50 protein-coding genes (2 of these 50 only partly in view) are annotated in these 57671 nt (G+C 68.2%); 22 read left to right on the forward strand and 28 right to left on the reverse strand.

All coding sequences use genetic code 11. The features are described 5' to 3' along the window. A protein-coding gene (locus tag AC5RUP_RS07965) for an aromatic ring-hydroxylating oxygenase subunit alpha (RefSeq protein WP_494153155.1) crosses the window boundary here: on the reverse strand, positions 1-851 show its 5' portion. Its footprint begins 556 nt before the window's first position; the window shows 851 of its 1407 coding nt (coding positions 1-851); it begins with the start codon at positions 849-851; its stop codon lies beyond the left edge, outside the window. A gap of 230 nt (positions 852-1081) precedes the next feature. Continuing rightward, complete coding sequence (locus tag AC5RUP_RS07970; protein WP_494158432.1) at positions 1082-2371, reverse strand: FAD-dependent monooxygenase; 1290 nt, start codon at positions 2369-2371, stop codon at positions 1082-1084. A gap of 90 nt (positions 2372-2461) precedes the next feature. Here AC5RUP_RS07970 and AC5RUP_RS07975 point away from each other — a divergent pair, with 90 nt between their 5' ends. The 11 genes from AC5RUP_RS07975 (at position 2462) to AC5RUP_RS08025 (ending at position 16966) form a co-directional block, all read left to right on the forward strand. Then, on the forward strand, positions 2462-3400 hold the full coding sequence (locus AC5RUP_RS07975; protein WP_494023342.1) for a LysR family transcriptional regulator: 939 nt from the start codon (positions 2462-2464) through the stop codon (positions 3398-3400). Between the two features lie 150 nt (positions 3401-3550). Further along, positions 3551-4693 (forward strand): alpha/beta hydrolase family protein, encoded by a 1143-nt coding sequence (locus tag AC5RUP_RS07980; protein WP_494023341.1) that lies wholly within the window; start codon positions 3551-3553, stop codon positions 4691-4693. Positions 4694-4986: 293 nt separating this feature from the next. Next, entirely contained in the window at positions 4987-5985 is a 999-nt protein-coding gene (locus AC5RUP_RS07985) for a VOC family protein (RefSeq protein WP_494023340.1), read from the forward strand. Positions 5986-6080: 95 nt separating this feature from the next. Beyond that, the gene (locus AC5RUP_RS07990; protein ID WP_494023339.1) at positions 6081-7334 is read left to right on the forward strand and encodes an MFS transporter; all 1254 of its coding nucleotides are present in this window, start codon (positions 6081-6083) and stop codon (positions 7332-7334) included. 67 nt (positions 7335-7401) lie between these two features. Further along, entirely contained in the window at positions 7402-9531 is a 2130-nt protein-coding gene (locus AC5RUP_RS07995; RefSeq protein ID WP_494153156.1) for a hydantoinase/oxoprolinase family protein, read from the forward strand. Then, a complete protein-coding gene (locus AC5RUP_RS08000) occupies positions 9528-11804 on the forward strand; it encodes a hydantoinase B/oxoprolinase family protein (RefSeq protein ID WP_494153157.1) in 2277 nt (758 codons plus the stop codon). Before AC5RUP_RS07995 ends, AC5RUP_RS08000 begins: the two co-directional genes overlap by 4 nt. A gap of 1 nt (position 11805) precedes the next feature. Beyond that, positions 11806-12744 (forward strand): beta-keto acid cleavage family enzyme, encoded by a 939-nt coding sequence (locus tag AC5RUP_RS08005; RefSeq protein WP_494153158.1) that lies wholly within the window; start codon positions 11806-11808, stop codon positions 12742-12744. A 3-nt stretch (positions 12745-12747) separates the two neighbouring features. Beyond that, positions 12748-13146, forward strand: a complete 399-nt coding sequence (locus tag AC5RUP_RS08010; protein WP_494153159.1) for an acyl-CoA thioesterase — start codon at positions 12748-12750, stop codon at positions 13144-13146. A 123-nt stretch (positions 13147-13269) separates the two neighbouring features. Beyond that, positions 13270-14430: a sugar ABC transporter substrate-binding protein gene (locus AC5RUP_RS08015; protein WP_494153160.1), complete on the forward strand. Its 1161-nt coding sequence runs from the start codon at positions 13270-13272 to the stop codon at positions 14428-14430. A 56-nt stretch (positions 14431-14486) separates the two neighbouring features. Continuing rightward, positions 14487-15950, forward strand: coding sequence for a sugar ABC transporter ATP-binding protein (locus tag AC5RUP_RS08020; RefSeq protein ID WP_494158433.1), 1464 nt, complete (start codon positions 14487-14489; stop codon positions 15948-15950). Next, positions 15947-16966 carry an ABC transporter permease gene (locus tag AC5RUP_RS08025; protein ID WP_494023332.1) on the forward strand — a complete coding sequence of 340 codons (1020 nt, stop codon included), beginning with the start codon at positions 15947-15949 and terminating at the stop codon, positions 16964-16966. Before AC5RUP_RS08020 ends, AC5RUP_RS08025 begins: the two co-directional genes overlap by 4 nt. Positions 16967-17039: 73 nt before the next feature. On the opposite strand, the gene AC5RUP_RS08030 is transcribed toward AC5RUP_RS08025, so the two are convergent. Then, positions 17040-17999 carry a LysR substrate-binding domain-containing protein gene (locus tag AC5RUP_RS08030; RefSeq protein ID WP_494153162.1) on the reverse strand — a complete coding sequence of 320 codons (960 nt, stop codon included), beginning with the start codon at positions 17997-17999 and terminating at the stop codon, positions 17040-17042. 293 nt (positions 18000-18292) lie between these two features. Beyond that, on the reverse strand, positions 18293-19378 hold the full coding sequence (ychF, locus tag AC5RUP_RS08035; RefSeq protein WP_494153163.1) for a redox-regulated ATPase YchF: 1086 nt from the start codon (positions 19376-19378) through the stop codon (positions 18293-18295). A 78-nt stretch (positions 19379-19456) separates the two neighbouring features. Between ychF and AC5RUP_RS08040 the strand changes: the two genes are divergently transcribed. Then, complete coding sequence (locus tag AC5RUP_RS08040) at positions 19457-20668, forward strand: DNA recombination protein RmuC (protein WP_494153164.1); 1212 nt, start codon at positions 19457-19459, stop codon at positions 20666-20668. 64 nt (positions 20669-20732) lie between these two features. Here AC5RUP_RS08040 and AC5RUP_RS08045 read toward each other — a convergent pair whose 3' ends face one another. Next, on the reverse strand, positions 20733-21818 hold the full coding sequence (locus tag AC5RUP_RS08045; protein ID WP_494153165.1) for a 4-hydroxy-3-methylbut-2-enyl diphosphate reductase: 1086 nt from the start codon (positions 21816-21818) through the stop codon (positions 20733-20735). A 9-nt stretch (positions 21819-21827) separates the two neighbouring features. Further along, entirely contained in the window at positions 21828-22670 is an 843-nt protein-coding gene (locus AC5RUP_RS08050; RefSeq protein ID WP_494153166.1) for a hypothetical protein, read from the reverse strand. 163 nt (positions 22671-22833) lie between these two features. On the opposite strand from AC5RUP_RS08050, the gene xseA reads away from it, so the two are divergent. Next, positions 22834-24090, forward strand: a complete 1257-nt coding sequence (gene xseA, locus AC5RUP_RS08055) for an exodeoxyribonuclease VII large subunit (protein ID WP_494153167.1) — start codon at positions 22834-22836, stop codon at positions 24088-24090. Positions 24091-24149: 59 nt separating this feature from the next. After that, on the forward strand, positions 24150-24431 hold the full coding sequence (locus AC5RUP_RS08060) for an exodeoxyribonuclease VII small subunit (RefSeq protein WP_494132009.1): 282 nt from the start codon (positions 24150-24152) through the stop codon (positions 24429-24431). Positions 24432-24578: 147 nt separating this feature from the next. Here the strand turns inward: AC5RUP_RS08060 and AC5RUP_RS08065 are convergent, their stop codons facing one another. From AC5RUP_RS08065 to AC5RUP_RS08110, 10 genes are all read right to left on the reverse strand, one after another. Beyond that, a complete protein-coding gene (locus AC5RUP_RS08065; protein ID WP_494154752.1) occupies positions 24579-25394 on the reverse strand; it encodes a PPK2 family polyphosphate kinase in 816 nt (271 codons plus the stop codon). Between the two features lie 138 nt (positions 25395-25532). Further along, on the reverse strand, positions 25533-26747 hold the full coding sequence (locus AC5RUP_RS08070) for a pyridoxal phosphate-dependent aminotransferase (RefSeq protein WP_494154749.1): 1215 nt from the start codon (positions 26745-26747) through the stop codon (positions 25533-25535). 69 nt (positions 26748-26816) lie between these two features. Then, entirely contained in the window at positions 26817-27800 is a 984-nt protein-coding gene (locus AC5RUP_RS08075) for an ABC transporter substrate-binding protein (RefSeq protein ID WP_494154750.1), read from the reverse strand. Positions 27801-27838: 38 nt separating this feature from the next. Beyond that, positions 27839-28531, reverse strand: a complete 693-nt coding sequence (locus tag AC5RUP_RS08080; protein WP_494154751.1) for an ABC transporter permease — start codon at positions 28529-28531, stop codon at positions 27839-27841. Continuing rightward, complete coding sequence (locus AC5RUP_RS08085; protein WP_494158434.1) at positions 28528-29295, reverse strand: ABC transporter permease; 768 nt, start codon at positions 29293-29295, stop codon at positions 28528-28530. The genes AC5RUP_RS08080 and AC5RUP_RS08085 overlap by 4 nt, the downstream gene beginning before the upstream one ends. After that, complete coding sequence (locus tag AC5RUP_RS08090; protein WP_494158475.1) at positions 29295-30356, reverse strand: ABC transporter ATP-binding protein; 1062 nt, start codon at positions 30354-30356, stop codon at positions 29295-29297. Before AC5RUP_RS08090 ends, AC5RUP_RS08085 begins: the two co-directional genes overlap by 1 nt. Before the next feature lie 168 nt (positions 30357-30524). Beyond that, positions 30525-31610, reverse strand: coding sequence for a ribosome small subunit-dependent GTPase A (rsgA, locus tag AC5RUP_RS08095; RefSeq protein ID WP_494158435.1), 1086 nt, complete (start codon positions 31608-31610; stop codon positions 30525-30527). 183 nt (positions 31611-31793) lie between these two features. Next, positions 31794-32249, reverse strand: a complete 456-nt coding sequence (locus AC5RUP_RS08100; RefSeq protein ID WP_494158436.1) for an NUDIX hydrolase — start codon at positions 32247-32249, stop codon at positions 31794-31796. 47 nt (positions 32250-32296) lie between these two features. After that, entirely contained in the window at positions 32297-32569 is a 273-nt protein-coding gene (locus AC5RUP_RS08105) for a hypothetical protein (RefSeq protein ID WP_494158437.1), read from the reverse strand. Positions 32570-32578: 9 nt separating this feature from the next. Continuing rightward, positions 32579-33235 (reverse strand): ArsR/SmtB family transcription factor, encoded by a 657-nt coding sequence (locus AC5RUP_RS08110; RefSeq protein WP_494155283.1) that lies wholly within the window; start codon positions 33233-33235, stop codon positions 32579-32581. Between the two features lie 221 nt (positions 33236-33456). Between AC5RUP_RS08110 and AC5RUP_RS08115 the strand changes: the two genes are divergently transcribed. From AC5RUP_RS08115 to AC5RUP_RS08130, 4 genes are all read left to right on the forward strand, one after another. Further along, positions 33457-35199 carry a tetratricopeptide repeat protein gene (locus AC5RUP_RS08115; protein ID WP_494158438.1) on the forward strand — a complete coding sequence of 581 codons (1743 nt, stop codon included), beginning with the start codon at positions 33457-33459 and terminating at the stop codon, positions 35197-35199. A gap of 78 nt (positions 35200-35277) precedes the next feature. Beyond that, positions 35278-35625, forward strand: coding sequence for a hypothetical protein (locus tag AC5RUP_RS08120; RefSeq protein ID WP_494158439.1), 348 nt, complete (start codon positions 35278-35280; stop codon positions 35623-35625). A 155-nt stretch (positions 35626-35780) separates the two neighbouring features. Then, positions 35781-37175 (forward strand): sensor histidine kinase, encoded by a 1395-nt coding sequence (locus AC5RUP_RS08125; protein ID WP_494158440.1) that lies wholly within the window; start codon positions 35781-35783, stop codon positions 37173-37175. Beyond that, on the forward strand, positions 37172-37840 hold the full coding sequence (locus AC5RUP_RS08130; protein WP_494067432.1) for a response regulator transcription factor: 669 nt from the start codon (positions 37172-37174) through the stop codon (positions 37838-37840). The genes AC5RUP_RS08125 and AC5RUP_RS08130 overlap by 4 nt, the downstream gene beginning before the upstream one ends. Before the next feature lie 12 nt (positions 37841-37852). Here the strand turns inward: AC5RUP_RS08130 and AC5RUP_RS08135 are convergent, their stop codons facing one another. From AC5RUP_RS08135 to galU, 4 genes are all read right to left on the reverse strand, one after another. Next, a complete protein-coding gene (locus AC5RUP_RS08135; protein ID WP_494158441.1) occupies positions 37853-39064 on the reverse strand; it encodes a phosphotransferase in 1212 nt (403 codons plus the stop codon). A 109-nt stretch (positions 39065-39173) separates the two neighbouring features. After that, positions 39174-39959 (reverse strand): hypothetical protein, encoded by a 786-nt coding sequence (locus AC5RUP_RS08140; protein WP_494158442.1) that lies wholly within the window; start codon positions 39957-39959, stop codon positions 39174-39176. A gap of 292 nt (positions 39960-40251) precedes the next feature. After that, positions 40252-40887, reverse strand: a complete 636-nt coding sequence (locus AC5RUP_RS08145) for a GNAT family N-acetyltransferase (RefSeq protein WP_494154888.1) — start codon at positions 40885-40887, stop codon at positions 40252-40254. A 28-nt stretch (positions 40888-40915) separates the two neighbouring features. Next, entirely contained in the window at positions 40916-41818 is a 903-nt protein-coding gene (galU, locus tag AC5RUP_RS08150) for a UTP--glucose-1-phosphate uridylyltransferase GalU (RefSeq protein ID WP_494093179.1), read from the reverse strand. A gap of 67 nt (positions 41819-41885) precedes the next feature. Here galU and AC5RUP_RS08155 point away from each other — a divergent pair, with 67 nt between their 5' ends. The 3 genes from AC5RUP_RS08155 (at position 41886) to cpaB (ending at position 43692) form a co-directional block, all read left to right on the forward strand. Then, a complete protein-coding gene (locus AC5RUP_RS08155) occupies positions 41886-42509 on the forward strand; it encodes a 5-formyltetrahydrofolate cyclo-ligase (RefSeq protein WP_494154889.1) in 624 nt (207 codons plus the stop codon). An 82-nt stretch (positions 42510-42591) separates the two neighbouring features. Continuing rightward, positions 42592-42912 (forward strand): FmdB family zinc ribbon protein, encoded by a 321-nt coding sequence (locus AC5RUP_RS08160; RefSeq protein ID WP_494148655.1) that lies wholly within the window; start codon positions 42592-42594, stop codon positions 42910-42912. A 111-nt stretch (positions 42913-43023) separates the two neighbouring features. After that, positions 43024-43692, forward strand: coding sequence for a Flp pilus assembly protein CpaB (cpaB, locus tag AC5RUP_RS08165; protein ID WP_494158443.1), 669 nt, complete (start codon positions 43024-43026; stop codon positions 43690-43692). Between the two features lie 41 nt (positions 43693-43733). Here the strand turns inward: cpaB and AC5RUP_RS08170 are convergent, their stop codons facing one another. The 6 genes from AC5RUP_RS08170 to AC5RUP_RS08195 form a co-directional block, all read right to left on the reverse strand. Beyond that, entirely contained in the window at positions 43734-47792 is a 4059-nt protein-coding gene (locus AC5RUP_RS08170; RefSeq protein ID WP_494158476.1) for a DUF4011 domain-containing protein, read from the reverse strand. Positions 47793-47909: 117 nt separating this feature from the next. Further along, on the reverse strand, positions 47910-49499 hold the full coding sequence (guaA, locus tag AC5RUP_RS08175; protein ID WP_494154536.1) for a glutamine-hydrolyzing GMP synthase: 1590 nt from the start codon (positions 49497-49499) through the stop codon (positions 47910-47912). Between the two features lie 143 nt (positions 49500-49642). Further along, on the reverse strand, positions 49643-50134 hold the full coding sequence (locus AC5RUP_RS08180; RefSeq protein ID WP_494067441.1) for a DUF3817 domain-containing protein: 492 nt from the start codon (positions 50132-50134) through the stop codon (positions 49643-49645). 5 nt (positions 50135-50139) lie between these two features. Further along, complete coding sequence (locus AC5RUP_RS08185; RefSeq protein WP_494132024.1) at positions 50140-51030, reverse strand: SURF1 family protein; 891 nt, start codon at positions 51028-51030, stop codon at positions 50140-50142. 51 nt (positions 51031-51081) lie between these two features. Beyond that, the gene (locus tag AC5RUP_RS08190) at positions 51082-52806 is read right to left on the reverse strand and encodes a glycerol-3-phosphate dehydrogenase/oxidase (protein ID WP_494132025.1); all 1725 of its coding nucleotides are present in this window, start codon (positions 52804-52806) and stop codon (positions 51082-51084) included. 28 nt (positions 52807-52834) lie between these two features. Then, the gene (locus AC5RUP_RS08195; RefSeq protein WP_493988978.1) at positions 52835-53974 is read right to left on the reverse strand and encodes a GuaB3 family IMP dehydrogenase-related protein; all 1140 of its coding nucleotides are present in this window, start codon (positions 53972-53974) and stop codon (positions 52835-52837) included. Between the two features lie 398 nt (positions 53975-54372). Here AC5RUP_RS08195 and AC5RUP_RS08200 point away from each other — a divergent pair, with 398 nt between their 5' ends. After that, the gene (locus tag AC5RUP_RS08200) at positions 54373-55221 is read left to right on the forward strand and encodes a hypothetical protein (RefSeq protein WP_494153517.1); all 849 of its coding nucleotides are present in this window, start codon (positions 54373-54375) and stop codon (positions 55219-55221) included. A 55-nt stretch (positions 55222-55276) separates the two neighbouring features. On the opposite strand, the gene guaB is transcribed toward AC5RUP_RS08200, so the two are convergent. Further along, positions 55277-56782, reverse strand: coding sequence for an IMP dehydrogenase (gene guaB, locus AC5RUP_RS08205; protein WP_494153518.1), 1506 nt, complete (start codon positions 56780-56782; stop codon positions 55277-55279). Positions 56783-57035: 253 nt separating this feature from the next. After that, positions 57036-57671, reverse strand: partial view of a chaperonin GroEL gene (gene groL / locus AC5RUP_RS08210; protein ID WP_494153519.1) — the 3' end only. 969 nt of this gene lie beyond the right edge of the window; 636 of the gene's 1605 nt are visible here — the last part of the coding sequence; its start codon lies beyond the right edge, outside the window; it ends in the stop codon at positions 57036-57038.

The following is a 57671-nucleotide window of genomic DNA, read 5'->3' on the forward strand; positions in this document are numbered from 1 at the left end:
GACTTGATCTCGTCCGGGTATCCCCACAAGGTGAAACCGGGGTGGATGGCTTTGGTCCACGCGTGCCCGACGAAGTTGTGGCCATTGCCAAAGTGGTAGGCCCGCGCGATTTCGCAGGAGAACTCCAGGCCTTGGGAGACCTGAATCTCTTGGGTGCCCCAGTGCAGCACATCGAGGTGGTAGACGTCCCCGGAGAAGTTTTCCGCTGCGGTCTTCCAGTCGGCTTTGACCTTGTAACGGTCCGGTGGGCCAGCGACCCGCATTCCCTGGGGATGGAGCCCGACGATGGCGTCCAACATCCAGCCGGCTCCACCCAGATATTCGTCCAGCGGCGGAACGTCCTCGGACAGGGACGCGAAGATGAAGCCCTGGCGCGTGTCGACACGGGGTGCCCGCATCAGGCTCCAGTCATCGGGGTCCAGCCTCTCTCCATAAGCATCCTGCATATGGGGAGTTCCGACGAGCTGTCCCTGGCTGTTGTACGTCCAGCCGTGGTAGGGGCACTTGAAGAACCGGGAGTTGCCGCTGTCTGTCTGGCAAACCTGAGTGCCGCGGTGCCGGCAGAAATTCGACAGGACGTTGATGCCGCCTTTACCGTCGCGGGTGACGATCACCGGGTCCACGCCAATGCGCCGCTGCACGAAGTCACCGGCGTTGGGAATCTCGGTCTCGTGTGCGACGAAAACCCAGTTATTGGTGAAGATGCGGTCGATCTCCGCTTGGAAAACGGTTTCGTCATTGAATATCTCGACTGGTACCAAGTCCTGGGCGAGCCCTTCCTCGACCCGGTCCAAGATCGCGTCCAGTGTGCTGGACGGGGTCTGCGGAGGAAAAGTATCTGTCTGCGTCATGTCCGGTTGTCTCCTTCGACATGTGGCGGCCCGAGGGCCGAATGAAATTCCCCTGTAATTGAGTTGCGCTGGACGCCACTGCATCCCGAAAAGCCGTGTTGGGCGTCACACCTGTTGCCGTTCGATCAGCTTAGGGAACCAGCAGCTACCACCGGAAGTGAATGTTGGCGATGGCTAGCATCACTCAAATCGATAGTCGCGGGGGGCCAAGAGTCCTAGTGCCTCATCATTCAGCTGGACAGTGGCGCGCCCTCCAGACGGCGGAAAGGGCGGTTGAGTTGCTCCTCGATAGACGCCGCCTGCCGGGGTAGGTGGGTACGAAGACCCGCCGCGAATTGCGGGAGGTGGTCGGCGGTAACAGCCATCTCGGCCATAAGAATGCGGTGGGAGACCTCTTGGACCAACTGCGTCCGTGGGGCGCGGAGGGCGGTGACGGCGCCGAGGGACTCCTCGACCGGGCGTTCAACTGCGAGTTCATCGGCCAGAACGACTGCGTCCTCCAGTGCCATGGCGGCTCCCTGGGTGAGGTTCGGAGCGGAGGCATGCGCGCCGTCGCCGAGCACGATGACCCGGCCGCGGTGCCACGGCGGCGGCAGATGGACTTCGCTCAGGGGGCTGTATACGATTCCGTCGTCCGGAAGCATTTCGCGCAGTTGGGCTACGAGGCCGCCGTAGCCGGCGAGGCGTTGATTGAGGAGTGTATTGAAGTCTGCGGGCGCGTAGCGAGCGTTCTCGGGCTCCGCGCAGACATGCAGCAGGTACATTTGCGTCGACGACAGAGGGATGAGGCCGGTGTTTGAACGATCGCCGTGGAAGAGCATCGTGTGGTCCACGGCTGCGGGCCGCGGCAGCATCGCGCGCCACACGGCATAGCCGGTATAGGCAGGCTCGTATCCGTCACCGAACAGGCGCCGGCGCATCGGGGAGCGTATTCCGTCAAAGGCGGCTACGGCGTCGTATTCTGCGCGTGTTCCTTCCGTGAAGCGCACGGCAATGCGGGCTCCGTCGTCGTAGAAGTCTTCCACCGTGGTTCCATAACGGATCGCGGCTCCGTGACCGAGAGCCGCATTGGTCAATATGTCGTGGAGGGCCGAGCGTCTAAGCGCGTTATTCGGCGGTACCCGCTCACTGCCGAGCCCGCAAACGGTCTCGACGATCGGTGTACCCTGCCAGTCGTAGTGGGTGTTTCGGTCGAACGCGAATCCGGCCTCCAGGCATCGCTCAAGGACGCCCAGAGCGTCGAGTGCACGCAGCGAGTTGCCGGGCTGGTTGATGCCCACACCCACGACGGCGTTGTCCGGCTTGAGCTCAACCACGTCCACCTCGGAGCCGTTACGTGCGAGAGCAGCGGCAGCCGCCAGGCCTCCAATCCCTGCGCCCACCACGAGGTACTTTTTTACAGGCAATCCGACCACCGCTTTCTTTTGCTGTTCCGGTTTCCGTACGGTAGTTGGCACACTAGGCGCGGCTGACTGGCTTCGGAACGGGATATTGTCGATGAGAGGCATCGCGGCGGTCAATACCTGAAGTTTTACCGTCCCCGGCACGGCGGGACGCGGCTTCCCGGCAGCCTTGACTGGCGCGTTTCCCTTCCTGAAAGGCAGCAGAGTATGGCGAAAAACCTGGCCAATATGGATCTGAACCTGTTGGTGGCTTTGGATGCATTGCTGGCAGAGCGTAACGTCACGCGCGCGGCCGAACGCCTGCTGGTGGGCCAGTCGGCCATGAGTTCGACGCTGGCGAGACTGCGGCGTCTCTTTGATGACCCTTTGCTGGTCCGGGAGGGCAGGGGGTTGGCGGCGACGCCGTTGGCAGAATCACTCATCGACCCGGTGCGCCAAGCTTTGGGCATCATTGAGGGGGTCTTGACCGTGCGCAGCAGCTTCGACCCCTCTGTTGACCACCGTACTTTCACGATCAGTGCCAGTGATTACGTCACGCTGGTTTTGCTGCGGCCGTTGATTGAAAAGCTGGCGAAGGAAGCACCGCACGTGCGGGTGACCATTATCCCGGTCTCCGCGGGAGACTACACCGAGGATCTGAGGCGGGAACAAGCGGACCTGCTGATTGTTCCCCGCGAACTGCTTCCAGGACAGACCGGCTACGCGCAGGCCCCCTTGTTCTCGGACGGGTACGTCGTCGCAGTGGATGCGGACAACCCCGACGTTGGCAACGAGATCGACATGGATCAGTTCAGCACCCTCCCGTACCTCGCCTATCAGTCCGCAGGGCGGGCCTCCTTGGCCGATCTGCAGCTGGACCAGCTGCAGATCCGGCGAAATGTGGAAGTTACCGCGCAATCGTTCCTGATCGCGCCGTTGCTGCTGCGGGGGACGCGGCTGATCCTGCTGGCCCATTACCAGCTCGGACGGCTCCTCGCCCAACAGCACCGGCTGCGACTGTTGGAACCGCCCATGCAGCTCCGACGCCTGGAACAGGTGATGGTGTGGACCCCGCGGCACAACACCGATGCCGGGCATGAATGGCTCCGCGGGCGCCTGATGGAAGTTGCACGCGAGCTCACCACTTCAGAGCCAAGGACAAACTAGCGGCCCGGGCATTGACCGAGTCAATGCCACGCATGCAGCATCGACCACTTCCGGGTCGCTGCCGCTCCTCATACCGTGCAAAGGAGAAGCGCTCCGCACACAGACCTCCACCTGTGCGGGGCCCAGACCTACGCAGAGAGGCATCTTGCCGTGTTTGAGATCTTTCCCGAGAAGTACGTATGGAACCTGTCGGCCAACATTGCACTGAGCAGCGGCGGGGAAATCGAGGAAATCCTCGAGGCCTGCCGGCCCCTCGTCGACGCCCAGAACCGCGGTGAGGAGCCCGGAACGGAAGCCTTCTTCGAGTCATGGCAAACCGTCGCTGACCGGCAGGTCGAGCTGGCCCAAGAGAACATTGACGCCGGCCGTGAACTCAGCGCCGCCACCCGCCTGCGGCGGGCCGCGATCTACTACCAGATTTCCGAGCGCATGCAGAGCCGTTGGTTCACGCCCCGGGAAGGTGCTTATAAGAAGATGCTCGCGGCCTTCGCCGATTCCGTACGCCTCGGCCGGGAGAACTGTGAATTGGTGGAGGTACCCTACGGCGACTCGACGCTTCCGGCGTTGTTCGTTCGTGCGGACAACGTTGACGGGTCGGCGCCGGTGATGGTTCACTGCAACGGCCTGGACAGCAGCAAGGAGATGATCTACTGGTCTGGCATCGGTCAGGAGTTGGCCCGCCGCGGAGTCTCCACGCTCATGGTGGACCAACCGGGCACCGGCGGCGCCTTACGGCTGCAAGGGCTCACCGCCATCCATGATAGTGAGCGCTGGGCTTCGGCCTGCGTGGATTTCCTGGAGCAACGCCAGGACGTGGACTCGAAGCGGATTGGGATGATGGGCTGGTCCCTCGGAGGGTACTTTGCTCCCCGGGCGGCAGCCTTCGAAAAGCGGTTCAGCCTCTGCGTGGCCTGGGGCGCCAACTATAACTGGGGCGAGTTGCAAAAGCGGCGGCTCAAGCGTGAGGGAGACCGGCCCGTGCCCCACTACTGGGACCACGTGCTCTGGGTCTGGGGACAGGACAATGTCGAGGAGTTCATGGAATTCGCTCCCCGTGTCACCTTGGAAGGGGTGGTGGAGCACATTACCGTCCCGTTCCTTGTCACCCATGGCCAGAACGACCGGCAGATCCCGCTGGAATACGCGCAGGCGCAGTACGACCAGGCGGTGAACAGCCCCAAGCGTGAACTCAAGATTTTCACGCCCCGTGAGGGCGGCGTGGAGCATGTGAGCGCGGACAACCAGCCGGTCGCCACGAACTTCATCGCCGATTGGGTTTCAGAAAACATCTAGACCTTCTTTGCGGCGCTGCCGGCGCCCCGACGACGAGCCCCGTGCCAGCGTCCTCTTCACCGACGGAGGAGCCGGTGCGGGGCTCTTTGCGCTGCCCTTCGAGGGTGTCCCCGGTGGCACCCGTCCCTCAAATTGTTAGCGATGCACGCATTGATCGCATCAATGACAGTCATGCGTTTTCGGTCCCTTCCGGGGCGATGGTGACCTGCACGACAGTTGAACCAACGCTCGAATCGGAGCGCACCAGCCGCCCGGCGTGCCGGCGGAAGAAACCACTCATCAGGAGAACACTCGTGGAAAAGCTCCTCTCCCACATTGCCCATCTTGAAATCGCCAGCCCGGATGTCGAAGCTTCGGCCGAGTTCTATGAGAAGCACTTCGGTCTGCGAATTGTCGACCGCATCGACGGCGCCGTCTACCTGCGCTGCTGGGGCGATTACTACCGCTACAGCCTTGTGGTCCGCGAAGGCCGGGCCCCCGCACTGACCCGCATGGCTTGGCGGACCGAAAGCGCAGATGCACTGGAGGTCGCGGCGGCACGCGTGCAGGAATCCGGCATTGAAGGCACCTGGGTCGAAGGCGGCAACGGCCACGGCCGGGCCTTCGAATTTATCGGTCCCTTCGGACACCCCGTCCGGCTGCTCTGGGAGCTGGACCGCTTCGAGTCCGGGCCGGAGTCCGCTTCGATCTATCCGGACCGCCCCGAGAAGCGCTCCAGCCATGCCGCCGCCCCCCGCTTCCTGGACCACGTCACGATTGCCAGCACCGACGTCGATGGCTTCGCCGAATGGCACCGCGATGTTCTCGGATTCCGACTGATGGCGCGCACCCAGCTCGACGACACCAACGTCAGTGTCTTCTCCGTGCTGACCACCAACGAAAAGTCCCACGACCTCGGCGTCGTCCTGGACCACTCGACGACGCCCGGTCGCGTGAACCACATCGCCTTCTGGGTCGACACCCACGAGGAACTGCTCATCACCGCCGACGTGCTGATGGAAAACGGCACCCCGATGGAGCACGGCCCCGGCGTGCACGGTATCGGCGAGCAGCAGTACCTGTACTTCCGGGAACCGAGCGGCCTGCGCGTCGAGCTGAACTCCGGCGGCTACCGGAACTACGTGCCGGACTGGGAGGCCAACACCTGGACCCCCAGCCGGGGAGGCAGCAACTTCTACCGCAACGCACCGATCCCCGACTCGATCTTCCAGTCCTTCCCGGCCGCTGACGGGCTGACCGCCACCGAAGAAGGGATCCACCCGGATATGTACGAGGCACTCGTCAACTCCTAACCGCCCTGCGGGCTGCGCAGGCCGGCCAATGCCGCCGGCGCAGCCCGCACACCACGTCCGCATCACAAGCGGTTCCACAATCCCCTGGAGAAGCCATGGCAAAAATCAGCCCTTATCGGGAGTTCAGGACGGGCTGGCCGACACTGTTGTCGGTGACCGTCGGATCCGCCGTCGGCGTCACCGCCCTCCTGTTCTACAGCCTCGGATCCTTCACGTCGTCCCTTGGCGCGGAGTTCGGGTGGAGCCGTGCACAGGTCTCGTCGTCCTTCCTCTACACCACCATCGCCCTAACCGTGATGGCCGCTCCACTCGGCTGGCTGCTCGACCGGTTCGGGCCCCGCCGCATCGCACTCGTTTCCGTGCCGGGACTCACGCTTTCGTTGCTGTTGCTAAGCCAGTTCCAGGGCGACCTGATGTCCTTCCACCTGCTCTTTGGTGCAGCTGGACTGCTCGGGGCGGGAACGACCTCGGTGGTATACACGAAAGCCCTGAACTCGAAGTTCTTCGCCAAGCGCGGAATGGCCCTGGGCATCAGTCTCGCCGGCCTCGGCGTAGCCGCCCTGGCCCTCCCCGCGCTCGTCACCGCCGTCGTGCAGCCCTTCGGATGGCGGGCCGGGTTCCTGGCCCTCGCCGCCCTCTCGCTGCTGGTCATCCCGTTCGTGTTCTTCGGTTTCCGGACCGATCCGGCGGCACCACTTGCACCCCTTCAGGCCGTCGGCTTAACGCGCCGGGAGGCACTCAGTTCACGCACCTTCTGGATGCTGCTCGCCGGCTTCCTGCTGGTGGGCGGCTCGGTCCCCGCCATCATCCCGCACATGGTCCCGCTCCTCACCGACGCCGGCCTCACGCCCCAATCCGCCGCAGGCATCGCCGGACTCATCGGTCTGGGCGTCATCATCGGCCGGCTGTGCATCGGCGCCCTCGTTGATCGGTTCCACGCCCCTTTCGTCGCCGCACCGCTGTTCCTGCTCACCGCACTGGGATGCCTGCTGCTGCTCTGGGGAGGACCACTCATGGCCCCCGTGGCCGCGTTCATGGTGGGGCTTTCGTTCGGAGCCGAGGCCGATCTCATCGCTTTCTTCTGCGGCAACTACTTCGGCCTCCGCAGCTACGGCTTCATCTACGGCCTGATCTACGCCGCGTTCTCCGTGGCAATCTCGATCGGCCCGATTTGGGCCGGAGCCTTCTTTGACCGGACCGGCAGCTATGACGGCGCGCTCATCACCGTCGCGGCATTGCTCGCCGCGGGCTCCGCCGTCGTACTCGCCCTCCCCCGCGATCAACGCTACGCCCGGACCCAAGACACGCAGAACCTTCCCGAGCCTTTGCCCGCCACCACCGGCGCCTGAACTGCCGACGCTGCCCCGACGCCCAAACAACCTTGACACCCACCACTATTCAAAGGAGTGACGGACCTTGACCCTCACCACCGACCTTCCCGGCGCTTTGCCGGCCGAGACGACCCACGGTTGGGCCATCGGCACCGATGTAGGCGGGACCTTCACCGACCTGTGGCTCCGCTCCCCCGCCGGCGAGTCTTATGTCTGCAAGTCCCCGACTACCGCTGACGTCGTCACAGGCGTCGTCAACGCCATCCACCTGGCCGCCGACCTCGCCGGACTCACCACGCGGGAACTTTGCGAGCAGGTCCATCGCTTCGGGCACGGCACCACTGTCGGGCTGAACGCGCTGCTCACCGGCCGCTCGGCCAAGACCGGACTAATCACCACCCGTGGCTTCGGTGACGTCTTGGAAATCGGACGGTTGCGGCGAGGCACCGCCAGCCTGAAGGGCCTGGACCTGGGGGATTACTTCCTGCGCGGGCAGATCCCCCCGCTTGTCCCCCGTGAACTCGTCGTCGAGGTCACTGAACGGGTGGACGCCGACGGCGGCGTGCTCACCCCACTCGACATCGAGTCAGTCCGCACGGCGGCGAAAACACTGAAGGCCGAGGGGGTCGAAGCGGTGGCCATCTGCCTCCTGTGGGCTACCGAATACCCCGGTCACGAGCAGGCTGTCGCCGAGATCATCGCCGAGGTCCTCCCCGACGCGTTCGTCAGCATGTCCCACGTCATCGCGCCCTCCGTGGGCGAGTACGCCCGCGCATCCACCACCACTGCCAACGCCGCGCTGGGGCCTATCGCCGGGCACTACCTGCTCAACTTGGAACGCGAGCTGCGCGCCCTGGGCATGAACGCGCCGATCATGATGACCACCAATGCCGGCGGCGTCGTCCCGGCGGGAACGATCACCTCGTCCCCGGTCAACGGCCTGCTGTCGGGTCCGGCCTCCTGCGTCGTCGCCGGGCAGTCCCTGGGCAAAGAACAGGACCGCCCGAACATCCTGACCATGGACGTCGGCGGCACCTCGTTCGACGTCGGCGTCGTCGTCGACGGCGTGCCACTGCTCCGCGAAGACGTCACCTTCGGCGGAGCGGACATGCGCGTTCCATCCGTCGACATCGCCAGTGTAGGAGCCGGCGGCGGTTCCATCGCCGCCGTCGACGGCGGGATCCTCAGCGTCGGCCCGCGCAGTGCCGGCGCCGTCCCGGGCCCCATCTGCTACGGCAAGGGCGGCACGGAGCCAACCACTACGGACGCTGACCTGGTGCTCGGGGTCCTGGACCCGGATGCCTTTGGCTCCGGCGGCATCACCTTGGACCGCGAGGCCGCAGCCCGGGCCATCGAGGAGCAGGTCGGCCGCCCGCTGGGGTTGAATGCCATGGAGGCCGCCCGTGCGATCCGCGTGGTCTTCGACACCACGATGTCTGATCTGCTGCGGTCGGTCACCATTGAGCGTGGCCACGACCCCCGCGAATTCACGCTGGTAGCCGGCGGCGGCTCGGGCCCCTCCCACGCTTGGGCGCTGTGCCGCGAACTGGGCTTGGAAGGATTCCTGGTTCCGGCAACCGCCACCGCCCAATCCGCGTACGGGGCAGGAACCAGCGACCTGAAGACCACCTCGTCGCGCACCAGCTACATCCGGCTCGCCAGCGGCGCCACCCCCACCACCGAGCACGCCGAAACGCTCTCCCAAGCCATGGCAGCCACCACCCGGGCCGTCCTGGATGCCATCCCCGATCCTGACCACGCTGCGGTCACCCATACTGTCGCGGTCCGCTACCACGGCCAGGCCCATCACCTGGATGTAGTCCTGCAACAGTCCCCGGACGCGCAGGACCTCGCCGACATGCTGTCCCGATTCGAGGCCGACTACGAATTGCTCTTTGGTGCCGGCTCTGGATTCCGGGAGGCCGGGTTCGAGATCCTCTCGGTTCGCTCCGTGGCATCCCGTGCCGCCGAAGTCCTGGCCGCCGCTTCGAACGGTGAAGCCTTCGAGGACCTCGGAATTCGTCCCGTCGTTTTCGACGACCCGGATACCCCCGAGAACACCCGTGTCTACGGGTGTCGCTGGCCGGCCGGCGGCCAAAAACTCGCCGGACCGTGCCTGATCCATCTGCCCGGTTGCGTCGTTGTAGTGCCGCCGGGTGGTTCCGCCGAAACCGACGACGCCGGCGTCATCCATGTGAAAGTAGGAAACCAGTGAGCCTCCTTGAGACCTCCACCATCCCCGTAACCGCAGCAGCGGCCCCCGGAACCGACCCCGTCACCGCACAGGTTGTCCGCAGCCGGCTCGTCGCGATCACCGACCAGATGCGCGTCGCGCTGCAGTCTGTCAGCGGCAGCCCGACCGTCACCGAGGCCAGTGACTTCTTTACCGGCCTCTACCTGCCGGACGGGTCCTTCGCCACCATGGGCCACCAGGTCACGTTCGAAGCACCGCCCGTAGGAGCACTAATCCGTCACCTGCGCCAAAGCAACATGAAACTGCGCGAGGGCGACCGAATCATCGGCAACGACCCGTTCATCGGAGCACTGCACCAGAACGACGTGCAGATGTGCGCCCCCTTGGTGGTCGACGGCGAAATCGTCGCCTGGGCCGGCGTGATGGCCCATGAAACGGACATGGGCGGCATGGACTTCGCGTCGTGGTCGCCGAAAGCCAAGGAGATCTGGCAGGAGGGACTGCGCATCCCGGCGGTGAAACTGGTCGACGGCGGTGTCCTGCGCGACGACGTCCTCGACATGATCCTCGCCGCCACCCGCCTGCCGGCCCAGGTTGGCCTGGACATCCGCGCGTTCATCGCCACACTGAACGTCGCCTCGGAACGTCTCACCGAACTCTGCCGCCGCTACGGAACCCCTGTGGTGCAGGCGGTGATGGTCGCCATGGTGGCCGACTCCGAGCAGCGCATGCGCAAACGCCTGCGTGAAATCCCGGACGGCGTGGTGCATACACGCGACTTCCTGGAACACGACGGCCACACCGACAAGCTCTACACCGTCGACCTTCTGGCCACGAAGAAGGGTGACTCCCTCATCCTGGACTTCTCCGGATCCTCCCCGCAGGCCCAGGGATTCGTGAACTGCTCACGGGCAGGCCTCATGGGCGGCGTAGCCGGCGCGCTCATCCCTACCCTGGGCTTCGGCCTGCCGTGGAACGACGGGCTCCTGCGCCCCGTCGAGGTGACGGCGCCCGACCGGCTGATCTGCACCGCCATGTCGCCGGCCCCGGTGGGCAGCGCCACCGTCGAGACCATCTGGGTGGTCAGCAACGTCGTCTCGGCTGCCCTTAACAGGCTGCTCACGGCAGCCCCTCAGCACGCGCACCGCGCCCAGGGAATCAGCAGCGGAACCATGGCCACCTTCAACCTAAGCGGCATCAATCAGTACGGGGAGAAGTTCGGCCTGCACCTGATGGACCCACTCGCGGGCGGGTTCGGTGCGTTCAGCGCACATGACGGGCAGGACGCGGCCGGTCCCATCAACGCACCCTGCCCGTCCATCGCGGACGTGGAGGTCAACGAACAGAAAACTCCGCTGGTCTACCAATACCGACGCCTGGCCCAGGACACCGGCGGCGCGGGCCGCCGCCGGGGCGGCGTTGCCGCGGAAGTCGCCCTGACCGTGTCCATCCCGGAAGCCGAGGCACTCGTGATGACTCACGGCGTCGAGGTACCCAACTCCGCCGGTCTCTCCGGCGGCCTGCCGGGCGGAACCATCAGCCAAGCATTCGCGCCCGGATTCCTGGATCGTGCGGATCCATCCGCCGAGCTGAACGCTTCGGTGCAGGTCCCGGAAGCCTTTCAGGACCTGGGTTCGAAACCCGGAGCGTTCCCCATGCGTGACACGGATGTCTTCGCCGTGACTTGGCAGGGCGGCGGCGGGATCGGCGACCCGCTGGACCGTGATCCTGTCGATGTGCTCGCAGACGTGCGCCGCGGCGTGGTCAGCGTGGCCGCTGCCCGGGAGACCTACGGCGCCGTTCTCATCGGCGCAGAGACGGGCCGCCCCTCGGGCTGGGACGCCGACGCCACGCTCCGACTGCGGCGCGACCTTCGGGCGCAGCGCCTGGGCGTTGATCCGGAGACGCTTCCGCTGGCTGCCGACGCCGTGGGTCCCGACGTGGTTCCCCAGGGGATCGCCGCCGGGGAGCGCTGGCTCGCGCTCGGCGACCGGCTGCGTGCCGTGGTCTCCGCAGCCGGACAGTGGCGCGTGCAGACGCTCTCCGGCGCCGTACTCTCCACCGGGTCCACCCGATGGCGCGACGGGGCGGTGCGCGTCGATCTGCCCCTCCCGCATCGTGTCGGCCGAACCTTGCACCGGGACCTGAAGGCGACCGGCTGGCTCTGCCCGTCGAGCGGTGCCCTGCTGGCCGTGGACATCCATCTGGTCTCCGAAGAGCCCTTCCACGACCTCGAACTCAACCTCGCCTCCGGCATCACCGCCGATCTGGCAATCACCGCAGAGGAGAACTGACATGGCCAAGAACGCCGAATTCGGCCCGCGCAAGGTCATTGTGACCGTCGCTCCCACCGGAGGGATGGCCACCAAAGACAAAGTCCCGAACCTGCCCGTCACCCCGGAAGAAATCGCCGACGACGTCGTCGCCTGCTACGAGGCCGGCGCGAGCGTTGCCGCCATTCACGCCCGCCGCCCCGATGGCCTGGCAACCTGCGACCCGGACACCTATGCCCGCATCAACTCCCTGATCCGGTCCCGCTGCGACATTGTGCTGAACAATTCCACCGGGGGTGGCATTCATGGAGACATGATCCACCAGTTGGACAACGGCCTCTGGGAAATCGACTTCAACGAAAGGATCAAGGGACTCGACGGCGCCGGAGCGGAGATGTGCACGCTGGACGCACATACGGTCTGCGCCCACGGCGGCGGCAGGGAACTGCTGGTGACCACCACGCCGTCGCGTTCGCGCTGGCTGGCCGAGCAGATGAAGGCGCGCGGAATCAAACCCGAGTGGGAGGTCTTCAGCATCGCTCACATCATCCAGGACGTGACGGAACTGATCGAGGAGGGTCTGGACGAGGCACCGTATTTCATCAACATGGTCCTCGGCGCGCATAAGGGATTCCAGGGCGCACTCCCCTATACGCCCAAACTGCTGCAAAGCATGGTCGAACACCTCCCCGAAGGCTCCATCTTCAACGTCAGCGCCATCGGCCCGGCCCAGCTGCCGGCGACCGTCCACGCCTTGCTCTTGGGCGGGCATGTCAGGGTCGGCCTCGAGGACAACCTCTCATATGAAAAGGGCGTCCCGGCCACCAATCTCGCGCTGGTCGAGCGTATGGTGCGCATCATCCGCGAACTCGGCATGGAACCGGCAACCCCATCCGAAGCCCGCACCCTCATGGGTTTGCCCGCCCTGGAGCGGGACGCCGCCAGTGCAGTGACGGGCTGAGCGATGGAGAATCCTGGGAGCCTGCACGGTCAAACCACTGTCGCCTGGGTCGATACGGATGCATCGGGCCGGATCCACTTCACTGCCGCCTTCCGCTGGGTCGAAGCCGTGGAGCACAACGCTTACCGGGCCGCAGGGCTCGGAGATCACATCCAGGCACTCCCCCGCCTCAGCGTTGGCGCCACCTATCGGCGGCAGCTCACTGCCGGCGATGGGATCAAAATCGAACTGCGGACGGCCCGCGTTGGCAACACTTCGATCGGTTACGAATGGACGATCCTCCATAACGGCGAGTCCTGCATTGACGGCCACCACACCGTTGTCCATGTCGGATTCGAGGGGAAGCCCACTCCGCTTCCAGAGGAACTGAGGGCCCTGCTCGCAGAATCCGCTCCCGCCTAACCCACTAAACTCCCGGCCCCGCCCGCCAGCTCTGCTCAACGGGCGGGGCCGTGAGGCACGCACACCGGGCGTGCCAGGTTCCACCAGCTACATCATCTGTTCAACGACGAACTAAGGAATCCAATGATGCACAAAAAGATCTGGCTCGCCGCGGCCTTCACCGCCGTGGCACTCAGCACCGCAGGCTGCAGCGCCTCCGGGGCTGCAACACCAAGTGGGCAAGCGAGCAGCCCGGACACCAACTTCGCTACGATCGCGGACGCGGACTTCGCCGGTACGAGCGGAAAGGCCCCTACAGCCACGGTCGAGACGGAGCCCGGCCAGGACGTCTGGATCCTGTCCTGCTCCCAAATGTCCGAGGGTTGTGCCACGGTCAGCGCTGCCGCGACAGAGGCAGCCGAGCTGCTCGGATGGAAAACCACGGTCTACGACGGTGCATTCGGCGTTGGTGGCGCCTATTCAAATGGAGTCCGACAAGCCATCGCAGCCAAGGCCGACGCGATCATCGTCGTGAGTGTTGACTGCAACCTGATCCAGGCACCTCTTCGCGAAGCCAAGAACGCCGGTATCCCCGTAGTCCAGGCTTTCTCATTTGACTGTGACGACCCCCAGATCGGCGGGGAGCCTTTGTTCACTGCGTCCATGAAGATGACCGAGGAACACCCGGATCTGGCAGGCTGGATGCAAGAATGGGGCGCGGCCAAGGCCCGGTGGATTATGTCCGAAACGAACGGCGAAGCCAAAATCATCAACACTGTCTTCGACGGTAAGATCCTGGGCAACCACGCCAACAAGGGTTTCACTGACCAACTGGCCGAGTGCGGCAAATGCGAAATCCTCGAAGACGTACACGTCGCCGACTCCGACATCGCCTCCGGCGTCCTGCGCCAGAAGTTTTCCGCGGCCTTGACCGCGAATCCGACGGCGAACGCCACCAACGCTCTCTTCGACGGATGGATGAGCGCTTCCGGTCTGGCTCAGGCCATTAATTCTTCGGGCCGGGGTGCCACGATCGCCGCCATGGGCGGCGAGGGTCTCGCGCCCAATATGGGATTCATCAAGGAAGGCCGAGGCCAAAGCGCCGCTGTCGCCTATGACGCCGAGTGGCTGGGATGGGCCACCGTAGACGTCCTGGCCCGCGCCTTCGCCGGACAGGAACAGGAGATCCAAGGTCTGGGCTGGCAGACGGTGGACGCCGCGCACAACACGCCCGACGGGGAATCGGCTTACAAATCTGCGTATGACTTCCGCGCAGACTACCGGACCGCATGGAACGTTAAGTGACAGCGCCCCGTCTCGCTCTTCATGGTTTACGAAAGGCTTACGGGAACACAATTGCGGTGGATGACCTCGGCCTCGAGATAGGGGCCGGGGAGGTCCATGCCCTGTTAGGCGCCAACGGGTCTGGGAAGTCCACGCTCGTCAAAATTCTGGCGGGCGTGACAACCGCTGACGCCGGGACCATCTCCCTGGCAGGCCGGGAACTGGCAGCACGGAATGTGACGCCGCAAGGGTCAAAAAACCTGGGATTACGCTTCGTTCATCAGGATCCCGCAGTGTTTCCCACGATGTCGGTGATGGAAAATCTGGCCCTCGGCCATGGCTATCCGACAAGACTAGGACGTGTTTCCTGGTCGGCTCTGCGGCAGCGGGCTGGTGCCCTGATCGACCGCTTCGACCTTGATTGCACGCCTGAGACAAAAATGGGGCGTCTCGGTCCTGCCCAACGGACAATGGTCGCCATCGCACGGGGGCTCCAGGACGAGCTCGACAATGGGAACGCCGGGCATCTGTTGGTCCTTGATGAGCCGACGGCGTCACTCTCCGCCACGGAGGCCGACCTTCTGCTGAGCTATATGCGGACGCTGGCGGATAAAGGGACATCAATCCTCTACATCACGCACCGGCTCCACGAGCTGCAGCAGGCCGCCGATACGGTGACCGTAATGCGGGACGGCGCTAGGGTCCACACCGGACCTTACGAGGCAGGCTCCCTCGACGTCCTGACCGAGCACATCGCCGGGCGGTCTCTGGGCGAGGTCTACCCGAGGCCTGCCGCGGCACCGGCAGAACCGGTCCTGACACTCGACAAATTGTCCGCTCCCGGGCTTCAGGACATTTCTTTCGCCGCCCACGCAGGGGAGGTGCTAGGAATTGCAGGCTTTCTTGGCAGCGGGCGCAGCCACTTGTTGGAATGCGTTTTCGGGGCGGCCCCGCATAACGGCCGTGTCATAGTCGACGGGCGACACGTCCCCGTGGGCGACATCAGGGCGGCCATGGACGCCGGCATAGCCTTGGTCCCCGAGGACAGGCTAGGCATGGCGGGTTTTCCTGGCCTCTCACTACGGGAAAACCTCTCGGCTGGCCAGACAAACCGCTACTGGCGCAAACTGCGGCTCGACGCCCGTCGTGAGCGGGCGGAATCGTCTTCCTTACTAGCCGACTACCTTGTGAAATCGGATTCGCCGGAGCAACCATTGTCCTCATTGTCAGGGGGAAACCAGCAGAAACTGATCATGGCCCGGTGGCTGCGCCGGTTCCCGCGCGCCATGCTGCTCGATGAGCCAACGCAAGGCGTCGACGCGGGAGCCCGGCCCGAAATTTACCGCATGATCCGATCCCAAACGGACGCCGGAGCGACCGCCCTTGTCGTCAGTTCCGACTTCGAAGAACTGGCGAACCTCTGCGACCGAGTGCTGATCCTTACCAACGGCCGCATCATCCACGGAGTGGCCGGTAGCAATCTGACGGCCAACAACTTGACCCGCCTTTGCTTCACCCAAGACGAAAGCAGGACGACATGACCGCCACCACGACTGCAGCTGATCACCGCAAGCCGGCGCGTCCGATCAGCAGTTGGGGCCGCACCCGACACCAAATCCTAGAGAACTACGGTCTGGTCGGAGTCTCGATCATCGTCTTTGTCTTCTTCTGCCTCTACGGCCAGACCGCCGGCATTTTTCCATCGCAAGCAAACATCACGACAACAATCGGCAACTCGTCAGTCGTCGCCTTGGCAGCGCTTGCCACCGTCATCCCATTCCGGGCGGGTTTCCTGGATCTGTCCGTTAGCGCCAGTATCGGCGTCGCCTCCGTCGTCACGGCAGCAGGCATGGCACACTTCGGGCTGCCCCTATGGGGAGCCATCGCGGCCGGTGTGCTGTCCGGGATTATGGTTGGAGTTTTGAACGGCTTCCTGGTAACCGTCGCGAAACTTGACGTCTTTATCACCACGTTGGGCATGGCAACCATCCTTTCCGGGATCCTTCAGTGGTACACCGGCGGAATGCCCATCACCACAGGCCTGTCGCTGGCACTGCAGGACTTCGGCTCGTTGACGTGGTTCGGGATCCCGCGCCTGGTCTTCCTGCTGATTCCGGTCATCGCGCTTGCCTGGTACCTGCTTGAACACACGCCCTTCGGCCGCGAGCTAACTGCGATCGGCTCAAATCCACGGGCGGCGCACATGGTGGGTATCGGGACTAAGCGCGTAATTTGGACCAGCTTCCTTCTAAGTGGCGCGGTCGCCGGAATCGCCGGGGTATTGCTGACGGCTCGCTCCGGCGGTGCTGACCCGCTGACCGGCCCAGGGCTGATGTTTCCCGTCCTGGCCGCCGTTTTCCTTGGCAAGACGACAATCCGGCCAGGACAGGCCAACGTATCGGGAACCATCATCGGCGTCCTGTTCGTGGCCTTCACCGTGAGCGGCCTGAGTATTGCCGGCGCACAGGCATGGGTCGGGCCGGTATTCAACGGCGTGGCCCTTGTCGGAGCAATTGCCCTCTCAACCTACTTCGGCCGCCGTAGAACTCCGGCGTGACCCTAATGGATGCTCCCCATCCGGACGAGACGTTTCGGTCTCCGCTTTGATACGTGAAACCGACGACCTAGGTTCAGGTGCCCGGCCGACCACCATCGCGATTTGGTCGGCCGCGGCGCCGGGACGGGCGGCCGGATATGTCGTCCACGAGATGCGTCAATGTTTCCCGCAGCCAACGGTGCCCAGGGTCGCTTTCATGTCGTTCCGTCCACACCATGATTTCCCGTACCGGTTCAAGCCGGATCGGTGGTTCAAGCAGGCGTAGTTCAACTTCGTTTGCCACCAGGAGCCCAAGCTTCTCGTGGATTAGGGACATCAGACGGGTACCGCGCAGCAGGAACGGGGCGAGGGTCATGCTGGTGGTCAACTCAACGTTGCGACTAATGCCGAGGGCGTCAAGCTGCATCTCGGCGAGCGACGGGAGACCGCCAACCCGCGTGGCGAGGTAGGGCAGCGCGGAGAAATCCTCGCCAGTTAATGACTGGCCGACGTCCGGATTATCGATCGCGACTGCGCACACGTATCGATCTGTAAAAAGGGGCGCGTGGTGATACTTCGTGTAGTCCGGCAAGACCCCGGCCGGGACGATGAGCAGGTCCACCTCGTTTCCGGCAAACCGGTCCGCGAAGTCGGCGCCCAAAGGCTGGATATGGAGCCGGACGCCCGGTGCGTCTTCGTTGAGCCGGACCAACATCTCGTGCAAGAGAATCAGGGTCACGTAGTCGCTGGCCATGATTGTGAACTGTCGTGAGTCGGTGCTCGGATCGAATTCCTCGGCACGGCGCTCCAACAACACCTGAAGATTCGCGAGGGTCTCCCGCACAGGACCGGCCAACTCCTCTGCAAACGGCGTGGCTACAAACTCCCGGCCTTGACGGACCAGAATAGGATCTCCGAAAAGTCTCCGGATCCGACCAAGCGTGGCGCTCATGGCCGACTGCCCGACAGAAAGCCTGGCCGCCGCTTTGGTGACGTTGCGCTCGGCCATGAGCGCGTCGAACGCGACCAGCAGGTTCAGATCGACGCGGCTCAATTCCAACAATTCATCTCCCGGCAGTCAGTCCCTTTATCGTAAACTCTCCATCAACGCTTCCCGCGTGCTTCCCTGGCAGGACGTCCAATCGTCGGCGAAAATTCGACGGGATGGGCATCGAACTCATCAAGCTTCTCGATTCGGCTCTATGGAAGAGAGCGGGTTTAGGATCCCAATCCGAGGAGGCCTTCCCAGGTGGGAAGAGTTCACCCCTGGGGGTGGGGGCACAAAACAACGCAGCTCAGTCGAATCCAATCGACTGAGCTGCGTTATCGCCTGCTAAAGCGAGATTTTTAAACATTAAATCTAAATTCAACCACGTCGCCGTCGACCATGACGTAGTCCTTGCCTTCGATCCGCACCTTGCCGCGGGCCTTGGCCTCGGCCATGGACCCGGCCTCCACCAGATCGGCAAACGAAACCACCTCGGCCTTGATGAAGCCGCGCTGGAAGTCCGAGTGGATCACGCCGGCGGCCTGCGGAGCAGTGTCGCCCCGGTTGATGGTCCAAGCGCGCGCTTCCTTCGGCCCGGCCGTCAGATAGGTCTGCAAACCCAGCGTGTGGAAGCCCACCCGCGCCAACTGGTCCAGCCCGGACTCGTCCTGGCCGTTCATCTCCAGCATCTCGCGGGACTCTTCCTCGTCCAGCTCCACGAGGTCCGCCTCCAGCTTGGCATCCAGGAACACGCAGTCGGCGGGTGCCACCAGCCCGCGCAGCTCGGCCTGCCGCTCGGGGCTGCCGAGCACGGCGTCGTCCACGTTGAACACATAGATGAACGGCTTGGCGGTCAGCAGGCTCAGTTCCCGGAGGTTCTCCATGTCCAGCTTGTCGCTCTCGACGGAGGAAAAGACGGTGTCGCCGCGCTCCAAGACTTTCTGCGCCGCCTGCAGGGCAGCCAGCTCCGCGGCGTCGCGCTTCTTGATCTTGACTTCCTTCTCCACCCGCGGGAGGGCCTTCTCCAAGGTCTGGAGGTCGGCCAGGATCAGCTCCGTGTTGATGGTCTCCATGTCCGAACGCGGGTCGACCTTGCCGTCCACGTGGACCACGTCGGGGTCGTCGAAAACACGGATGACCTGGGCGATCGCCTGCGCTTCGCGGATGTTCGCCAGGAACTGGTTGCCGAGCCCCTCACCTTCGGAAGCGCCCTTGACGATGCCGGCAATGTCCACGAAGGACACGGTCGCGGGCAGGATCCGCTGCGACCCGAAGATCTCCGCCAGCTTCTCCAGCCGCGGGTCCGGCAGCGATACCACGCCGACGTTCGGCTCGATGGTGGCGAACGGGTAGTTAGCCGCGAGCACGCTGTTGCGCGTCAATGCGTTGAAGAGAGTTGATTTGCCGACGTTGGGCAGTCCGACGATGCCAATAGTTAGAGCCACGGTAGTCAAGGATACCGTGGCCCGGACACATCGACCGGCGTGCCGTATTTTGTCCGCGGCGGCTGGCATGGTGAAGGTATGGATGCATCGCATGTACTTCTCGCCCTTCTGGCCCTGTTCGTGGGCGCCGCCGCCGGCGCCGCGGCCGTGGCCGTCCTTTTCCGCCGCCGGCTGGCGGATCTGCAGGACGCCGCGAAGGACGACGGCGACCGGCTGGCAGAGCTCTCGGCCCGCCTCGCCGGGGCGGAGGCGGAGCGCCGGATGCTCGCCGAGCAGAACGCGCAGCTTTACGTCCATGATGAGCAAGAGAACACCGTGCTGCGCGCCCTGATCCCGGTCGGTGAGAAGCTCAAGCTCGTCCAGCAGCAGGTCAGCCTGCTGGAACGGGACCGGGTGGAGCAGTTCGGCCAGTTGGCCGAACAATTGCGTGCGGCCCAGCGCAGCGACGAGGCGCTGATGCGTTCCACGCAGACGCTCGCCTCCGCGCTGCAGTCCAATTCCGCCCGCGGCCAGTGGGGCGAGGTGCAGTTGCGCCGGGTGGTGGAGGCTGCCGGCATGCTCGCCCGGGTGGACTTCGACGAGCAGGTGCACCTCGCCGGCGCGGACAGGACCGGCCGCCCGGACATGATCATTCGGCTGCCGGGTGGAAAGTCCATCGTCGCGGATGCCAAGGTCCCGCTGCGCGCCTACCTGCAGGCGCAGGAAATCCCGGCGGCCGCATCGGCCGCGGAACAGCAGCAACGGGTGGATCTGCTGAACGCGCATGCCAAGGCGGTGCGCGCGCACGTGGATGCCCTGGCGGGGCGGAAGTATTGGGAGAGCCTGCAGGCCTCCCCGGAGTTGGTGCTCTGTTTCCTGCCCTCGGAGGCGGTGCTCTCCGCCGCCCTGCATGCCGATCCCGGCCTGCTCGACCATGCCTTTGCCCGCAGCGTTGCGCTGGTCTCCCCCGTCTCGCTGCTGGCCACGCTGAAGTCGGTGGCCTTTACCTGGCGGCAGGAAGTGCTCAAGGACAACGCACGCGAGATCTTCGACCTCTCGCGGCAGCTCTACGAGCGGCTCGGCACGCTGGGCGATCATGTCACCCGGCTGGGTTCGTCGCTCAAGAGCTCGGTCGAGCGCTACAACTCGTTTGTGGGGACGCTGGAATCAAGGGTGTTGCCGACCGCGCGGAAGATCTACGCCTTCGACGGCACGTCCCTGGAGGAACCCGCCGCCCCGCCGGCCTTGGAGAACACGCCCCGGCTGCTCTCGGCCCCCGAACTGATTGAAGGCCGGGACCCGGCCGCGTAGCAGGGCAATCGGTACGCCCTGCAGGGCGGCCCATTGGGGCCACCCTGCGCAGCGGAGGCCAGGGTTAGCGGGCCGGGCGGGTGACGCGTCCCCCGAGGCCGCGGGATTCGTCGCCGCGTTCCTTGAGCGTGGCGCGCAGTTCCTTGGGCAGCGAGAAGAGGATGTCCTCTTGGGCGGTGACCACTTCTTCAACGTCGCCGTAGCCGTACTCTCCCAACAGGCGCAGCACCTCGCGCACCAGGACCTCCGGCACGGAGGCTCCAGAGGTCACGCCGACGGTGGCCACGCCCTCGAACCAGGACTCGTCAACCTCGTTGGCGAAGTCCACGCGGTAGGCCGCCTTGGCGCCGTATTCGAGGGCGACCTCGACGAGCCGCACGGAGTTGGATGAGTTTTCGGAGCCGACCACAATCACCAGGTCCGCCTGGGGTGCGATCTTCTTGATTGCGGCCTGGCGGTTGGAGGTGGCGTAGCAGATGTCGTCGCTCGGCGGATCCTGCAGAGCCGGGAAGCGATCCCGCAGGATGGACACGATTTCCAGCGTCTCGTCGACCGAGAGGGTCGTCTGCGACAGCCAGATCAGCCTTTCCGGATCGCGCACTTGCACTGTCCGCGCCTCGTCCGGGTTGTTGACGATCGTGGTGTGGTCCGGCGCTTCCCCGTAGGTCCCTTCGACTTCTTCGTGTCCCTCGTGACCGATCAGGAGGATCTCGTTGCCGTCGCGGGCGAACCGCACGGCTTCCCGGTGCACCTTGGTCACCAACGGGCAGGTCGCGTCGATGGTCCGCAGCTGGCGGTCCTCGGCTGACTGCACCACGGCGGGCGAAACGCCGTGCGCCGAGAAAACGACCAGGGCGCCCTCGGGCACCTCGTCGGTCTCTTCGACGAAGATCGCGCCCTTTTCCTCCAGTGTTGAGACCACGTGCACATTGTGGACGATCTGCTTGCGCACGTAGACAGGCGGGCCATAATGCTCCAGCGCCTTTTCCACCGCGATCACGGCGCGGTCGACGCCGGCACAGTATCCACGCGGGGCCGCCAGCAGCACCTTCTTGTCACCGTCCACGGGTGCGGCTGCCCAGACGTCGTCCGGGGTGCGGCGCTTGCGCGGAATGGTAGGCATGGAAAGGGAAACAGCAATACTGGCCATGCCTCTATGCTAGCCCGTGGGCCCGGTCCGCCGGGCCCCGCCCAGCACCGCCCGCAGAGTGAAACCGGCCACCGCGATGACCAATCCGGCGCCGGCAAAGACGGCGGCCCAGGGCCGGAAGTCGGCGACCGCCAACTCGACCAGCCTCCCCAGGAACACCTGGGCCAACGCACTTTCGCCCGCCGCGTTCGCTGCCAGCGGCGGTGCAAGCCCGGCGGCCAGCCAGAGGACCGCGCCCAGTAATCCCGCGCCGATACCGGCCCAGGCCAGCGCCGTGGCGGGACGCCGGGCGGCCAGCAGCATCAGCACCAATGCCGCAGCCGCTGCCACCGCCGCGACCCACCACAGCGACGGCAGGTCCCGCACCGAGGCCAGGACCCCGCCTGCCTCCGCAGAGCCCAGCGGCAACAACACCTGCTCGGGGCTCCGGATATTAGTACCCAGCGCGTCCGCTACCCGCGAAACCGCCAGCGCCACCATGGGGGCGATATCCAGCGTGACGGCCGCCTCTCCCCCGGAAGTCCCGGAGAACGTATGCGCGTGCGACAGGGCCAGCGACTCGTTCAGGGCCCGCGGAAATCCGGCCAGTTCGGTCATCGCCCCAGCGGTTCGCTCCACGATCGGCCGCACGAGTTCCTGCAGACCGGCCGGCAACTCTGCACTGCCGGCCACTTCTTCCGTGATGGTCGCGGCCAGCGCCGACCGGAACCCGTCGTCGTCGCCCAGCGGGGCGGCCAGGGACACGAAGCCCGCCCTGTCGAGCACCCGTTGGTCGGCCCAGGCCCCGCACAGCGCGGCCCCGGCGAGGAGCACGACCAGCAGCCCGCCGACCGCAGCCAACAACGTCCGCACGGTCGCCTCCGTTTCCTTGCTTGCTTCACTCAGATCCGGCGGGGCTCGAGGAGCGCCGCCTACCCCTACCCAGTACAACAGAGAATCCGATTGACAGGGATAACTGGTAAGAATGGAGGGTCTCCGGCAGCCGTCGGATTCACACCTCCGGAAGGGGCAATTCATGGAGTCAAGCGCGGTCCAAGGCGCCGGCACCGGACAATCGACCCTGCCCCCGACTGCCAACCAGACGACGGCGGACAACCCGTGGCCGCTGCGGCTGCTGTCCCAAAAGCTCAAGATGCACATCGACCGCGTGCCGCCCACCTGGGTGGAAGGCCAAGTCATTGAGCTCAACCGCCGGAACGCCACCACCTACCTGACGCTGCGGGACACGGACGCCGAGGCATCCTTCAGCCTGGTGGTTTGGGGCAGCGTGATGGCGCGCCTGGAGATGCCGTTGGAACCGGGCTCCCGGGTGGTGGCCCAGATCAAACCGGACCTGTACGTCAAGACCGGGCGGCTGACCATGCAGACCCGGGACATCCGGCCGGTGGGGCTCGGCGACCTGCTGGTGAGGCTGGAGCGGCTGCGCCGGGCGCTGGCCGCCGAAGGCCTTTTCGATCCGTCCCGGAAGCGGCGGCTGCCCCTGCTGCCGCACCGCATCGGCCTCATTACCGGACGCGATTCCGACGCCATGAAGGACGTCATCCGGAATGCCTCGCTGCGCTGGCCCGCCGTCGAGTTCGAGGTCCGGGAAGTTGCCGTCCAGGGCGTGAATGCCGTGGCCCAGGTGATGCAGGCACTCGCAGAGCTCGACGCCCGCAACGATGTTGACGTCATCGTCATCGCCCGCGGCGGAGGTTCGCTGGAGGACCTGCTGCCCTTCAGCAATGAGGACTTGGTCCGGGCGGTGGCCGCCGCCGCCACCCCGGTCGTGAGCGCCATCGGACACGAAGCGGACCGGCCCCTGCTCGACGACGTCGCGGACCTGCGTGCCTCCACACCGACCGACGCCGCCAAGCGCATCGTCCCGGACGTCAGCGAGGAACTGCATCGGATCGGGCAGGCCCGCGCCCTGCTTGCCCGTCGGGTGGAGCAGTTGGTCCACCGCGAAACCGAACGCCTGGCCGCGCTGCGCAGCCGCCCGGTGATGGCAAACCCCACGGGCATGGTGGACGTCCGGGCGGAAGATCTCCACCGGCTCGTCTCGCGGGCCCACCAGGCCGTCTCGGCGGCGGTTCACCGTGACACCGACCGGGTCGCCCACCTGAAGGCACAGGTGCGTGCGCTTTCCCCCCAAAACACCCTGGACCGCGGCTATGCCGTGGCCCAGCTGCCCGACGGCAGCGTGCTGCGCGACGCGGCGGACGCACCGGCCGGAACACGGCTGCGGCTCCGGGTGGCCGTCGGTGAAGTCGCCGCCGAAGCCCTTCCCTGACGCCCCTCCCGGAATTCCCGACACCACCACACAACACCGGCACCGAAAGCGAGACCCCCATGACCGAGCAGCCCGCACCGCCCGACGTCGCCTCCCTCTCCTATGAGCAGGCGCGCGAGGAATTGGTGGCCGTCGTGAGCCAGTTGGAAGCCGGCGGCGCCAGCCTCGAACAGTCTTTGGCACTGTGGGAGCGCGGCGAGGCGCTGGCGGCCCGCTGCGAGGCATGGCTGGAAGGCGCGCGGCAGCGGCTCGACGCGGCACGCGAGGCGGCAGGGACCGAGCCGTCGCCGGCCAGCCCGGGCAGCCCCCGCACCGCCGCGTCCCCGGTGTCACCCCTCTAGTCCGCCCCCGCACCGCCGCGTCCCCGGTGTCACCCCTCTAGTCCGCCCCGGCACCGCCGCATCCCCGGCGTCACCCCTCTGGTCCGCCCGGCCCGCCCGGTTCCCGGGCATCGGACCGGGGCGCGGCGGGGGCGCGGCGGGCCCGCGTTACGAGGCGGCCAGGCGGGCCTTTTCCGCCTCGACGTCGAAGTCCGCCGGCGGCCACTGCGGGTCGATGTCTTCCAGTGCCTGCAGCAGAAGCTCCTGCACTGCGATCCGCGCATACCATTTGTGGTCGGCCGGCACCACAAACCACGGGGCGTCGACGGTGCTGGTCCGCTCCAGCATGACCTGGTAGGCCTGCTGGTATTCGTCCCAGCGCCGCCGCGCGTCCACGTCGCCGGGATCGTACTTCCAGTGCTTGTCGGCCCGGTCCAGCCGCGCGCGCAACCGCTTGCCCTGTTCGCGCTTGCCCAGGTGCAGCATGACCTTGACCATCCGGATGCCCCGGCGGGCCACCATCGCCTCGAAGTCGTTGATCTGCCCGTAGCGTGCTTCCACCTCCGCGAGGGGCGCGAGACCGTGCACGCGGTGGATGAGCACATCTTCGTAGTGCGACCGGTCAAACACCCCGATCATGCCGGGGCCGGGCAAGGCCCGCTCCACCCGCCAGAGGAAATCGTGCTCCAGCTCCTCCGGCGTCGGTGCCTTAAAGGCCCGGTGGGAAATGCCCTGCGGGTCGGCGGCTCCGACCACGTGCCGGACGATCCCGCCCTTGCCGGAGGTGTCCATCCCCTGCAGCACCAGCAGGACCGCGTCCTGCGCCCCGGCGCGGCTCTGCGCGAAGAGGCGTTCCTGCAGTTCGGACAGCCGGCGGTCGGAGGCCCTGAGCAGGAGTTTCCCCTGGGTCCTGTCGCCAAGGAATCCGGGCGTGGAGCCGGTATCGACGCCGGCCAGGCCGAATCCCGGGCCGACCCGCAGCATCTCCGACGGCGTCCGCGTGAACTCGGGCAATCCGGTCTGTTCCACCTGGTCCTCCTGTTCGGCCGGCCGGCTTGGCCGCCGGTGCGGCTGGCGACAGCCTACCGAGCCGCCGGCGGCGCGGCTACGCGGACGCGGCCGTTACTGCCGGTATCCGGCCAGGAACTCCTCGATCCGCCCCACGGCTTCGGTCAGCACGTCCACGTTGGGCAGCGTGACCAGCCGGAAATGGTCCGGCTGCGTCCAGTTGAACGCCCGGCCGTGCGAGATCAGGATCTTCTGCTGCTTGAGCAGGTCCAGGGCAAACTGTTCGTCGTCCTTGATCCCGTAGACCTCCGGGTCGAGCTTGGGGAACAGGTAGAGCGCGCCCTTGGCCTGCTGCGTGTTGACGCCGGGGATGGCGTTCAACAGCTCATAGGCTTTGTTGCGTTGCTCGAGCAGCCTGCCGCCGGGCAGGATGAGGTCGTTGATGCTCTGATGGCCGCCCAGGGCGGTCTGGATGGCATGCTGGGCGGGCACGTTCGCGCACAACCGCATGTTGGTGAGCAGGTTGATGCCCTCGATGTAGTCCGCGGCCAGGTGCTTCGGCCCGGAGATGGCCATCCAGCCGCTGCGGAAGCCGCACACGCGGTAGGCCTTGGACAGGCCGCTGAACGTCATGACCAGCACGTCATCGGCCAGCAGCGCCGTGTTCACATGCTCCGCATCCTCGTACAGGATCTTCTCGTAGATCTCGTCCGAGAACACCACCAGGTTGTGCCGGCGCGCCAGTTCCAGCATCCCCTCGAGGATGTGCCGCGGATAGACGGCGCCGGTGGGGTTGTTCGGGTTGATGATCACGATGCCCTTGGTGTTGGGCGTGATCTTCCGTTCGATGTCTTCGAGATCCGGCAGCCAGCCCTCTTCCTCGACGCAGAGGTAGTGCACGGGGTGGCCGCCGGCCAGCGACACCGACGCGGTCCAGAGCGGGTAGTCGGGGGCCGGGATGAGCACTTCGTCGCCGTTGTTCAGCAGCGCCTGCAGGCTCATGGTGATCAGCTCGCTGACCCCGTTGCCCAGGTACACGTCATCCACGCCGATCTCTTGGATGCCGCGGGTCTGGTAGTACTGCGACACGGCGGTTCTGGCCGAAAAAATGCCGCGCGAATCGCTGTAGCCCTGCGCGGTGGGCAGGTTGCGGATCATGTCCACCAGAATGGCGTCCGGAGCCTCAAAACCGAACGGCGCCGGGTTGCCGATGTTCAACTTGAGGATGCGCTGGCCCTCGGCCTCCATCCGCTGGGCATGCTCGAGGAGCGGACCGCGGATGTCGTAGAGGACGTTGTGGAGCTTGTTGGACTGCTTGTACTGGGCCATCCAACGATCTTCGCACACGGCACGCGCCGCCCCGGAGACCGAAGCGGCGCGTGAACGGGAGCCGGGGTCCTAGCCGGCCAGGCCCTTTTCCGCCAGCCAGTCCGCGGCGGCGTCGGCCGGATTGCGCTTCTCGTCCCCGCTGACCTGGCGGTTGAGGTCGATCAGGTCCTCGGTGGTCAGCGCTGCGGAAACCTCGTTGAGCACCTGGGCAGCCTGCTCGTCCACGGCGTCGCTGCGGATCAGCGGCAGCACCTGCTGGGCAATGAAGTTGTTCTTCGGGTCTTCCAGCACCACCAGGTCGTTGTCCTCGATGGACGGGGTGGTGGTGTAAATGTCGGCCACCTGGATCTTGTCCGTGATCAAGGCGTTGAGCGTGGTCGGTCCGCCGTAGTCGTTGATCGGCTCGAAGGACTTGGGCACGCAGCCGTAGTTGGCTTCCAGCCCCGGCAGCCCGTACTCGCGCTCGGCGAATTCCGGGTTGGCTCCGAGCACCAGTTCACCGCACACCGGGCCCATGTCCTCGATCGACGTCAGCTGGTATTCCTCCGCCGTCGCCTTGGTCACCACCATCGCGTCCTTGCTCTCCGCCGACGCGGGCTCCAGGACGCCGAGCCCCTCGGGCAGGGCGCCCGTCAGGGCTGTCATGACGTCCTCGGCGGAGGCCGCCGTCGCCTCGGTGTCCAGGAACAGCAAAAGGTTGCCGCTGTAGTCCGGGATAACATCCACAGACCCTTCCTGGACGGCGCTGACGTAGACCTCGCGCGAGCCGATGCCCGGTTTCGTGGTGACGTCGTAGCCGGCGGCGGTCAGGGCACCCGCATAGATTTCGGCGATGATCTGGCTCTCCGTGCCGCCGCTGGCACCGACCACCAGGGATCCGCCGGTGCTGCCTTCGGGTGCCGGCGTCGGGTCCTGCAGGGGGTCGGATCCCCCGCCGCAGGCAGCCAGCACCAGGGCAAGGGCGGCCGCCCCTGCGGCGAGCACGCTGCGCCGCGCGGCCGTGTTTTTGTCGTTTCCGCGGTTGCTGGCCTTGTTCCCGGGGTGGTCCTTCATACTCATCTCCTCATGTGCCGGCACTGGCTGTTCCAACCTTACTTGTTCTGCCTTTCGGCACGCCCCCTCAAGCCGCGCAGGCCGGGCGATACGGCCACTTTCTGCACCGCGGCCAGCAAGGCGTCCACAACCAGTGCCAGCGCCGCGATCAGCAGCGCGCCGGCAAACAGCCGCACCGAGTCGCGGACCGCCAGCCCGTCGATCAGGAACCGGCCCAGGCCGCCCAGGTTGATATAGGCCACGACGGCCACCGTGGCGATGACCTGCAGCACGGCGGCACGCACCCCGCCCAGCAGCACCGGCAGCGCGTTGGGCAATTCGGCGCGGAACAGAACCTGCCACTCGGTCATGCCCACCGCCCGGGCGGCGTCCACCAACTGGCGGTCGACGGCGGCGATCCCCGAATAGGTGCCGGCCAGCAGCGGCGGGATGGCCAGGATCACCAGCGCGTAGATCGGCGGCATCAGGCCCAGCCCCATCAGGATGACGAACAGGGTCAACAGGCCCAGCGTGGGCATGGCCCGCAGGCCGCTGGCAATACCGACGACGGCGATGCGCCCCCTTCCGGTGTGGCCGACGAACAGCCCCAGCGGCACGGCGATGGCCGCGGCGATGATCAGGGTCAGGGCGCTGTAGTACAGGTGCTCGGCCAGCCTGGCCGGCACACCCGCCGGTCCGGCCCAGTTGACCGGATCGGCCAGCCACGCCGCGGTCTCCTGGAACAGGTTCATCCGCGCACCGCCGCTTCCGCGGCGTCTGGCCGTTCCCCTTCGGCAGCAAGGGAGCCCGGCCCGGCGCCACTGGCCGTCTGCAGCGCGCCGGTCGTGCCGGGAGTCCGCGGCCCGGTTCCGCCGGCGGCGGCACCCGGGCGCCGCCACGGCGTGAGCACCCGCTCAAGCGCCACCAAGAGCACGTCCATCAGCGCCGCCAGCACCAGGGTCATCAGGATCCCCACCACGATTTCGGTCATGAAATAGCGCTGCAGCCCGTCGGTGAACAGGAAACCGAGGTTCCGGACACCGATCAACGCGCCGACGCTGGCTACCGAGATGTTGCTCACGGACACCACCCGCAGCCCGGCCACCAGCACCGGAATGCACAGCGGAAGGTCCACGCTGAAAAACCGGCGGACCGGCAGGTAGCCCATGGCCACCGCCGCCTGCCGGACGCCGTCGTCCACGGAGTTCAGCGCGTCCACCACGGCGCGGACCAGCAGCGCGACCGAGTACACGGTCAGCGCCACGATCAGGTTGGACATCTCCAGGATGCCGGTGCCGAGGATGACCGGCAGGATCACGAACAGGGCGAGCGAGGGGATCGTGTACAGCACCGAGGAGAGGGACAGGACCAGGCCGCGCACGGCGCGGATCCGCCAGGCCACGTAGCCCAGCGGCAGGGACAGCACGAGCCCGAACACCAGCGGGAGCGCGGATTGGAACAGGTGGAGGGCACTGAGCTCCAACACATACGGCAGGTTCGCCAGGAACCACTCCATCAACTGCCGCCCGCCCGGAGCCTCTGCAGCACGGCCGCGGGATCGACCAAGCCGGCCACCCGCCCCTCGGCGTCGACGGCGACGCCCGCCCCCGATGGCGACGACAGCGCCGCATCCAGCGCCTGGCGCAGGCTGGACCCCACGGTGAACAGCGACCCGCCGATGCGCGCCCGGGCCGGGTCCCGTTCCCCGGGCGGCAGCCACCCTGCGGGTGCGCCGTCGTCGTCGGTCAACAACAGCCAGCCCTCCCGGGGCGCCTCGCCGGCCCTGTCCGCCGTCGCGGTGCGGGCAGGCAGCAGCGGCAGCCCGTGCGCGCTGCTAAAGGACAGCGAGCGGAAACCGCGGTCCCGGCCGACGAAGCCGGCGACGAAGTCGTCCACCGGCGCCCGCAGGACCTCCTCGGGCGGGGCGAACTGGGCCAGCCGGCCCCCGGTGGCGAAGACGGCCAATTTGTCGCCGAGGAGGGCCGCTTCGTCGATATCGTGCGTGACGAAGACGATGGTTTTGGCCAGCTGCTGTTGCAGCCGCAGCAGTTCCTGTTGCAGCTCGGCGCGGACCACCGGGTCCACCGCGCTGAACGGCTCGTCCATGAGCAGGATCGGCGGGTCCGCCGCGAGTGCCCGCGCCACGCCGACGCGCTGCTGCTGGCCGCCGGAGAGTTGGGCCGGATACCTGCCGCCCAGCTCCCGGGACAGCCCGACGACGGCGAGCAGCTCGTCGGCCCGCTTGCGGGCCGCGGCCCGGCCGACTCCGTTTAGCCGCGGCACGGTTGCGATGTTGTCCAGCACCGTGCGGTGCGGCAGCAGCCCGGCGGCTTGCATGACGTAGCCCATGGACCGGCGCAGGGCCGCTGCGGGACGGTCGGAGACGTCGTGGCCGTCCACGAGGACGGAACCGGAGGTCGGCTCCACCATCCGGTTGATCATCCGCAGCGAGGTGGTCTTGCCGCAGCCCGAAGGGCCCACGAAGACGGTGATCGCGCCGCGATCAATGTCCAGCGTCAGGTCTTGTACCGCCGCCTGTCCGGCGTAGGTCTTCGTGACCGCGCGGAACTGCACCATGGGGCCGTCTCCGGCCTCGGCGACGGCGGCCGGCAGCTCATCCGGCCGGGCGGCCGGCCTCGTGGGCTCGGGCATGCTGAACCTTCCGTGGGGGGGGTCCTGCGCGGCCGGCAGGCCCACAGGTGCTGGCACCGAGTCTAGTCAACGGTGCGGCCCGCGAGCACCCGCTCAGCGCCTGCCGCGATGGTCCTTGGCCTGCGCGGCGGCCTTGGCCATCCTGCCGAACTGCCGGCCGGCCCGGCGCTGCTCCGCCACGTTCTGGCGCAGGTGCAGGCGGGCCAGCTCGCGTTCCATCTTCCGGTAGCTGTCCCAGCGCCGCTGCTCCAGGCTGCCGGCGGCGAGGCCCTGGCGCACGGCGCAGCCGGGTTCGGCACCATGGGCGCAGTCGTTGAACCGGCAGCCGGCTGCCAGGTCTTCGATGTCGGCGAACATGGTGGCCAGCCCCTCCTCCGCGTCCCACAGCGCGAAGCCGCGGATGCCCGGTGTGTCCATCAGCACGGCGCCGTTGGGCAAGGGAATGAGCTCGCGCGCCGTGGTGGTGTGCCGGCCCCTCCCGTCGCCGGCCCGGACGGCTCCGGTGTCCTGCACCGCCTGGCCTGCGAGCGCGTTGATCAGGCTGGACTTGCCCGATCCCGAGGGTCCGAGCAGCACCATCGTCCGGCCGGGGCCCAGGTATTCGGCCACGGCGTCGAGTCCGTCGCCCGTTTCAGCGCTGGTCGCCAGGACGTCCGCGCCGGCGGCCTGCTCGACGATCTGGGCGGCGACTTCGTCATGGTGGCCGCTCAGGTCGGCCTTGGTCAGGATGACCACCGGCAGCGCGCCGGAATCCCAGGCGGCCACCAGGGTGCGCTCCAGCCGGTTGGCCGAGAGCGGGCGGTCAAAGGGCACCGCGATGCCGACCAGGTCCATGTTGGCGGCCAGGATCTGCTCGGCGGCCAGCGGGTCATAGGCCTGCTTGCGGGACAGGGCGGAAAATCGCGGAAGCAGCCCGGCGATGGCCGGGCCGCCTGCGGAAGGCGGGCGGGCGGCGTCGTACGCCACCCAATCACCGGTGGCCGGTTGCGGGCTGAGGCCTGCGGTGGACAGGTGCAGCAGGCCGCCGTCGGCAGCCAGCAGGACGCGGCCCCGGTCGGTGCGCACCACGCGGGCGGGGCGCAGCGCCGGATCGGGAAAATGGAGGTCGAACTGCGCGGCCGTGTGTCGCGTATAGCCGTAGCTGCGCAGCAGGGAGTGCGGGTGAGAAGTGTCGGTCACGACGGTTACCTCGGGACGTGAGGCCTCCGCGCCGGACGTTCCGGCCGCTAGCCGCGGCGCGGGCGGGGTACGGAGGCTGGGCTGGTGATGGCAGCAGGATCTGCGGGATAAACGGTCATCACACCCACCTCCCCAGGGTTGTCCGGCGGGCTGGTCAGCCCGGCAACTGGATCAGCATAGCGCTCACCGGCCGTTTGCGGAATGGCCCGCCGGCCCGCCGTCCGGGAAGTAGAGCCGCAGCCCCAGATCCACCAGGTCGACCCGGTCCAATGTCGGTACCTCAGGCAGCGGGATCCAGCAGGCCAGGTCCGTGGATCCGTCCGCCTCGTCCGCCAGTTCGCCGCCGACAACGCTGGCCGCGTAGATGACCCGGAAAGCGTGCAGCGGCCGGTGCCCATGCAGGCGTTTCGCGGCCGGAATGTGCTTGCTGTCCACGCCCAGCAACTGCTCGAGCCTGGCGGCGTAGCCGGTTTCTTCCCGGATCTCGCGCACGGCGCCGGTGGCGGCGTCTTCGCCGTATTCCAGGCCGCCGCCGGGCAGGGTCCAGCGCGGCCAGCCTGCGCCGGTCCAGCGGACCAGCAGCACCGCGCCGTCCGCCACGATCACGCCGTAGGCGGCCACGCGCGTGTCGAATTCCATGTCCCCCAGTGTAGGGCGGCGGCTATGTAGGGCGGCGGGCGGGGCGGCTACCGGAGGCTGAGGCCGCTGTGCGCCGCCGCCCGCACGTCCGTGCGCAGTTCGTCGCGGGCGCGCAGCAACGCGTCCCGACGTGCCTGCGGCGCCGCCGCGGCGGCCCACGGGCCTGGCCGCAGGCGCTGCGCTTTTAGCCGCGCCCGCCGCTCCCCGGCCCGCACCAGTGCGCGTCCGGCGCGGATCAGGAGCGACTCGAAGACCGATGGCCGGTTGCCGGCGAGGGCGGACGACGGCGGGCGGTACGGCTGGGTGGGGACAGTTGTCATGATGGGCTCTCAGAGGTGATGGGTCGGCCGGTCCGACCGGGAGTCGATGATGGGAAAGGCATTGACGTGGAGCTGAACCGGGCGGACGTCCTCCGTGCTCTCGGCATTCTGCTCCAGGTAGGGTTCGGCCAGTTTCCGGACAAAGGCGGCCGCCTGTTCGGCGATGTCGGCCAGCTGTTCACGGGTCAGGCGGACGTTGATGGTGCTGGCCACCGAGGCCTCCAGCCATTCCTGCGGCAGCAGGTCGGCTCCGCGGGTCATGAAGTCGGCCAGCAGGTCGGCGCGGCTGCGCTCGAACTCACGGGTGACCAGGCGGGCCGCCTCCCGGGTGGCCGGAGTGCCGGACAGATCGCCGGCGCTGATGGTCAGGCTGCCGGGAGTGCGTCGCCACCAGCGTTCGCGGGCCGTGCCGCGGCCTTCGACCTCCCGGACGAAATCGTGCTTGGCCAGCTGGCGCAGGTGATAACTGGTGGCGCCACTGGACTCCCCCAGCCGTTCGGCCAGTCCGCTGGCCGTCTGCGGTCCGTACTGGGACAGCGCGTTGAGCAGCTGCACCCGCAGCGGATGCGCGAGGGCCTTCAGCGCGACCACGTCTACGTGGCGTTCGTCGCCGTGGCCGCCGCGTCCACGTCCAGGCCCGGTTTCCTGCTCTCTCTGCTGCTCCATGGGCACCAGCGTAGCAATACAAACAAAACTTTGCAAGCGTTTCTTTGCAATGCTTTCTTTGCATCTCCTCCTGCCCGCCGGCGGTCTGTTGGCGAGGTTCCGGCGCGCCCGTTCGGGGGGCGCCGGGGCATTGCGCCCACCCCTGTTCGCGGCTAGAACTAAGACCATGGGGAACGCGCCAGCTGGGTTCCAGGGCACAGCGCTGCGGAGGCGGGGCGGCCGTGCCTGAGTCCGCCGCAACGGTGCCGCGCGGGCTGATCGCCGACCGGCTGCGCGCCGTGCTGGAGAGCGCCGGCCCCGACCCGGCACGGTTCCCGTCGTCTGCCAGGGACTGCCTGGACCGCGCTTACGAGGCTGCCTATGCCGAGAACCACGCGGGCGCCCGTGCCCTGGCGCAGGCCGGACTCGCCCGGTCCTCGGACACCGAGCTTGACGTCCGGCTGGGGTTGTACTCGGTGCTGATTGCGCTCGCCCAGCTGGCCGGCGATGAGAAGCAGGCCCGGGAATATCTCCACGCCCGCATCGCCTTGCTCCGCTGCCACGGGCTGGAAGCCGAGGCCGCGGCCGGTGAGCGGCTGGGAACGGCGTTGTTCCGCGAAGCCGGCGACGACGACCTCCCGCTCTTGGAGGCCGAACTGGACCGCTTGCTGGAGACCCATGCCCCGGGATCGGTGACCGCAGACGTCCGGCTGGCCATCGCCGTCGTCCGTTCCCAGCGCGGGGAAGCGAAGCAGGCGATCACGTTGCTGGAAGACGCGGTGGCCGGTTACGAGCATTCCGGCCGGACGGACAGCTTGTCCGGCGCGCTGATGTACCTGGCCAATACCTATCTGCAGGCCGACCAGCCGGAACGGGCCACGGCCGTTGCCGACCGCATGCTGGCGCTGCCCGGCAACCGTGCCACCACCGCCAGCATGTGGCTCTTGAAGGCCAATGCCGCCGGCGGCGACGGCGCGGCCGGGCTGGAGGAAGCGCTGACGGCGCTGGAACTGTATGCGGCTGCCGGGGTCCGCAAGGGTGCCATCAGTGCCGCCGTCGTGCTGGCCCGGCTCTGCGCCGGCATCGGCGACTATGAAGACTCGGTGCTGGCCTGGCAGGCGGCGGTCGCCCAGGCCGAGCGCGGCGAGGTCCAGGAAGAGCTCACGCTGCGCCTGGCACTGGGGAACCAGTTGCTGGAGGCGGAAGAGTACGAACTGGCGGGCGAGGTGCTGTCAAAGTTGCTGCAGCGGCTGGAACACACCAAGGCACCCCATGCGCAGGTGGCGCGGGCGCTGATGAGCCTGGGCCACGCGCACCGGCACGCCGGTCGGACCGCCGATGCGCTGGACTGCTGGCGCCGGGCCGTGGCTGAATTCAGCCACGGCGGCGAGTTCGGCGAGGCGGCCCGCGGCCTGCTGGCGACCGGCACGCTGCTCTCCCGCGAGGACCGCGACACGGACGCGCTGGTCTGCTTCGAGGCGGCGGTGGCCGCGGCCCGCAAGGCCGAGGACGACGACGCCGCGCTGCCGCAGGCCCTGCATGCCCTCGGACATGCCCTGTGCGAGGCCGGCGACCCGGACGGGCTCACGGTCCTGGACGAGGCGATCCGGCTGGCGCACCTCTACGGGGCCCGGTGGTACGAGGCGGACTACAGCGACACGCGGGCGAGGGGGCTGTGGGCGCTGGAGGACGGCACGGCAGCGGTCTCGGCGGCGCTGCAGGCGGCGGACCTCTATTCCGCCGCCGACGACGCAGCCTCGGCCGGCAACGCCGAACTCTTCGCCGCCCATGTGCTGGCCGAGATGGGGCGGGCCGACGACGCCGTGCCGATGTTCAAGCTGGTGCTGCAGGAGCCCGACGTCGGCCGCACACTCCGCGTCGCGGCGCAGCTGGGGCTGGCCTCGGCGCTGGACGCCCTGGGCAGGACGGTCGAGGCGGACATCGCCCGCCGGGCCGCGGACGCCGCGGCCGACAGCCCCGACTGACCCTCGGCTGACGCGGGCCGTTGCGTCGCGGGGCCGGGTTCTCATCTTGGTCTCATCTGCGCCGTGGATACTGGTGTCATGCCCCGTACAGCCTTCCGCACCGTCCTGGTGACGCTGGCCGTGCTGCTCGGGCTGGGCGCCGGGGGCGCCGCACTGGCCGCGGCCCTGCGCGAGCCCGGGCCTACCGACCTGGGCCCTTCCATCAGCGTCACGCAGTCCGGGCCGCCGTCCCCTGCCGGCGGCCCGGGTCCGGCCGGCAGCGAGCAGCCGTCGCCCACGCCCACGCCCACCGCCACCTCGTCCCCGGCCGCTCCGACCCGCCCGCCGGAAGGCAACGGCCCGGTTTCGGTCCAGCCGGCGCCGCCGCAGGACTACGACGACGATGACGCGGACGACTGGGACGACGACGGCGGGGACGATGACTGAGTCCGGACCCCGGCCCCCACACCACCCCGCCGTCCGGCACCGCGGCGGCAGCAGCCCGCGTGGCGCCGGCATCCTTTCCGCCGCTCGCGTCCCGTCCGGCGGCCGTGCCTAGGCCGTCGGGCGGGCCGTCCGTCCGCGTCCGGGTACTGGCCGCCGTGCTCGCCCTTTCGGCCCTGGGCCTGCTGGTTGCCGGATCGGTGGCGTTCGCGCTGCAGCGGTCCCATATCATCCAGCGGGTGGACGACTCGCTGCAGCGCAGCGTCAGCGAGTTCAAGACCCTGGCGGCGACAGGCATCGACCCGGACACGGGCGAACCCTTCACGCAGGCCAGCCGGTTGGTCTTCCTGGCGATGGAGCGGACGCTTCCCTCTGCCAACGAAGGCATGCTTGGTCTCGTCGACGGGAAGGTGACATACACGGCGAGCCCGTCCGTGCGGCTCAGGCTCGAGCGGGATGCCGAACTCGTAGCCCTGCTGGGCCCGGACGCAACTGCGTTCGACCGGGTGGTGCTCACCACCATGGAGACGTCGACCACGACGTACCGGGTGGTCACCGTGCCGGTGCAGCTCTCCTCCGACCCGGCCCACAGCACGTTCGTGCTGGCCTACGATTACGACGCCGAGCTGCAGCAACTTGACGACATCTTCCTGACCTACGCACTGATCGGGTTCGGTTCGCTGGTACTGATCGGCGTCGTCGGCTGGCAGGTGGCCGGCCGGCTGCTGGCACCCATCCGGCTGGTGCGCGAAACGGCACAACGGATCACCGACGCGGACCTGACCCAGCGCATCCCGGTGAGCGGCAACGACGACATCTCCGAACTCTCCCGCACCTTCAACGACATGCTGGACCGCCTGGAGGCGTCCATGACGGCGCAGCGGCAACTGCTAGACGACGTCGGACACGAACTGCGCACCCCCATCACCATCCTGCAGGGCCACCTGGAACTGCAGGATCCGCGCGACCCGGCGGACGTCGAGTCGGTGCGCGGCATCGCCTTGGACGAGCTGGACCGGATGCGGCTGCTCGTCGACGACCTGGTCCTGCTGGCCAAGGCGGAACGTCCCGGCTTCGTGAGCCCGTCCGACGTCGAGGTGGGGCAGCTGACCGACGACGTGCTGGACAAGGCTCGGCCGCTGGGCACCAAGCGCTGGACCGTCGACGCACGGGCCGAAACCCGCTGGCCGCTCGACGGGCGGCGGATCACCCAGGCCTGGCTGCAGTTGGCGGCCAACGCCGTGAAATTCTCCGAGCCCGGGTCCACGGTGGCGATCGGTTCGGCCGTGCGCGGCAACGAGCTGCGGCTGTGGGTCAGGGACGAGGGAACGGGCATCCTCCCGGAGGACCAGGGCAGGATCTTCGACCGCTTCGCACGCGGCAGCAACGGGACGCGGGCGGAGGGCTCGGGACTGGGGCTGACCATCGTCAGCGCCATCGCCGCCGCGCACGGCGGCAGCGTCGAACTGGCCTCGGCGCCGGGCGCCGGTTCCACTTTCACCGTCGTGCTCACCGGCCCGGAGGCGGGCGCAGACAAGGAGGAGACAGCGTGAGCCAGATTCTGATCATTGAGGACGAGGACAGGATCAGTTCCTTCGTGGCCAAGGGCCTGAAGGCCGCCGGCTATGTGCCCACCGTCGCCGGCACCGGGCGGGAGGGCTACCATCTGGCCATGACCGGGGACTTCGAGCTGGCCATCCTCGACCTGGGGCTGCCCGACCAAGACGGCTTCACCGTGCTGCGCCGCCTGCGCGAGGGCCGCAACGACATCCCGGTGATCATCCTCACCGCCCGCAGCTCGGTGGACGACACCGTTGCCGGGCTGGAGAACGGCGCGGACGACTACATGTCCAAGCCGTTCCGGTTCGAGGAGCTGCTGGCCCGGGTGCGGCTGCGCCTGCGCTCCGAGGCGCAGCCGGCCGACCTGGCCATCCTCGGCAGCGGCACGCTGAGCCTGGACCTGCGGACCCGGCGGGCCAGCGTCGGCGGGCGGGAGGTGGATCTCTCCGCCCGGGAGTTCGCCCTCGCCGAGGCCTTCCTGCGGAATCCGGGCCAGGTGCTCAGCCGCGAGCAGTTGCTCTCGCGGGTCTGGGGATACGACTTCGACCCCGGCTCGAACATAGTGGACGTGTACGTCCGCTACCTGCGCAACAAGCTCGGGGCGGAGAAGTTCGCCACCGTCCGCGGCATGGGCTACCGCCTCGTCGCCGACGCCTGAGGCAAGGTCCGGTCAGGCCGCGCCGGCGGCCAGGTCCTCGGCGATGGCAAGCCGCTGCCGGGCGTCCTGCTGCCACCCGTCACCCTGCCCGGAGGTCTTCGCTCCGGCCACCAGCGACAGCGCCACGCCGGCGGCGCGGCCGCGCAGGGCCGCCGGGTCCACCACGGTGTCGAAGGCGGCCGCGAAACGTTCCAGCGCCGCCGGAACATGCACGTACCCCGGGTGCACGGCGGGCAGCACGGCCAGGTGCCCGAGGAAACAGGCCAGGTCGTCCACCAGATGGCCCGGACCCAACGAGTCCACGTCCATGAGTCCGGTGATCTTCCCGCCGTCCACCAGCAGGTTCGCCTCGTAAAAGTCGCCGTGCGTCGGGACCAGCGGGCCGGCGTCGGTGGCCGCCAGCAGCCGTTCCACCCGATCTGCCAGGTTGAACACCCGGTCCTGCTCGTCGGGGAGCACGGCCGCCGCTGCCTTGGCGTAGTCGGCTGCGCGGTCGGCCCAGGCCGGGCGCCGCGAGAGTTCCAGCACGCCGGCCGGGAGGGCATCCAGCAGCGCCAGGAGGGTTTCGGGCGCCAGGCTGGCGGCGCCGTCGTCCATCAGGGTTTGGGCCAGCGGCGTCCCCTTCGCCTCCGTGAGCACCACCACGCCGTCGGCCGGGCCGGCGGACGCAACGGGGGCGGGCAGGCCGGCGTCGGTCAGCAGCCGGTGCCGGCGCATCAGCTGCGCCGCCCGGTCCGGACGGACCACCTTCAAGAAGACCCGGTGTCCGCCCTGGACGGCTTCCAGCACGGCCCGCCGCAGCGGCCGGTAGCTGACCATTTGCAGGTCCGCTTCTCCCCCGCCGAAGACGCTGCGGCCCACCGCCGCCGGGTCGCACGCCGCAGGCAGTCCGACCAGCACCGGGTCGGACGGATACAGCCAGGCGGTCAGCGGGACGGGCCCGCCGTCCAGGCGTACCAGCGGAAGCCCGCAGTCGGGCACCGGCGCCGTCGTGACGCAGACGTACTCCGTCCGCTCGCCGCCGTCGTGCCCGCGGAGCCGCACGGTGTAAATCCCGGTCGCGCCGGCCCCGGGCCGGTGCTGCAGCTTCGCTAGGTTCCAGGACCGCACCGTGCCGCCGACGGTTCCTACGGCGAGTTCCAGCGCTTCGCGCATGCCGGGACTTTCCAACAGGTCGATGCCGGCGGTCTCGGTGGCCATCAGATCAACGTTCGGTGCGTCCATGTCTCCATTGCACACCATTGCGGCCCGGAACGCTCGGTACCGCCCACCGGACAAAGCTGCGGCCCGTCCGGTGTGGACGGGCCGCAGCCAACCTGCCGGGCGCCTCGGGTCAGGCCCGCCGGCGCTGCAGGACGTCGTCCAGGTTGAGCCGGTTCGCGGCCGACTGCTGGGCGGATGCCTCGGCGGCCGAGGCGCCGTCCGCCGGCTGCTGTGCGGCGGCAGTCTTCTCTGACGTCCGGGCGGCGGCCTCGTCGGTCCGCTGCGCGGCGGTCTGCTTGATCGAGGTCTTGGTCTGCGGCTTTTTGACCTCGGGAACCGGCAGCGGCGCCGGAGCCGGGCGGGTGGCCTTGGCCGCGGCGACGTACGTCGGTTTGGGCACGTCGACCGGCTGCCAGGGAGTGCCCGACGGCTGACCCGGCGCGGCGGTGTCGCCGGCGTCGGCGGCAACCTTCAAGGCTTCCTCGCGCAGCTCGGCGGCCGTCAGCGGGGCCGGCCCGGGCTGGGCTGCCTGGTGTGCCGGCCCGGTGTCCCCCGCAGCCCCGTCAAACAGTTCGGTGGGCTTCCCGGGAGTCTTCGCGGCGCCCGCCGGCTGCGATGCCGCTGCCGCGCGGGCAGCCTGCCTGGCGCGTGCGGCCGCGCGCCTGCTGCGGTCGCGGACCGCCAGGGAGCGCAGGATAACGACGACGGCGGCCACCGCCAGCAGCGCAAAGCCCGGCACGCGGCCCGACACTGCGCCGGCCAGCGCGAGGGCGCCGCCGACAACGAAAACCAACAGGGCGGAGGCCCCGGCAAGTGCCAGCGCGGTCCGGCCGTAGCGGATGCGGAACTCGGGCTGCCGGGCGGGCGGGGGCACGGGCGACGATGTCGAGGGTGCCGGCTGGGCATTGTATTCCATGATGATCCCCTGGTTGCCGCCCGAGGCGGTTGCGGGTACTGAAACTAGTGGTGCTGCGTGTCCCGGCGCCGGTTCAGCCATCGCGGGACGGAATGCTCCGCGGAGCACGTACGGTCCTACCCAGACAAACCACAGCCCAACGATGACCGCCAAGATCACAGAGCTCTGAATGTCCACTCTCAAAACCGTAGAAGCTCAAGCATGCCGTACGCGGCATTCATCACGGTGTGTCGGATAACGATTCCGCGCGGCGCTGCCTTATGGTGTCGGCCCGGCTACGGTGCCGGCCCGACTATGGCGTGCGTCCGACGTCGCCGTGCTCCAGCCAGCGGTCCAGCAGGCCGCCGGGAACCTCCTCGGCAGTAAGCGCGAAGCTGCGGTGGTCTGCCCAGGCCCCGTTGATGTGCAGGTACCGCGGACGCAGTCCTTCGTCTCGAAAGCCGAGCTTCTCCACGACCCGCAGGCTCGCGCGGTTCTCCGGCCTGATGTTGATCTCCATCCGGTGGAGCCCGAGCGTTTGGAAGCAATGGTCGGTCGCCATGGCCACCGCCGTGGGCGCTATCCCGCGGCCTGCTCGCGCCTCATCCACCCAGTACCCCAAAGTGGCCGACATCGCGGAGCCCCAGACGATGCTGGAGACAGTCAGCTGCCCGACCAGCGCCGGCCGGGGCCTCCCGTCCTGCAGTTCGGTGATGATCCAGGGCAGGGCCGTGGCCAGGCGCGCCTGGTGCTTGAGCGAGCGGACCATCTCCGAGAACGAGGGCAGATACCCGTCCGGAGCCGGATTCGTGGCCTCCCACGGTTCCAGCCAGCGGGCGTTGCGGCGCCGCACGGCCGTCCACTCGATCCGATCCCGGTACCGGATCGGGCGCAGCGACAAGTCCCCGCATGCCAGCGTCGCTGGCCAGATGGCCGGTCCGTACCCCATGTGAAGTTCTTTGCGGTCGCGACGGGGCTCAGTCGCCCGAGCCGTCGATGAAACTCTTCAGCCAGGTCCGCAGTTCCGTGCCGATGTCTTCACGTTCGGAGGCGATGGTCACGACGGCCTTGAGATAGCTGAGCTTGTCGCCGGTGTCGTACCGGCGCCCGGAAAAGACCACGCCGTAAACGCCGCCGCCTTCGCCCTCGCGGCCGGCCAGGGCTTCGAGCGCGTCGGTCAACTGGATTTCGCCGCCGCGGCCGGGCTTGGTGTCCTCCAGCACGTCGAAGACGGACGGGTGCAGGACGTAGCGGCCGATGACCGCGAGATTGGACGGGGCCTCGTCCGGCGAAGGCTTCTCCACCAGTTCGTTGATCCGCACGTAGCCGCCGTCGCCCATCGGGGTAACGTCCGCGCAGCCGTAGGCGCTGATCTGGGCGGGGTCCACCTCCATCAGGGCGACCACGGAGCCGCCGGTCTGTCGCTGGACCTCGATCATCTGGGTCAGCAGGTCGTCCTGTTCGTCGATCAGGTCGTCGCCGAGCAGCACGGCAAACGGTTCGTCGCCCACGTGCTGGCGGGCCCGCAGGACTGCGTGGCCGAGGCCCAGCGGATCCCCCTGGCGCAGGTAGTGGATGTCGGCCAGCTCCGAGGCGGCCTGCACGGCGGCGAGCTTCTCCAGATCGCCTTTCTCCTCCAGGATCTGCTCGAGGTTGGGCACGCGGTCGAAGTGGTCTTCCAGCGGGCGCTTGTTGCGGCCGGTGATGACCAGGACGTCGCTCAAGTCTGCGCGCACGGCTTCCTCGACCACGTACTGGATGGCCGGTTTGTCCACGACGGGGAGCATTTCCTTGGGCATGGCCTTGGTGGCGGGCAGGAAGCGGGTTCCCAAACCAGCGGCCGGAATGACAGCTTTGCGTACCGTGCGATGAGACGTCATGGGTTCAGACTACCGAACGAAGGTGCGAAGCAAGCCGATCCGGGGGGAAGCAACTACGATGTCGGCCATGGAGATGCAGACCGGCATGGACAAGGAAACCGCCCGCGCATTCTTCCGGGCCCGCCGCCGGGCACGCCCCGAGGAAGAGCAGATCAGGGCCGGAACCGCCCTGGCGCAGCAGGTGGTGGACGGTCTCCGGCGGCTGAACGTCCCGGCCGGGACCATCGTGCCGGCCTACCTGTCCGTCGGTTCCGAACCGTCCACGCGCATGCTGCTGTCGGCCCTTGAGGAGGCCGGCTACCAGGTGGTGGTCCCGATCTGCGAACCGGACTACCGGCTCAGGTGGGCACGCTGGTTCAGCGGCGTGGAGCTGGTCCGCAGCCCCCGGGCCTGGATCGACGAGCCCGTCGGTGAACGTTTTGGAGCGGAGATCATGGCCGGTTTGCCGCTGGTGCTCGTGCCCGGGCTGGCCGTGGACTCCGAGGGCAACCGGATGGGCCAGGGCGGCGGTTATTACGACCGGTTCCTGGCGTCGCTCGGCGACGGCGACGACCGCCCGAGGTTTGTCGGTGTTTTCTACGCCGACGAGGTGGTGGCGGCGGGAGCCTTCGAGTTCACCGCGCTCGACGCGCCGCTGGACGGCGCCGTGTCGCCCGACGGCTGGACGTGGTTCCCCCGGCGGACGGTGTAGAATTGGCACTCTGAGCGGGTGAGTGCCAACGCCTGGCCGGGCGCTTCCTGCTCCTGCCAAGTTTTTTTCAGGAGGAATTACTGTGCCCACGTACGCCTACGCCTGCAAAGACTGCGCCCATGCCTTCGACATCCAGCAGTCCTTCAGCGATGAATCGCTGACCGTCTGCCCCGAATGCGGCGGCAACCTGCGCAAGAAATTCAACAGCGTCGGGGTCGTCTTCAAGGGCTCGGGCTTCTACCGCACCGATTCGCGCGACTCTTCCACGGCAGGCTCCGTTCCCGCTGCCGCCTCGGGGCCGGCCGGCACCGGGTCAGCCGCCTCCTCCGAGTCGGCGAAGCCCGCCGCCTCCGAAGCCTCCAAGCCTGCCGCCGCCCCGGCTCCGGCGGCAGCAGCCAGCTAGCCGCAGCGGACGCCGGCGGCCGCTCCTACACCGCGAAGCGGCGGCAGCGCCGGATCCACAGGTGAGCGTACCCCGCTGACCGTGCGGGCCGGATGCTTCTAGCGTGGCCGCATGCCCGTTGCTGCCGCGTCCCGCACCGCCCGCCCTGCGCTGTCGCCGCGCCGCCTGCTGCGCCGGCATTACCGGCTGCTGGCCGCCCTGCTGCTCTGTGCGGCCGCGGCACTGGTGGTGCAGCAGCTGACCCCTGCACCGAGCCCCACCGACTCCGTGGCGGTCGCCGCGTCCGACCTCCCGGCGGGCGCCCTCCTGTCCGCCGACGATGTCGTTCTGGGCGAGCTGCCGGCCGGTTCAGTACCCGAGGGAACTGCCGACAGTCCGGCTCTGGTGGTGGGCCAGCGGCTGGCGACGGCGCTGCGCGCCGGCTCACCGGTCGTGGACACCTCGATCGTCGGCCCCGGCCTGTTGACCGGGGCGCCGCCGGGCACGGTGGCCGTGCCCGTGCGCCCCGCCGACCCCTCCACCGTCCAGTTGGTGTCGCCGGGCCAGTTGGTGGACATCGTGCTCAGCAGCGGCAACGGGTTCGAAGAGCCTGCCGAAACCACAGTCCTGGCGCGGGCCGTTCCGGTGCTGTGGAAGGCCGACGACGGCGCCGCCGCGGCGGGCTTGCTCGGCGCGGGCGAGCCCGACGGGCTCGTGGTGGTGGCGGCGGCACCGTCCGACGCAACCGCGCTGGCCGGCGCCTCCAGCCGGGGCAACGTCTTCCTCGTGTTGGTCGGCTGATGGGTGCCCCGGATTGGCCGGCCCGCGGAGCGGCTCCCGGCCTAGCCCCAGTGCGGCGGGCGCTGCTCCCGCAGCCAGGCGTCCCGGTCCTCGTCCCGGTCGCCCCACGCACGGGGGTCGTCCTCAGCTGCCTTGGTCGGCAGGGTCGGCGCCTGGTTCCGCCTGGCCCGGCGCGGCCGCAACCGTTCATCGCCCGCCTCGCCGGCCTCGCCTGCCTCGTCCGCAGAGTCCGCGGAGTGCGCGGAGTGCGCGGAGTGCGGGGACTCCTCCCCCTGCCGGGCCTGCCCGGCCGCCGGCTTCGGGCCCCGTGCGGTGGCGGGACGGTCGTCCTTGTCTGCCGGTTCTTCCGGCTTCTGCAGTCCCAAGTAGCCTCCGATCAGGTCTGCGCATTTCTCCGGATCCGTGAACACCTCGATCGTCCACAGCGTCAGCGGCCGCCAGCCCAGCCGCTCGAGCTGTTGCGGGCGCAGCCGGCTGCGCTCCCGCACCGTCAGCTCCTGGTACTGCGGGCTGCCGTCAGACTCCAGGGCCACGGGCAGGGCCGGTTCAACATCCGGCGAATACTGCACGGTCCCGGTGCTGGCGGCGATGTCGATGACCCCGTAATAGTGGTCCCAGACGCGTGCGCCGCGGGTGCGGATGCGCTCCACGAGGTCCGCGACGAGCGGATCGTCGATCCCGGGAGACAGTTCGGGCGCCGTGAACCGTCCGTCGCCGAGGTGGCGGTCCAGCAGGTCATGGAAGTCGGCGGCCCCATGCCGCAGCCGCTCGGGGTCCAGATCCTCCGGGCGGAAGCAGCTGAGCACGTGCAGCGACTGCCGGGAACGGGTGACCGCGGTCGCGAAGAGCGCCCGCCCGTGCGGCGCCGACAGGGGTCCGAAGTCGTGGACCGCCCGCCCGTGCGGCGTCCGGCCAAAGCCGAGCGAGAAGATCACGTCGTCACGGACCAGTCCGGACGCGCGTTCGACGGGTACGACGCGGAAGGGCTCCTGCCGGCGGTGGAAGAAGTCCGCCGCCGACGGATGATTGGGCATCTGCAGCCGGATGGCCTCCGCCACCCGGGCGGCGTGCCGGGCGCTGGCCGTCACCACCGCCAGCGACCGCGACGGCCGCAGGCTGATGTGCTCGAAGACAAGGTCCACCACCCGGTTGAGTTCGGCCGGGACGCTCTCCACGCCTTCGTGTCCGGCGCCGGGCATCCCGGTGCCGTCGGGCAGATATTCCACTTCCAGGCCGCCCCCGCGGATGGAGCTGGCGCCGGGCAGCCGGGACAGCGATCCGCCGTAGAACTTCTCGCTCAGCGAGCGGGTCAGGTCCAGGTCCACGGCGCGATAGGCCGTGGTCAGCGCCACCACCGGCAGCACCTCGGAGAGCGCGTGGAAACAGCTGGCCAACGGTTGCGGTGCTTCGCCGGTAACGGGGTCGTTTCGACGGTCCACGTTGACTTCGAAGGGCTCGGCGCGGCCCAACTCGCCGTCGCCGAACGCCACCACCTGATGCGCCCGGGAGACCGCGGTCAGCGCCGACGGCAGGCTGGTGGCCTCGGCGTCGAGGATGATGACGGCATCGAAGTGCTTGCCTTCCGGGAGCAGGAGCGGCAGCACCAGCGGGGAGGCAGTCCAGATCGGCAACAGCGCCGAAACCAGCGACTCCGACTGTTGTCCCAACGCGGCCAGGGTGGGTTCGCCGGCCTTGAGCAGGTCGCGCAACCGCTGCGCGGCCTTGGGCTTGCTTTTGAGCGAATGCCGCCAGTTCTGTGCCAGTTCCCAGCGCAGCCGGGCGGGCCCGGACGCGATGTGCGCGTTGTCCGCGAGCCGGTAGACCGCCTCGAGCTTGCGCAGATTGTCGCCGTCGGACATGGCCAGGTAGTCGTCGCCGCTGATCATGGCTTCGAGTGCCGACTGCCACCACGCCAAGTCCAGTTCGGCGCTGACCTCGCCCGCGCCGACTTCGCGTTTGGCCAGATCGTCCAGCAGTTCGGTCAGGCCGTGTTCGCGCATCTGCTCCAGCAGCAGCGTCCGTTCGGGCAGGTTCACCAGCGTTTCGTGGTCCGCGGCCAGGGCGTCCAGCTGTTCCTGGAGTTCGCCGTCGGGCAGGGCCGCGAGGGCACGGTCTTCGGGCACCGGTGCCAGCAGGGCGGCCAGTTTCTCGAGGCGCTGCGCCACCTCGCGGTAAAAGCCGTTCAGGTCCGCCAGCCCGGAGGGCACCGCCGGATGCCGCTGCGACGTTGCGTAGTCGGCCCACTTGGTCCGCTGCTGCTGCACCTCGAAGAGGGACTCGTGCAGGTCGGAGATGTGCACGCCGGGGCGGATGTATTCCTTGGCCACCTTGCGCAGCCGGGAACGCGTCATCGAACTCATTTCGATGCCGCGGTCGCGCCGCCAGGAACTCGGTGCGGTCGCGGAAATCAGGTCCGTGACCGGCCGGTCGAAGATGTCCGGGGTGAACTTGTCGAGGCTGCCGCGGACCTCGACCAGCAGCTGGAGCTGCTCCCCCCACTCGCGGAACGTCCCGGCGAGGGCGATCTGCGAGTGTTCGGCGACCTTGTTCATCCGTTCGCGCAGCCGCGGGACGTCCTTGGCCAGGTCGGCGGCCAGCTGGTGGGCGTCTTCGGTCTCCTTGCGGTTGAGCAGTTTGGCGCCGAACCACGGGCTGGTGGTCGCGGACTTGCTGAAGCTGCCCAACTCGGCCGCCCGGACCAGCCGGGCCGCCAGCTCCGCCCGGTCGGTGATGTTGTCCAGCACCGACCGCTTCAGCCGCACGGTGGTCGCCGGAGCCGGGTCGAGCGAGGTGAGCTTGGCCAGCGATTGCATCGCCTGGTAGGGGGAACAGCGCCAGCGGCTGCGCACATTGTGCAGCGACTTTACATGCTCCATCAGCTTGTGGCGGTGCTCGGTGAGGGTGGTGTGCAGCTTCTGCAGCTGCGGCTCCTGCGCCTTTTCGTTGCGGCTGATCGCGCGGATCATCGCCCGGCGCAGCTGTTCCGGCGTCAGGTCCGCGCCCAGCTGCAGCGCCAGCGACCCCAGGTCCACTGTTTCGAGCTGCTGTGCGAATTCGGTCAGCGTGCCGCGGCGTTCGGCGACCACCAGCACGCTCTTGCCCTCGTAGGCCAGGGCCGCCGCGGCGTTGAGTGCGGTCTGGGTTTGTCCGGTGCCCGGGGGCGCGGAAACCACCAGCGAGTGCCCGGCCTGGACGAGGTCCAGCACCTGTTGCTGCGCGGCGTCTGCGTCGAGCAGCAGGAATTCATCCTGCGGATCGCGTTCGTCGATCGGCGGCAGCTCCACCTCCGGCACGGGCACGGCGTTCCGGCCGGCCAAGGGGCGGGGACCGGCCTGGGATCCGGCCCCGGCTTCGGCGAGCGCACGGATCACCGGGTGCCCGGCGTCGAGCAGGACCGGGTCGGTGACTGCTTCCAGATCCGCGAAGGTCGACACCAGCAAATGGTGTTCGATGGTCATGTTCCGCACGTCGGCGGTGAGCAGGCGCAGCCGTTCCAGCACCGGGTGCGGATCCAGGCGGGCGGTGCTGTAGGCCAGCCGGGCGGTCGCTTCGGCATCGATGCCGATCCCCTGCTCCGCGGAGAGGTGGCGGACGAGCGCCGGGTTCAGCCGGGCGCGGTCGGTCAGCTGCAGTTCGAAGTCGTCCTGGCTGGGGCGGACGGTCAGCGCCACCGGGATCAACATCACCGGGGCGTTCAGGGACTCCGACCGGCCGATCTCGGGAACCCGCCAGGACGCGGTTCCGGCGGCCAGGTACCCGACGTCGATGCCGCGGTCCGAACCCAGTTCGTAGATTTTGGCGCGCAGGCTGCGGGCGGTGCGCATGGCCGCAGCGTACTGGTTCGGCTCACGCAGGAGGGTGGAAAGACGGGTGCGGCGGCCGGCCAGCAACTGCGCCAGGCCGGAAGGGTGGGCATGCGTCAGGTCAATGCTGTTCGACGACGTCGGGGCGAACCGCAGCAGGGTGTCCGACCCGGCGAGATCGCCCAGGTTTTCCAGCCACGATGCCACAACGTCTTCAGCAGCCTCAGCTACGCTGGCCAGCGACACGGCTGCCCCCTTTACTTCACTCTCGGCGACTTGCCTGGACCACAACGGCATGTCAAACAAGGTATCGGACTTTAAACGCCAAACGGGCGACCGCAACACTGCTCGGCGAAATTGCCTCGCAGTTCACCCGCAGCCGCGCTGCGGGCGGGCAGCGGTCGCCCGTTGTGGCTACTCCCACTCGATGGTTCCCGGCGGTTTGCTCGTCACGTCGAGCACCACGCGGTTGACGCCCTCCACCTCGTTGGTGATGCGGTTGGAGATCCTGGCCAGCAGGTCGTAGGGCAGCCGCGACCAGTCCGCGGTCATCGCGTCCTCGGAGGAGACCGGACGGAGCACGATCGGGTGTCCGTAGGTGCGGCCGTCGCCCTGGACGCCCACGCTGCGCACGTCGGCCAGCAGGACCACCGGCATCTGCCAGACTTCCTGGTCCAGGCCTGCAGCGGTCAGTTCGGCGCGCGCGATCGCGTCTGCCTTGCGCAGCAGGTCCAGCCGCTCCTGCGTGACTTCGCCGATGATCCGGATGCCTAGTCCCGGGCCGGGGAAGGGCTGGCGTCCGACGATTTCGGCCGGCAGACCCAGTTGGGCGCCGACCGCACGGACCTCATCCTTGAACAGCGTCCGCAGCGGTTCGACCAGCTCGAACTGCAGGTCCTCGGGCAGCCCGCCCACGTTGTGGTGGCTCTTGATGTTCGCGGCGCCCTCGCCGCCGCCGGACTCGACCACGTCCGGGTAGAGCGTGCCCTGCACCAGGAACTTCACCGACTCACCCTCGGCGGCCGCCTCGGCCAGCACGGCCTTCTCGGCGGCTTCAAAGGCGCGGATGAACTCGCGGCCGATGATCTTGCGCTTGGTCTCCGGGTCGGTGACGCCGGCCAGCGCGGACAGGAAGCGCTGCTGTTCGTTGGCTACGTACAGCTTCACGCCCGTGGCCGCGACAAAGTCACGCTCCACCTGCTCGGCTTCGCCCTCCCGCAACAGTCCGTGGTCCACGAAGACACAGGTCAGCTGGTCGCCGACCGCGCGCTGCACCAGGGCCGCGGCGACGGCGGAGTCCACGCCGCCGGACAGCCCGCAAATCACGCGGGAGTCGCCGATCTGGGCGCGGATGCGCTCCACCTGCTCCTCCACGATGTTGCCGGTGGTCCAGTTGGGTTCGAGCCCGGCACCTCGGAACAGGAAGTTCTCCAACACCCGCTGGCCGTGGGCCGAGTGCTTGACCTCGGGGTGCCATTGCACGCCGTAGAGCTTCTTCTCGTCGTTCGCGAAGGCCGCCACCGGGGCGCCGGCCGTGCTGGCCAGCACGTCGAAGCCTGCGGGTGCCTCCTGCACCGAGTCGCCGTGGCTCATCCAGGTGTTCTGGACGGAGGGCACGCCGGCCAGGATGGACCGGCCCTCCCCCACCGCGGTGGCGTCCGTGGCGCCGTATTCGCGCAGCCCGGTCTTGGCCACCTTGCCACCCAGGGCGTTCGCCATGGCCTGGAAGCCGTAACAGATGCCGAACACCGGGACGCCGGCTTCGAACAGGTCCGCGCCGATCCTCGGCGCTCCCTCGGCGTAGACGCTGGAGGGCCCGCCGGAGAGGATGATGGCCACCGGGTTCTTGGCCATCAGCTGTTCGGTGGTGTAGGTGTGCGGAACGATTTCGGAATACACGTTGGCCTCGCGCACGCGGCGGGCGATCAGCTGCGCGTACTGGGCCCCGTAGTCGACGACGAGGACGGGCCGGTGGTCCGTAGTGGCGGGGGGAGGAGTAGTCACCCTTACAGGATAGTCGCCGCGTCCGGGGCCCCGCACTCCGGCGTCCGGTCCCGCCGCGTGAGGTAGCGCACGCCCGGCGGGTGAGCGCGCCGTCGTGCCCGGCACCGCGGCGGCAGCTCCCGGAGCCGGGCGCCCGGCTCCGGTCAGTAGCGCTTGGCGGCTTCGGGGTGGGCGGCCAGTTCTTCTTCCACCTCGCGGTGAATCTTGCGTTCCAGGATGATGGACAGGAACGGGATCACGCCGCCCAGGGCGATCAGCACGAACTTGGTGAACGGCCAGCGCATCAGCGACCAGAGCCGGAAGTCGGCGATCAGGTACAACACGTACAGCCACCCGTGTGCCACCAGCACGGCGATGGACAGGTTCAGTCCGTCAATCACCGACGGCTCGGCCTGCGCCAGCCCGAGCGCGAACGTCTCGCCCGTCAGGGTGTTGGTGGCCCCGGCGAACAGGAACAGGTTGAAGCCGTACCGCAGCACCATCTCCACGCAGAGCAGCAGCAGCATGATGCCGGTGATGTAGGAGGTGACCTTGTAGAAGGTCAGGGCGGAGCGGATTTGGGCGTGGGTTCCGCCGAAGCGGCGTTTGGCCGGACGCTGGGTCGCGGCGGAACGGTCGGGGGCGTTTTCGGTCACGTGGACTACCTCGTTGTGTGGGGTGTGCTGGATGTGGTCTGGTCGGCGGCGGCGTCGCCATCCTGGCGGGTGCCGGCGGGGCCTGCCGCGCTCCCCCGCCCGGTCTCGGCAGCATGGCGGGCCGCTTCGGCCGCGTCTTCGGCCGCCTCCAGGTCGCGGCGGTAGTCGTCGGCCACCAGCCGCCACCAGAGGAAGATGGCGAATCCGGCGAACACGACCCATTCCACCGCGTAAAAGACGTTCATCCAGTTGACCGGTGCTTCCTGGGGCTGCGGTCCGACGACCACCGGCTGCATCGAGGTTCCCTCGGTCGCGGTGCCACGGTCCGTGCCGCCAACGGTGAAGCCGGTGCCGACCACGAAGCCGGAGTAGCCGGGCGCGTTCCAGCGGTTGATCAGCTCGGCCGCCGAGAGCGAAGCCACCTGGCCGGCGGGCAGGCTCCCGGGCAGCGGGGCTTCCGTGGGCAGCAGCCGCCCGACGACGGTGGCCTCGCCTTCCGGGGCGGGAACGGCATCCGCCGGTTCCTCGACCCAGCCGCGCACGACAGGGATGACCACGCCTTCGCCGAACTGCTCCACGCCGTCCACCGCGAACGGGTCGACCACCCAGAAACCTTCTTCCCCGTCCTTCAGGCGGTTTTGGACCAGCACCTGCCCGCCCGGGACGAAGCTGCCGTCGAAGGTGACCATCTGGTCCGCGGTGGCGGCCATCATCGGGATGCCGGGTTCAAAAACATCGGTCAGCGGCTTAACGGTTTCCGTCTCGCCCGGGGGCGGGGGCGGTTCGCTCTGCGACGTGGAAAACTGCCACTGGCTCAGCAGCACGAACACCGTGGACAGCGCCAGCGCAAGCACCAGCGCCGCTATCCAGCGGGGTTTCAGGGCAGTCTTGAGCACCCATTAAAGGTACTTCGCAACCATGTAGAAAACGAATCCTGCCCGGGTACCTCAGGCCAGCGGAACGATGTCGTCGACGTCCATCCGGGCGCTGTCGGCCGTGACGTCGTCGGGCTGCTCCTGGCTGAGCCGTTCGGCTTCGACCCGGGCAAGGTAGTGCTTCACTTCGCGTTCCACCTGTCCTTCGCTCCAGCCGAGGAGGGGCGCCATCAGCCCGGCGACGACCGGGGCGGCGGAGACACCGCGGTCCCAGGCCTCGATGGAGATCCGGGTCCGGCGGGTGAGCACGTCGTGGATGTGCCGGGCTCCCTCGTGCGTGGTCGCATAGACCACCTCGGCCGCCAGGTAGTCGTCGGCGCCGGGCAGCGGTTCGGCAAGCTCGGGCCGTTCGGTGATGATGTCCAGCACCTCGCCAGCCATGGATCCGTACCGGTTGAGCAGGTGTTCGACCCGGGCAACGTGGATGCCCGTGTGGTCCGCCGTGCGGCTGCGCCTGTTCCAGGCCGCCTTGAAACCGGAGGCGCCGAGCAGCGGGATGGTGTCCGTGCAGCTGGGCGGGACGCGCTCGTCGAGGGCCCGGGCCGCCTCGTCGACGGCGTCCTTGGCCATCACGCGGTACGTGGTGTACTTGCCGCCGGCCACCACCACCAGCCCGGGGACCGGGTGCGCCACCACGTGTTCGCGCGAGAGCTTGGCGGTGGAATCGTTCTCACCCGCCAGCAACGGCCGGAGCCCGGCGTAGACACCCTCGACGTCCTCGCGGGTAAGCGGGCGCTGGAGCACTTGGTTGACGTGTTCCAGCAGGTAGTCGATGTCCTTGGACGAGGCCGCGGGGTGGGCCTTGTCCAGGTTCCAGTCGGTGTCGGTGGTGCCGATGATCCAGTGCCGGCCCCACGGAATCACGAACAACACGGACTTCTCGGTGCGCAGGATCAGCCCCACCGTGGACTGGAACCGGTCCCGCGGCACCACCAGGTGGATCCCCTTGGAGGAACGTACGCTCAGCTGGCCGCGTTCGGTCACCATGGCCTGGGTTTCGTCCGTCCACACGCCGGTGGCGTTGACCACCTGCTTGGCCCGGATGTTGAACTCGCTGCCGTCCTCCTGGTTCCGCACCCGGGCGCCGACCACCCGTTCGCCCTCGCGCAGGAAATCGACCACCGCCAGCCGGTTTGCCGCGTGTGCCCCGAACGCCGCTGCCGTGCGCACAAGGTTGACCACCAGCCGGGCGTCGTCCACCTGCGCGTCGTAGTAGCGGATGGACCCCACCATGGCGTCCTTCTTCAGGCTGGGGGCCGCCCGGAGGGTCCCCCGCCGAGAGAGGTGCTTGTGGAAGGGAACGCCGCGGCCGCGGCCCGAGGCGATGGCCAGTGCGTCGTACAAGGCGACGCCGGCGCCCACGTAGGGCCGCTCCACGTACCGCTTCGTCAACGGGTACAGGAACGGAACCGGCCGCACCAGGTGCGGCGCGATCCGCTCCAGCAGCAGTCCCCGCTCCTGCAGCGCCTCGCGGACCAGGGCGAAATCCAGCATCTCCAGGTACCGCAGCCCGCCGTGGATCAGCTTGGAAGACCGCGACGACGTGCCCGAGGCCCAGTCCCGGGCCTCCACGATGCCCACGTCGAGCCCGCGTGTGACCGCGTCCAGGGCGGCCCCGGCGCCCACCACCCCGCCGCCGACGATCAGCACGTCCAGCTCGGCCCCGCGCTCCTGTGTGGCGCGCAGCGCGGCCAGCGCCTGCTCGCGGCTCTCGGGACTCAGGGCTCCGGTGGTCATCGCCTATCAGCCTCCCAGCATGATCAAATCAGTCGCCCGCCTGAATCGGCGCCAGCACCACTTCGCAGCGCTGGAACTCTTTCAGGTCGGAGTACCCGGTGGTCGCCATCGACCGGCGCAGCGCACCGACCAGGTTGGAGGTTCCGTCGGTGTGGTTGGACGGGCCGTGCAGCACCCGCTCCAGCGGGCCGACGGTTCCCACGTTGACGCGGTCGCCGCGGGGCAGTTCGTCGTGGTGGGCCTCCTGGCCCCAGTGCCAGCCGCGGCCCGGTGCTTCCTCCGCCCGGGCCAGTGCCGAACCGAGCATCACGGCGTCCGCCCCCATGGCGATGGCCTTGACGATGTCGCCGCTGAAGCCCACGCCGCCGTCGGCGATCACGTGCACGTAGCGGCCGCCCGATTCGTCCATGTAGTCCCGGCGTGCGGCCGCCACGTCGGAGATGGCCGAGGCCATCGGGGCGTGGATGCCCAGCGCCCGGCGCGTGGTCGTCGTCGCTCCCCCGCCGAAGCCCACCAGCACGCCGGCGGCGCCGGTGCGCATCAGGTGCAGCGCCGGGGTGTAGCCGGCGGCGCCGCCGACGATCACGGGCGTGTCGAGCTCGTAGATGAACTGCTTCAGGTTCAGCGGTTCCTGCGTCTTGGAGACGTGTTCGGCGGAGACGGTGGTGCCGCGGATCACGAAGATGTCCACGCCTGCGGCGACCACGGTCTTGTAGAACTCCTGGGTGCGCTGCGGCGTCAGCGAGCCGGCCACGGTCACCCCGGCTTCCCGGATCTCGGCCAGCCGCGAGGTGATCAGCTCCGGCTGCACGGGGGCGGAGTAAAGCTCCTGCATCCGCTTGGTCGCGGCCGGGCTGAAGTTCTCCGTGCCCAGCGCGGCAATCTCGTCCAGCACCGGCAGCGGATCCTCGTACCGGGTCCACAGGCCCTCGAGGTTGAGTACGCCCAGGCCGCCCAGCTTGCCCAGCGCGATGGCGGTGGCCGGCGACATGACCGAATCCATCGGCGCGGCGATCACCGGGGCATCGAACGTGTAGGCGTCGATCTGCCAGCTGACCGAGACATCCTTCGGATCGCGCGTCCGGCGCGAGGGGACGATCGCCACATCATCGAGGGAGTAGGCTCGGCGCCCACGCTTGCCACGGCCAATTTCAATCTCGTAAGTCACGGCTCTAGGTTATCCCACCGCTGGAACGCTTCACCGTGGAACGGGCAGGGACGGGACGCTTCGCCGGCACTTAGCGGACAGGGCGGACCCCTCGTGTCGACGGCACGGCTCTCCCCTTCCGACCGCTGGCGTCGTCCCGGCGCAGGCGGTACGCTCGACCTGCCGCACGGCAGGCAAGCGCACCGTAGGCCCGCTCTCTTCACGGTTGCCGCTGGCCGGCCGCAGGTAGCCGGAGCGGAAAGTGGTCGGTCATGGGAGGAAGATTCCGGCGGTCCGTTGAGCGGATGCGACCGTTCGCGAGTGGCTTGGCGGCCACCCTGTGTTTTGGCATCGCCGGCCTGGTCTGGTCCATGCCCTCCCGTCATGTGCGCCGGTTGCGGAGGGCCGCGTCGTGTACCGTGTGCGCTTCCCACCTGCGCTGGCGCGGTATCGCCCTCTTCGTGGTGGCCGCCCTCCTGGTCGCGGGAGCCGGGGCCCGGGTCCAGGAGGCACTCTCCCCGCACATCGTTTGCCACAGCCATATCACCGCCGACGGACAGATCAAGCCGGAACCCCGCCTGCAGATTTCACCGCCGGCCCCGTGGCGCATCACCCGCGATTTCCTGGTCGCCCCCATCAGCGGCGTCGGGGTTTTGGCCGGGCGCAGCCTTGATATGGAAGCGTGCTCAGGACCGTCGCTGTTGGTCATGTTCTGGCCCCCGCCGCGAACCAGCGGCGGCGGGACAATGCTCGGCGACGTGTTCGTAGCGTGGATGCCGCCGGTGGACCCGGCCGGCCCGTTGAGCGTCAACGGATATGGCATTGCCGATGAAGGCCAGTATGTCCGCTACGGCCCGAACATCTCCCAGACCCGGACCGGGGACGAGGTCCTCGCCATCCACGAGTCACGGCATGTTGACCAGTGGGCCGTGTGCAATCTGCTCGCCGGCCCGTTCGCCTTTCCGGCGGCATACATCATCGACGGGGCACTGTTCCCCTCCTCGCGCAACCACTTCGAGCGGGCCGCGGGATTGGCCTACGGGGCGTATCCGCCCGCGCCGGATAACTGGCCGGCGCCGCGCTGGCCCGACACCGCGGTCCTCGTGCTCATCGCGCTCCTCATCTTCCGGCGTCGGCTCCGTTGGCTCACCCGCGTCGTGGTCGGCGGCCGCGCGCACACCCGTGCCCACGCCCCGAGGCGCTGTCCCGTCCATACCCGCGGCTGGTTGCGTCCACGCAGCGCCGGCGAAGGTCCTGCCGCTGGTTAACGCGAGCGGCGCCGCTCCCCTGGTGCGGGGAACGGCGCCGCCGACGACTGCGGGACTACCGCTTGTAGTTCGGTGCCTCCACGGTCATCATGATGTCGTGCGGGTGGGACTCCTTCAGCCCCGCCGCCGTGATCCGCACGAACTTGCCCTTGGCCTTCAGCTCGGCGACGTTGCGGGCACCGGTGTAGAACATGGTCTGGCGCAGGCCGCCGACCAGCTGGTGCGCGACGGCCGAGAGCGGGCCGCGGTACGGCACCTGGCCTTCGATGCCCTCGGGGATCAGCTTCTCGTCGTCGGGCACGTCGGCCTGGAAGTAGCGGTCCTTGGAGTAGGAGGTATTCTTCCCGCGCGTCTGCATGGCCCCCAGCGAGCCCATGCCGCGGTAGGCCTTGAACTGCTTGCCGTTGACGAACACCAGGTCCCCCGGGGATTCCGCGGCACCGGCCAGGAGCGAGCCGAGCATCACGGTGTCCGCGCCGGCAACCAGGGCCTTGCCGATGTCCCCGGAGTGCTGCAGGCCGCCGTCGGCAATCACGGGAATGCCCGCCGGGATGGCCGCCTTGGCCGACTCGTAGATCGCGGTGATCTGCGGTACGCCTACGCCGGCGACCACGCGGGTGGTGCAGATGGAGCCGGGGCCGACGCCCACCTTGATGGCGTCGGCGCCGGCGTCGACCAGTGCCTGCGCGCCCTCGCGCGTGGCGGCCTGGCCGCCGATCACGTCCACGTGGGCCGCGGCCGGGTCCTTCTTCAGCCGGGCGATCATGTCCAGCACGCCCTGGCTGTGGCCGTTGGCGGTGTCCACCACAAGGACGTCCACGCCGGCCTCGATCATGGTCATCGAACGCTCGTAGCCGTCGCCGAAGAAGCCGACCGCCGCGCCGACGCGCAGCCGGCCGTCGTCGTCCTTGGTGGCCAGCGGGTACTGCTCCGCCTTGTCGAAGTCCTTGACGGTGATCAGGCCCTGCAGCATGCCGGCGTCGTCCACCAGCGGGAGTTTCTCGATCCGGTTCTTGCCCAGCAGTTCGATGACGTCGGGACGGCTGATGCCCACCTTGCCCGTGATCAGCGGCATGGAGGTCATCACCTCGTGCACCTTGGTGGTGGGATAGTCGGCGCGGGGCACGAAGCGGGTGTCGCGGTTGGTGCAGATGCCCACGAGCTTGCCCTCGGAGTCCACGACGGGCAGTCCGGAGACGCGGTAGTTGTAGCAAAGTTCGTCCAGTTCGGCCAGCGTGGCGTCCGGGGCGATGGTCACCGGGTTGGTGATCATGCCGGACTCGCTGCGCTTGACCCGGTCCACGTGCTCGGCCTGGTCCTGGATGGACAGGTTGCGGTGGATGACGCCCAGGCCGCCCTGGCGGGCCATGGCGATGGCCATCCGCGATTCCGTCACGGTATCCATGGCGGCGGAGAGGAGCGGGGTCTGGACCGTAATGCGGCGGGTCAGGCGGGAGCTGGTGTCGGCCTCGGACGGAATCACATCCGTCGGGCCGGGCAGCAGGAGCACGTCGTCGTAGGTCAGACCCTCGAAAGCGAACGGATTGAATTCTTCGGACACTGCAGGGCCTTTCGAGCGATACCGGTGGCGGCCGCCAGTCACCGACAGCGAGGATCGGGTTCCGGGGTTGGTTACATCCTAAAACGATTCCGCCCCGCCCACTATTTCCCGCGGCAACCGATGTGGCGGAGCTAACGCGGGGCCGGACTCCGGGGCTTCCACCACCCCGGGCCCCCACGACGACGGAGGGGACCCTGCGCGGGCAGGATCCCCTCCGGACGGGCGAGGCCCGACCAACAGCGTACGGCGTGCGCTAGTGCTGGTGGTTGTGACCGTCCTCTTCGGCCGGCTTCTCGACGACCAGGGTTTCGGTGGTCAGCACCAGTGCCGCGATCGAGGCCGCGTTGCGCAGCGCCGAGCGGGTCACCTTCACCGGGTCGATGATGCCGGCGGCGACGAGGTCCTCGTATTCCCCGGTGGCGGCGTTGAAGCCGTTGTTGAGCTCCAGGTCGCCCACCTTGGAGACAACGACCATGCCCTCGTGGCCGGCGTTTTCGGCGATCCAGCGCAGCGGCTGGGCCAGCGCACGGCGGACCAGGCCGACGGCGGTGGCAGCGTCGCCCTCGAGCGCGAGCACGTTCGGGTCGGTGTCCAGGGCCTGGGCGGCGTGCACCAGGGCGGTGCCGCCACCGGCCACGATGCCTTCTTCCAGGGCAGCGCGGGTGGAGGACACGGCGTCCTCGATCCGGTGCTTCTTCTCCTTCATTTCGACCTCGGTGGCAGCACCGACCTTGATCACGCCGATGCCGCCGGACAGCTTGGCCAGCCGCTCCTGGAGCTTCTCGCGGTCCCAATCGGAATCGGTGCGCAGCACCTCCGCCTGCAGCTGGGACACGCGGTCGGCCACGTCGGCCTCGGAGCCGGCGCCGTCAACAATGGTCGTGTTGTC

The sequence above is a fragment of the Arthrobacter sp. Y3223151 genome (genome assembly GCF_059091125.1).

Bases quoted from the DNA above. Each gene is read 5' to 3' on its own strand.
- AC5RUP_RS07975 (WP_494023342.1), top strand. From the start codon at position 2,462: ATGGCGAAAAACCTGGCCAATATGGATCTGAACCTGTTGGTGGCTTTG.
- AC5RUP_RS08005 (WP_494153158.1), top strand. From the start codon at position 11,806: ATGGCCAAGAACGCCGAATTCGGCCCGCGCAAGGTCATTGTGACCGTC.
- AC5RUP_RS08065 (WP_494154752.1), bottom strand. From the start codon at position 25,394: ATGCTGCGGGTCGGCCCGGGATTCGGCCTGGCCGGCGTCGATACCGGC.
- AC5RUP_RS08135 (WP_494158441.1), bottom strand. From the start codon at position 39,064: ATGGACGCACCGAACGTTGATCTGATGGCCACCGAGACCGCCGGCATC.
- AC5RUP_RS08105 (WP_494158437.1), bottom strand. From the start codon at position 32,569: ATGACAACTGTCCCCACCCAGCCGTACCGCCCGCCGTCGTCCGCCCTC.
- AC5RUP_RS08045 (WP_494153165.1), bottom strand. From the start codon at position 21,818: ATGGCCAGTATTGCTGTTTCCCTTTCCATGCCTACCATTCCGCGCAAG.
- AC5RUP_RS08110 (WP_494155283.1), bottom strand. From the start codon at position 33,235: ATGGAGCAGCAGAGAGAGCAGGAAACCGGGCCTGGACGTGGACGCGGC.
- AC5RUP_RS08025 (WP_494023332.1), top strand. From the start codon at position 15,947: ATGACCGCCACCACGACTGCAGCTGATCACCGCAAGCCGGCGCGTCCG.
- AC5RUP_RS07990 (WP_494023339.1), top strand. From the start codon at position 6,081: ATGGCAAAAATCAGCCCTTATCGGGAGTTCAGGACGGGCTGGCCGACA.
- AC5RUP_RS08140 (WP_494158442.1), bottom strand. From the start codon at position 39,959: ATGGAATACAATGCCCAGCCGGCACCCTCGACATCGTCGCCCGTGCCC.
- AC5RUP_RS08145 (WP_494154888.1), bottom strand. From the start codon at position 40,887: ATGGGGTACGGACCGGCCATCTGGCCAGCGACGCTGGCATGCGGGGAC.
- AC5RUP_RS08080 (WP_494154751.1), bottom strand. From the start codon at position 28,531: ATGAACCTGTTCCAGGAGACCGCGGCGTGGCTGGCCGATCCGGTCAAC.
- AC5RUP_RS08040 (WP_494153164.1), top strand. From the start codon at position 19,457: ATGGATGCATCGCATGTACTTCTCGCCCTTCTGGCCCTGTTCGTGGGC.
- cpaB (WP_494158443.1), top strand. From the start codon at position 43,024: ATGCCCGTTGCTGCCGCGTCCCGCACCGCCCGCCCTGCGCTGTCGCCG.
- AC5RUP_RS08070 (WP_494154749.1), bottom strand. From the start codon at position 26,747: ATGGCCCAGTACAAGCAGTCCAACAAGCTCCACAACGTCCTCTACGAC.
- AC5RUP_RS08010 (WP_494153159.1), top strand. From the start codon at position 12,748: ATGGAGAATCCTGGGAGCCTGCACGGTCAAACCACTGTCGCCTGGGTC.
- AC5RUP_RS08190 (WP_494132025.1), bottom strand. From the start codon at position 52,806: ATGACCACCGGAGCCCTGAGTCCCGAGAGCCGCGAGCAGGCGCTGGCC.
- AC5RUP_RS08015 (WP_494153160.1), top strand. From the start codon at position 13,270: ATGATGCACAAAAAGATCTGGCTCGCCGCGGCCTTCACCGCCGTGGCA.
- AC5RUP_RS08100 (WP_494158436.1), bottom strand. From the start codon at position 32,249: ATGGAATTCGACACGCGCGTGGCCGCCTACGGCGTGATCGTGGCGGAC.
- AC5RUP_RS08090 (WP_494158475.1), bottom strand. From the start codon at position 30,356: ATGGTGCAGTTCCGCGCGGTCACGAAGACCTACGCCGGACAGGCGGCG.
- AC5RUP_RS08155 (WP_494154889.1), top strand. From the start codon at position 41,886: ATGGAGATGCAGACCGGCATGGACAAGGAAACCGCCCGCGCATTCTTC.
- xseA (WP_494153167.1), top strand. From the start codon at position 22,834: ATGGAGTCAAGCGCGGTCCAAGGCGCCGGCACCGGACAATCGACCCTG.
- AC5RUP_RS08060 (WP_494132009.1), top strand. From the start codon at position 24,150: ATGACCGAGCAGCCCGCACCGCCCGACGTCGCCTCCCTCTCCTATGAG.
- galU (WP_494093179.1), bottom strand. From the start codon at position 41,818: ATGACGTCTCATCGCACGGTACGCAAAGCTGTCATTCCGGCCGCTGGT.
- AC5RUP_RS08085 (WP_494158434.1), bottom strand. From the start codon at position 29,295: ATGGAGTGGTTCCTGGCGAACCTGCCGTATGTGTTGGAGCTCAGTGCC.
- AC5RUP_RS08120 (WP_494158439.1), top strand. From the start codon at position 35,278: ATGCCCCGTACAGCCTTCCGCACCGTCCTGGTGACGCTGGCCGTGCTG.
- AC5RUP_RS08170 (WP_494158476.1), bottom strand. From the start codon at position 47,792: ATGCCGTTGTGGTCCAGGCAAGTCGCCGAGAGTGAAGTAAAGGGGGCA.
- AC5RUP_RS08075 (WP_494154750.1), bottom strand. From the start codon at position 27,800: ATGAAGGACCACCCCGGGAACAAGGCCAGCAACCGCGGAAACGACAAA.